The organism is Nocardioides allogilvus (assembly GCF_003047285.1).
Classification (GTDB): Bacteria; Actinomycetota; Actinomycetes; order Propionibacteriales; family Nocardioidaceae; genus Nocardioides; species Nocardioides allogilvus.
In genome coordinates, this window is sequence record NZ_PZYX01000013.1 from 55118 (window position 1) to 111370 (window position 56253).

55 protein-coding genes (2 of these 55 only partly in view) are annotated in these 56253 nt (G+C 70.1%); 27 read left to right on the forward strand and 28 right to left on the reverse strand.

Annotation, left to right across the window (positions count from 1 at the left end; genetic code table 11):
- A protein-coding gene (locus tag C9J87_RS16645) for a hypothetical protein (protein WP_010832530.1) crosses the window boundary here: on the forward strand, positions 1–4 show its end. Its footprint begins 359 nt before the window's first position; 4 of the gene's 363 nt are visible here — the last part of the coding sequence; the start codon falls outside the window, past its left edge; its stop codon occupies positions 2–4.
- 54 nt (positions 5–58) lie between these two features.
- The gene (locus tag C9J87_RS16650; protein ID WP_010832529.1) at positions 59–913 is read left to right on the forward strand and encodes a DUF3097 domain-containing protein; all 855 of its coding nucleotides are present in this window, start codon (positions 59–61) and stop codon (positions 911–913) included.
- Here the strand turns inward: C9J87_RS16650 and hemW are convergent.
- The 3 genes from hemW to C9J87_RS16665 all read right to left on the reverse strand — a co-directional run bounded on the left by hemW (position 910) and on the right by C9J87_RS16665 (position 4614).
- Complete coding sequence (hemW, locus tag C9J87_RS16655) at positions 910–2124, reverse strand: radical SAM family heme chaperone HemW (RefSeq protein WP_036492486.1); 1215 nt, start codon at positions 2122–2124, stop codon at positions 910–912. The genes C9J87_RS16650 and hemW overlap by 4 nt on opposite strands.
- A gap of 114 nt (positions 2125–2238) precedes the next feature.
- On the reverse strand, positions 2239–4059 hold the full coding sequence (locus tag C9J87_RS16660) for an AMP-dependent synthetase/ligase (protein WP_010832527.1): 1821 nt from the start codon (positions 4057–4059) through the stop codon (positions 2239–2241).
- A 147-nt stretch (positions 4060–4206) separates the two neighbouring features.
- On the reverse strand, positions 4207–4614 hold the full coding sequence (locus C9J87_RS16665) for a MerR family transcriptional regulator (RefSeq protein ID WP_010832526.1): 408 nt from the start codon (positions 4612–4614) through the stop codon (positions 4207–4209).
- 53 nt (positions 4615–4667) lie between these two features.
- Here C9J87_RS16665 and C9J87_RS16670 point away from each other — a divergent pair, with 53 nt between their 5' ends.
- The gene (locus tag C9J87_RS16670; RefSeq protein ID WP_107706090.1) at positions 4668–5501 is read left to right on the forward strand and encodes an NAD(P)/FAD-dependent oxidoreductase; all 834 of its coding nucleotides are present in this window, start codon (positions 4668–4670) and stop codon (positions 5499–5501) included.
- A 12-nt stretch (positions 5502–5513) separates the two neighbouring features.
- Here the strand turns inward: C9J87_RS16670 and C9J87_RS16675 are convergent, their stop codons facing one another.
- Positions 5514–6344, reverse strand: coding sequence for a helix-turn-helix domain-containing protein (locus C9J87_RS16675; RefSeq protein WP_107706091.1), 831 nt, complete (start codon positions 6342–6344; stop codon positions 5514–5516).
- 51 nt (positions 6345–6395) lie between these two features.
- On the opposite strand from C9J87_RS16675, the gene C9J87_RS16680 reads away from it, so the two are divergent.
- Positions 6396–6587, forward strand: a complete 192-nt coding sequence (locus tag C9J87_RS16680) for a maleylpyruvate isomerase family mycothiol-dependent enzyme (RefSeq protein ID WP_107706092.1) — start codon at positions 6396–6398, stop codon at positions 6585–6587.
- Positions 6588–6969: 382 nt separating this feature from the next.
- On the opposite strand, the gene C9J87_RS16685 is transcribed toward C9J87_RS16680, so the two are convergent.
- Genes C9J87_RS16685 through C9J87_RS16700 form a run of 4 tightly spaced genes read right to left on the reverse strand, consistent with a single transcriptional unit; the run spans position 6970 to position 9084 of the window.
- The gene (locus tag C9J87_RS16685) at positions 6970–7287 is read right to left on the reverse strand and encodes a hypothetical protein (RefSeq protein ID WP_010832522.1); all 318 of its coding nucleotides are present in this window, start codon (positions 7285–7287) and stop codon (positions 6970–6972) included.
- Positions 7284–7706 (reverse strand): hypothetical protein, encoded by a 423-nt coding sequence (locus C9J87_RS16690; RefSeq protein WP_157953237.1) that lies wholly within the window; start codon positions 7704–7706, stop codon positions 7284–7286. The genes C9J87_RS16685 and C9J87_RS16690 overlap by 4 nt, the downstream gene beginning before the upstream one ends.
- Positions 7706–8455 (reverse strand): hypothetical protein, encoded by a 750-nt coding sequence (locus C9J87_RS16695; RefSeq protein WP_010832520.1) that lies wholly within the window; start codon positions 8453–8455, stop codon positions 7706–7708. Before C9J87_RS16695 ends, C9J87_RS16690 begins: the two co-directional genes overlap by 1 nt.
- Entirely contained in the window at positions 8455–9084 is a 630-nt protein-coding gene (locus C9J87_RS16700) for a hypothetical protein (RefSeq protein ID WP_157953238.1), read from the reverse strand. Before C9J87_RS16700 ends, C9J87_RS16695 begins: the two co-directional genes overlap by 1 nt.
- Positions 9085–9191: 107 nt before the next feature.
- On the opposite strand from C9J87_RS16700, the gene C9J87_RS16705 reads away from it, so the two are divergent.
- Together C9J87_RS16705 and C9J87_RS16710 are read left to right on the forward strand one after the other, a co-directional pair.
- Positions 9192–10289 carry a DNA glycosylase AlkZ-like family protein gene (locus tag C9J87_RS16705; protein WP_107706094.1) on the forward strand — a complete coding sequence of 366 codons (1098 nt, stop codon included), beginning with the start codon at positions 9192–9194 and terminating at the stop codon, positions 10287–10289.
- Positions 10286–10735, forward strand: coding sequence for an XdhC family protein (locus C9J87_RS16710; RefSeq protein WP_107706095.1), 450 nt, complete (start codon positions 10286–10288; stop codon positions 10733–10735). The genes C9J87_RS16705 and C9J87_RS16710 overlap by 4 nt, the downstream gene beginning before the upstream one ends.
- A 9-nt stretch (positions 10736–10744) precedes the next feature.
- Here C9J87_RS16710 and C9J87_RS16715 read toward each other — a convergent pair whose 3' ends face one another.
- The 3 genes from C9J87_RS16715 to C9J87_RS16725 form a co-directional block, all read right to left on the reverse strand.
- Entirely contained in the window at positions 10745–11260 is a 516-nt protein-coding gene (locus C9J87_RS16715; RefSeq protein ID WP_107706096.1) for a HutD/Ves family protein, read from the reverse strand.
- 4 nt (positions 11261–11264) lie between these two features.
- Positions 11265–13127: a translation elongation factor 4 gene (gene lepA, locus C9J87_RS16720; RefSeq protein WP_036492480.1), complete on the reverse strand. Its 1863-nt coding sequence runs from the start codon at positions 13125–13127 to the stop codon at positions 11265–11267.
- A gap of 73 nt (positions 13128–13200) precedes the next feature.
- Positions 13201–13734 (reverse strand): GNAT family N-acetyltransferase, encoded by a 534-nt coding sequence (locus C9J87_RS16725; protein ID WP_036490484.1) that lies wholly within the window; start codon positions 13732–13734, stop codon positions 13201–13203.
- A 51-nt stretch (positions 13735–13785) separates the two neighbouring features.
- Between C9J87_RS16725 and C9J87_RS16730 the strand changes: the two genes are divergently transcribed.
- Together C9J87_RS16730 and rpsT are read left to right on the forward strand one after the other, a co-directional pair.
- Positions 13786–14736, forward strand: coding sequence for a phosphotransferase (locus C9J87_RS16730; RefSeq protein ID WP_107706097.1), 951 nt, complete (start codon positions 13786–13788; stop codon positions 14734–14736).
- 141 nt (positions 14737–14877) lie between these two features.
- The gene (gene rpsT, locus C9J87_RS16735; RefSeq protein WP_010832512.1) at positions 14878–15138 is read left to right on the forward strand and encodes a 30S ribosomal protein S20; all 261 of its coding nucleotides are present in this window, start codon (positions 14878–14880) and stop codon (positions 15136–15138) included.
- Positions 15139–15212: 74 nt separating this feature from the next.
- Here the strand turns inward: rpsT and holA are convergent, their stop codons facing one another.
- The 4 genes from holA to C9J87_RS16755 form a co-directional block, all read right to left on the reverse strand.
- The gene (gene holA, locus C9J87_RS16740) at positions 15213–16199 is read right to left on the reverse strand and encodes a DNA polymerase III subunit delta (protein ID WP_107706098.1); all 987 of its coding nucleotides are present in this window, start codon (positions 16197–16199) and stop codon (positions 15213–15215) included.
- Positions 16200–16211: 12 nt separating this feature from the next.
- Complete coding sequence (locus C9J87_RS16745; protein ID WP_107706099.1) at positions 16212–18479, reverse strand: ComEC/Rec2 family competence protein; 2268 nt, start codon at positions 18477–18479, stop codon at positions 16212–16214.
- Positions 18480–18483: 4 nt separating this feature from the next.
- Positions 18484–19377, reverse strand: coding sequence for a ComEA family DNA-binding protein (locus tag C9J87_RS16750; RefSeq protein WP_107706100.1), 894 nt, complete (start codon positions 19375–19377; stop codon positions 18484–18486).
- A gap of 112 nt (positions 19378–19489) precedes the next feature.
- The gene (locus C9J87_RS16755) at positions 19490–20350 is read right to left on the reverse strand and encodes a DegV family protein (RefSeq protein ID WP_010832507.1); all 861 of its coding nucleotides are present in this window, start codon (positions 20348–20350) and stop codon (positions 19490–19492) included.
- A 64-nt stretch (positions 20351–20414) separates the two neighbouring features.
- On the opposite strand from C9J87_RS16755, the gene C9J87_RS16760 reads away from it, so the two are divergent.
- Together C9J87_RS16760 and C9J87_RS16765 are read left to right on the forward strand one after the other, a co-directional pair.
- Positions 20415–21296 carry an XRE family transcriptional regulator gene (locus C9J87_RS16760; protein WP_157953239.1) on the forward strand — a complete coding sequence of 294 codons (882 nt, stop codon included), beginning with the start codon at positions 20415–20417 and terminating at the stop codon, positions 21294–21296.
- A gap of 89 nt (positions 21297–21385) precedes the next feature.
- Entirely contained in the window at positions 21386–22969 is a 1584-nt protein-coding gene (locus C9J87_RS16765; RefSeq protein WP_107706102.1) for a S8 family peptidase, read from the forward strand.
- 75 nt (positions 22970–23044) lie between these two features.
- Here the strand turns inward: C9J87_RS16765 and leuS are convergent, their stop codons facing one another.
- Positions 23045–25543 carry a leucine--tRNA ligase gene (gene leuS, locus C9J87_RS16770; RefSeq protein ID WP_010832504.1) on the reverse strand — a complete coding sequence of 833 codons (2499 nt, stop codon included), beginning with the start codon at positions 25541–25543 and terminating at the stop codon, positions 23045–23047.
- A 216-nt stretch (positions 25544–25759) separates the two neighbouring features.
- Positions 25760–26146: a DUF4870 domain-containing protein gene (locus C9J87_RS16775; RefSeq protein WP_010832503.1), complete on the reverse strand. Its 387-nt coding sequence runs from the start codon at positions 26144–26146 to the stop codon at positions 25760–25762.
- Positions 26147–26271: 125 nt separating this feature from the next.
- On the opposite strand from C9J87_RS16775, the gene C9J87_RS16780 reads away from it, so the two are divergent.
- The 3 genes from C9J87_RS16780 to C9J87_RS16790 all read left to right on the forward strand — a co-directional run bounded on the left by C9J87_RS16780 (position 26272) and on the right by C9J87_RS16790 (position 28814).
- A complete protein-coding gene (locus C9J87_RS16780) occupies positions 26272–26736 on the forward strand; it encodes an ArsR/SmtB family transcription factor (RefSeq protein WP_198652385.1) in 465 nt (154 codons plus the stop codon).
- Positions 26733–27986 carry an MFS transporter gene (locus C9J87_RS16785; protein WP_010832501.1) on the forward strand — a complete coding sequence of 418 codons (1254 nt, stop codon included), beginning with the start codon at positions 26733–26735 and terminating at the stop codon, positions 27984–27986. Before C9J87_RS16780 ends, C9J87_RS16785 begins: the two co-directional genes overlap by 4 nt.
- Positions 27987–28052: 66 nt before the next feature.
- Positions 28053–28814: an SDR family NAD(P)-dependent oxidoreductase gene (locus C9J87_RS16790; RefSeq protein ID WP_010832500.1), complete on the forward strand. Its 762-nt coding sequence runs from the start codon at positions 28053–28055 to the stop codon at positions 28812–28814.
- A gap of 6 nt (positions 28815–28820) precedes the next feature.
- On the opposite strand, the gene galK is transcribed toward C9J87_RS16790, so the two are convergent.
- From galK to C9J87_RS16805, 3 genes are read right to left on the reverse strand one after another with little or no spacing between them, the layout of a single operon-like run.
- A complete protein-coding gene (gene galK, locus C9J87_RS16795; RefSeq protein WP_010832499.1) occupies positions 28821–29978 on the reverse strand; it encodes a galactokinase in 1158 nt (385 codons plus the stop codon).
- Positions 29975–31123, reverse strand: a complete 1149-nt coding sequence (gene nagA, locus C9J87_RS16800) for an N-acetylglucosamine-6-phosphate deacetylase (protein WP_010832498.1) — start codon at positions 31121–31123, stop codon at positions 29975–29977. Before nagA ends, galK begins: the two co-directional genes overlap by 4 nt.
- Positions 31120–31872, reverse strand: a complete 753-nt coding sequence (locus tag C9J87_RS16805) for a GntR family transcriptional regulator (protein ID WP_010832497.1) — start codon at positions 31870–31872, stop codon at positions 31120–31122. The genes nagA and C9J87_RS16805 overlap by 4 nt, the downstream gene beginning before the upstream one ends.
- Positions 31873–32009: 137 nt before the next feature.
- On the opposite strand from C9J87_RS16805, the gene nagB reads away from it, so the two are divergent.
- The 8 genes from nagB to C9J87_RS16840 all read left to right on the forward strand — a co-directional run bounded on the left by nagB (position 32010) and on the right by C9J87_RS16840 (position 41199).
- Complete coding sequence (nagB, locus tag C9J87_RS16810; protein ID WP_010832496.1) at positions 32010–32795, forward strand: glucosamine-6-phosphate deaminase; 786 nt, start codon at positions 32010–32012, stop codon at positions 32793–32795.
- 512 nt (positions 32796–33307) lie between these two features.
- A complete protein-coding gene (locus C9J87_RS16815) occupies positions 33308–34231 on the forward strand; it encodes a LysR family transcriptional regulator (RefSeq protein WP_010832495.1) in 924 nt (307 codons plus the stop codon).
- Between the two features lie 239 nt (positions 34232–34470).
- On the forward strand, positions 34471–35949 hold the full coding sequence (locus tag C9J87_RS16820; protein ID WP_010832494.1) for an OFA family MFS transporter: 1479 nt from the start codon (positions 34471–34473) through the stop codon (positions 35947–35949).
- A 30-nt stretch (positions 35950–35979) separates the two neighbouring features.
- Entirely contained in the window at positions 35980–36102 is a 123-nt protein-coding gene (locus C9J87_RS20480) for an MFS transporter small subunit (RefSeq protein ID WP_269634809.1), read from the forward strand.
- Positions 36103–36147: 45 nt separating this feature from the next.
- Entirely contained in the window at positions 36148–36648 is a 501-nt protein-coding gene (locus C9J87_RS16825) for an NADH-quinone oxidoreductase subunit NuoE family protein (RefSeq protein WP_010832493.1), read from the forward strand.
- Complete coding sequence (locus tag C9J87_RS16830) at positions 36645–38189, forward strand: formate dehydrogenase beta subunit (RefSeq protein WP_010832492.1); 1545 nt, start codon at positions 36645–36647, stop codon at positions 38187–38189. The genes C9J87_RS16825 and C9J87_RS16830 overlap by 4 nt, the downstream gene beginning before the upstream one ends.
- On the forward strand, positions 38186–40993 hold the full coding sequence (gene fdhF / locus C9J87_RS16835; protein WP_010832491.1) for a formate dehydrogenase subunit alpha: 2808 nt from the start codon (positions 38186–38188) through the stop codon (positions 40991–40993). The genes C9J87_RS16830 and fdhF overlap by 4 nt, the downstream gene beginning before the upstream one ends.
- The gene (locus C9J87_RS16840; protein ID WP_036490479.1) at positions 40990–41199 is read left to right on the forward strand and encodes a formate dehydrogenase subunit delta; all 210 of its coding nucleotides are present in this window, start codon (positions 40990–40992) and stop codon (positions 41197–41199) included. Before fdhF ends, C9J87_RS16840 begins: the two co-directional genes overlap by 4 nt.
- Here C9J87_RS16840 and fdhD read toward each other — a convergent pair.
- The 3 genes from fdhD to C9J87_RS16855 are packed head-to-tail and all read right to left on the reverse strand — an operon-like array spanning position 41196 to position 45530.
- Positions 41196–42032, reverse strand: coding sequence for a formate dehydrogenase accessory sulfurtransferase FdhD (fdhD, locus tag C9J87_RS16845; protein ID WP_010832490.1), 837 nt, complete (start codon positions 42030–42032; stop codon positions 41196–41198). The genes C9J87_RS16840 and fdhD overlap by 4 nt on opposite strands.
- Positions 42020–43240 carry an MFS transporter gene (locus C9J87_RS16850; protein WP_107706104.1) on the reverse strand — a complete coding sequence of 407 codons (1221 nt, stop codon included), beginning with the start codon at positions 43238–43240 and terminating at the stop codon, positions 42020–42022. Before C9J87_RS16850 ends, fdhD begins: the two co-directional genes overlap by 13 nt.
- A 1-nt stretch (position 43241) precedes the next feature.
- Positions 43242–45530: an FdhF/YdeP family oxidoreductase gene (locus C9J87_RS16855; RefSeq protein WP_107706105.1), complete on the reverse strand. Its 2289-nt coding sequence runs from the start codon at positions 45528–45530 to the stop codon at positions 43242–43244.
- A gap of 146 nt (positions 45531–45676) precedes the next feature.
- Between C9J87_RS16855 and moaA the strand changes: the two genes are divergently transcribed.
- Positions 45677–46690, forward strand: a complete 1014-nt coding sequence (gene moaA, locus C9J87_RS16860) for a GTP 3',8-cyclase MoaA (RefSeq protein WP_010832487.1) — start codon at positions 45677–45679, stop codon at positions 46688–46690.
- Positions 46691–46713: 23 nt separating this feature from the next.
- Complete coding sequence (locus C9J87_RS16865; RefSeq protein WP_010832486.1) at positions 46714–46968, forward strand: DUF6457 domain-containing protein; 255 nt, start codon at positions 46714–46716, stop codon at positions 46966–46968.
- A 75-nt stretch (positions 46969–47043) separates the two neighbouring features.
- On the opposite strand, the gene C9J87_RS16870 is transcribed toward C9J87_RS16865, so the two are convergent.
- The 3 genes from C9J87_RS16870 to C9J87_RS16880 are packed head-to-tail and all read right to left on the reverse strand — an operon-like array spanning position 47044 to position 49951.
- Positions 47044–48033 (reverse strand): AAA family ATPase, encoded by a 990-nt coding sequence (locus C9J87_RS16870; protein ID WP_084623036.1) that lies wholly within the window; start codon positions 48031–48033, stop codon positions 47044–47046.
- 5 nt (positions 48034–48038) lie between these two features.
- Entirely contained in the window at positions 48039–48467 is a 429-nt protein-coding gene (locus C9J87_RS16875; protein WP_010832484.1) for a ribulose bisphosphate carboxylase small subunit, read from the reverse strand.
- Positions 48468–48493: 26 nt separating this feature from the next.
- On the reverse strand, positions 48494–49951 hold the full coding sequence (locus tag C9J87_RS16880) for a form I ribulose bisphosphate carboxylase large subunit (RefSeq protein ID WP_010832483.1): 1458 nt from the start codon (positions 49949–49951) through the stop codon (positions 48494–48496).
- A 102-nt stretch (positions 49952–50053) separates the two neighbouring features.
- On the opposite strand from C9J87_RS16880, the gene C9J87_RS16885 reads away from it, so the two are divergent.
- Positions 50054–50965: a LysR family transcriptional regulator gene (locus C9J87_RS16885; RefSeq protein WP_010832482.1), complete on the forward strand. Its 912-nt coding sequence runs from the start codon at positions 50054–50056 to the stop codon at positions 50963–50965.
- A gap of 35 nt (positions 50966–51000) precedes the next feature.
- Positions 51001–51972: a class I fructose-bisphosphate aldolase gene (locus tag C9J87_RS16890; RefSeq protein ID WP_010832481.1), complete on the forward strand. Its 972-nt coding sequence runs from the start codon at positions 51001–51003 to the stop codon at positions 51970–51972.
- Positions 51973–51998: 26 nt separating this feature from the next.
- Here C9J87_RS16890 and C9J87_RS16895 read toward each other — a convergent pair whose 3' ends face one another.
- Together C9J87_RS16895 and C9J87_RS16900 are read right to left on the reverse strand one after the other, a co-directional pair.
- Positions 51999–53168 carry a GAF domain-containing sensor histidine kinase gene (locus C9J87_RS16895; RefSeq protein ID WP_232820089.1) on the reverse strand — a complete coding sequence of 390 codons (1170 nt, stop codon included), beginning with the start codon at positions 53166–53168 and terminating at the stop codon, positions 51999–52001.
- Positions 53165–53833 (reverse strand): response regulator, encoded by a 669-nt coding sequence (locus tag C9J87_RS16900; protein WP_010832479.1) that lies wholly within the window; start codon positions 53831–53833, stop codon positions 53165–53167. Before C9J87_RS16900 ends, C9J87_RS16895 begins: the two co-directional genes overlap by 4 nt.
- A gap of 139 nt (positions 53834–53972) precedes the next feature.
- On the opposite strand from C9J87_RS16900, the gene rpe reads away from it, so the two are divergent.
- Both rpe and tkt read left to right on the forward strand, forming a co-directional pair.
- Positions 53973–54698, forward strand: a complete 726-nt coding sequence (rpe, locus tag C9J87_RS16905) for a ribulose-phosphate 3-epimerase (RefSeq protein WP_232211592.1) — start codon at positions 53973–53975, stop codon at positions 54696–54698.
- Positions 54695–56253, forward strand: partial view of a transketolase gene (gene tkt / locus C9J87_RS16910; protein ID WP_010832477.1) — the 5' portion only. Its footprint extends 367 nt past the window's final position; only the first 1559 of its 1926 coding nucleotides appear in the window; it begins with the start codon at positions 54695–54697; the stop codon falls past the right edge of the window. Before rpe ends, tkt begins: the two co-directional genes overlap by 4 nt.

Consider the following 56253-nt stretch of genomic DNA (forward strand, 5'->3'; position numbering starts at 1 on the left):
CTGAGCGTCACCGGCGTGGCGGGACCAACCGGGCGCATCGCCCGCCTAGCGTTGGACGGTGCCTTCCCCCACGCATGATCGCTACGGTTCCGACGTCCTGACCACCGACTGGCGCGCGCCGAAGAACGGCCGCGCCGTCGACGTGCCCGCCGAGATCGGGATGATCCTCGAGGAGGTCATCACCGACTGGGTCGGCGAGGTGGTCGCCATCGACCGCGACCTGGACACGGTGACGATCGAGGACCGGCGCAACAAGCGACGGACGTTCCCGCTCGGCCCCGGGTTCCTGCGCGAGGGCAAGCCCGTGGTGCTGGGGCGCCCGGTCCGGTCAGGCCCGGAGAAGAAGACGCGTACGGCGAGCGGCTCGATCGCCGTCCACGACGCGAAGGCCCGCGTGGCCCGCGCCAGCCGCATCTTCGTCGAGGGCCGCCACGACGCCGAGCTGGTCGAGAAGGTCTGGGGCGACGACCTGCGGATCGAGGGCGTGGTCGTGGAGTTCCTCGGCGGCGTCGACGACCTCGCCGAGCACCTGCGCGACTTCAAGCCCGGCCCGCAGCGTCGCGTCGGCGTGCTCGTCGACCACCTCGTGCCCGGGTCCAAGGAGAGCCGGATCGCGCAGGGCATCGTGAAGTCCGAGATCGGCAAGCACGTGCTGATCGTCGGCCACCCGTTCATCGACGTCTGGCAGGCCGTGAAGCCCTCGCGCCTGGGCATCAAGCGCTGGCCCGACGTGCCGCGCAACATCGAGTGGAAGAAGGGCACCTGCCAGCAGCTCGGCTGGCCGCACCGCGACCAAGCCGACATCGCCCGCGCCTGGAAGCACATCCTCGGCGGCGTCCGCGGCTTCGAGGACCTCGACCCGCAGCTGCTCGGCCGGGTCGAGGAGCTCATCGACTTCGTCACTGCGCCTTAGGTCAGGTCGCGCACGACCGCATCGGCGAGCAACCGCCCGCGGCGGGTCAGGACCAGGCGTTCGGTGGCCAGGTCGACCAGTCCCTCCTCGACCAGTCGCGCGACCTGCGCACGCCCGCTGCGATCGAGCGCCAGGACGGGCAGCCCGTCCCGGAGCCGGAGCTCGAGCAGGATGCGCTCGATGCGGCGGTCGTCGCCGCTGAGGTGCTCGTAGGCCATGGCCGGGCTCGTGCCCGCGGCCAGCCGATTGGCGTACGCCGCAGGGTGCTTGACGTTCCACCAGCGCACGCCGCCGACGTGGGAGTGCGCGCCCGGCCCGGCACCCCACCAGTGCCCGCCGGTCCAGTAGAGGACGTTGTGGCGGCACTGGCTCTCGGGCCGCCGCGCCCAGTTGGACACCTCGTACCACTCCAGCCCGGCGGCGGTGAGCCGCTCGTCGGCGAGGTCGTACTTGTCGGCCAGGTCGTCCTCGTCGGGCATCGGCAGCTCGCCGCGACGCACGCGTCGCGCCAGGGCCGTGCCGTCCTCGACGATGAGGGAGTACGCCGACACGTGGTCGGGCTCGCACGCGAGCGCCGCATCGAGCGAGGTCTCCCAGTCGGCGACCGACTCCCCCGGCGTGCCGTAGATCAGGTCGAGCGAGACCTCCTCGAAGCCGGCCTGCCGGGCCCAGCCCACGGCCGCGGGGACCCGGAGCGGGTCGTGCGTGCGGTCGAGCACCTTGAGCACGTGGTCGACGGCGGACTGCATGCCGAAGCTGATCCGGTTGAAGCCGACCTGGCGCAGCTCCGCCAGGTCCCAGGCCGTGACGGAGTCGGGGTTGGCCTCCGTCGTGATCTCGACGCCGTCGGCGAGCCCGAACTCGGCGGCCGCGCTCGCGACGACGGCACCCAGGTCGGCCGGCTTGATCAGGGTGGGAGTGCCGCCCCCGAAGAAGATGGTGTCGATGGGCAGGTCGCGATCACCGAGCACGCGCCGCGCGTGCCGGATCTCGGCGATAACCGCCTCGGCGTACGTCGAACGCGACGCGCCCGGAACATCGCCCAGCTCCTCGGCGGTGTAGGTGTTGAAGTCGCAGTAGCCACAGCGCACCGAGCAGAACGGGACGTGGACGTAGAGCCCGAAGGGCTGTGAGCCGAGCTCCGCCAGCGCCGCGTCAGGAAGTGATCCGTCGGCAGGCATGGTCAGGCCAGCGGGTTGGGCGGGGGGCACGTGCACATCCAATCACCAGCGGGGCCCGGATCACGCCGCGGCGGGAGCGGAAATGGCGAATGGGTGCCGGTGGTCTCCCACCGACACCCATCCAGCGACGTGCTGGGGTCGATCTCAGGCGTAGAGCGCCTCGATCTTGTCCTTGTAGTTGTCCTCGACGACGTTGCGCTTGACCTTCATCGAGGGGGTCATCTCGCCGGACTCGACCGTCAGGTCGTGGTCGAGCAGCTCCCACTTCTTGATGGTCTCCCAACGGTTCAGCTTGGCGTTGAGCTCGTCGACGTAGTCGCCCACCATCTTCTTGACCGCGTCGCTGCGGACGAGGTCGGTGTAGGAGGCGCCCTCCTGGCCGTTCTCGGCGGCCCAGCCGGCCATGGCGTCGGGGTCGAGGGTGATCAGCGCGATGACGTAGTTGCGCTCGGCGCCGAAGACCATGAACTGGCTGGCGTAGGGGCAGATCGCCTTGAACTTCGACTCGATCGCCGGCGGGGCGATGTACTTGCCGCCGGAGGTCTTGAAGAGCTCCTTGATCCGACCGGTGATGGTCAAGAACCCGTCGGCGTCCAGGGAGCCCTTGTCGCCGGTGTGCAGCCAGCCGTCGGCGTCCAGCGCCTTGGCCGTCTCCTCGGGCAGGTTGTGGTAGCCGTCCATGATGTGCGGACCGCGCAGCAGCACCTCGTCGCCGTCACCGATCTTGACCTCGCTGCCCGGCATGGGCCGACCGACGGTGCCGATGCGGTTCTCGTCGGGGTGGTTGACCGTGGCACCGGCGGAGTTCTCCGTCATGCCGTAGCCCTCGAGGATCACGATGCCGGCGGCGTTGAACCACTCGGCGATCTCCCGGTTGAGGGCGGCAGCACCGGAGATGAAGAAGCGCACGCGACCACCGAAGCGGGCGCGCACCTTGCTGAAGACGAGCTTGTCGAACAGGCCGTGCTGGACCTTCAGGCCGACCGGGATCGACTTGCCCTCGCGCTTGAGCTGCTCGACCTTGAGGCCGGTCGCGAACGCCTTGTGGAAGAGCTTCTCCTTGGCACCGCCCTCGGCCGCCTGCATCGTCTGGATCCGGCCGTAGGCCTTCTCGAAGATGCGCGGGGCCGCGCCCATGAACGTGGGCTTCACGCTCGCGCAGTTGTCGACGATCTTCTCGACGCGACCGTCGACGGCCGACGCGAAGCCGCAGGCGAGCTGGGCAGAGAGCAGCACCTTGCCGAACGAGTGCGCCATCGGCAGCCACAGGAACTGCAGGTCGCTCTCGTCGAGGATGTTCTGCGCGCGGATGGCCTCGCCCTCGTAGACCCACGACTTGTGACGCAGGCGCACGCCCTTGGGGCGGCCGGTGGTGCCGGAGGTGTAGATCAGGGTCGCGAGCTGGTCGGGCTCGATGCCGGCGGCCTTCTCGGCGATGACGTCGGGGTTGTCAGCGAGGAACTTCGCGCCGAGGGCGGCCAGGTCGTCGAGGGTGATGACCCAGTCACCGTCGGCCTTGCCGTCGAAGGTGACGACCTTCGTGAGGTGGGGCAGCTCGTTCTTGTTCTCGACCAGCTTGGCGATCTGCGTGTCGTCCTCAGCGAAGACGATGCGGCACTCGGAGTCGCTCAGGATGTAGGCCGTGTCGGCGGCGTTGGTCGTCGGGTAGACCGTCGTCGTCGCGCCAGCAGCACACATGACGGCGAGGTCGGCCAGGATCCACTCGTAGCGGGTGCCCGATGCGATACCGACGCGCTGCTCGGACTCCAGCCCGAGCGACAGCAGGCCAGCGGCGAGCGCCTCGACCCTCTCGCCTGCCTGCTTCCAGGTGACCGATTCCCACGCGTCGCCCTTGGGGTAGCGGAAGGCTTCGCTGGTGGGCGACTTGGCGACGCGGTCGTGGAACTGCACCGCGACGTTGCGCGGCATCTTGTCGACGAAAGTTGTGTCGTGGTGGATGGGCATGCGACTCCCTGACTCAATTACTCGGGCTGCGGTCTCCGGGGACCACAGAGGCTGACTCCTGAGGAGTAACCTAGATCACCTTGTTACGCGGTGGTAGCAAAGTCCGCATAGAGGGCACGGCCTGCCTCGTCCGGCCCCTCGGGAGCCTCACTCGAAGGCCGCCATCAGGTCGCTGACGTGCTGCTGGAAGCGGGGGCAGGCGCTGATGTCGTGCGCCTTGCAGTTGAAGGCGTGCTCGGTCATCTCCCGCGAGATCCGCATCTGCTCCATCCTCCGGTCGAGGTCGTCGAGGTGGGCCTGCAGCACGGCATGCCGCTCGGGCGAGTCCGCGTCGAGCAGCACCCCGATCTGGTCCAGGGTCATGCCCGCGTCCTTGTTCCGCTGGATCGCCGCGACCCGGGCGATGTCGTCGTGGGCATATCTCCTGCGACCGGCGGAGTCCCGCTCCGGCCTCAGCAGGCCCACCGACTCCCAGTGCCGCAGCACGTTGGTGGGCAGGTCGAAGCGCTCTGCGACCTCGCCGACGGACCAGGTGCGATCACGACTTGACTTCATGTTGACATGAAGTCACATGCTCGTCTCATTGGCAATCCCGAAGGAGACAGAACATGTATGACGCACTCGTGATCGGCGGCGGTCCCGCCGGCCTGCAGGCCACCTTGACCCTCGGCCGGATGCACCGGCCGACCCTGATGCTCGACTCCGGCAGCTACCGCAACGCCCCGGTCGACGCCATGCACAACATCCTCACCAACGACGGCCGCGACCCCGCGGAGTTCAGGTCGATCGTGCGCGCCGAGCTGGCGGCGTACGGCGAGGTGGAGGTGCGCGACGTCGCGGCGACCAGCGTCGAGCGGCTGGTCGACGGCACCTTCGCGGCGACGCTCGCCGACGGCTCCACCGTGGCGAGCCGCACGGTGGTGCTGGCCACCGGCCTGCGCGACGTGATGCCGGACGTCCCCGGCTTCGCCGAGCAGTGGGGCCGCACCGTGCACGTGTGCCCGTTCTGCCACGGCCACGAGCTGAGCGGCAAGCGGGTCGCGATCCAGGACTCCCCCAACGCCGGGCACGCCGTCGCGCTGCTCTCGCCGATCGCCGGGGCGATCACCGTGGTGCCGCCGGTGACCCGGGTGGCTTCCTCGGCGGCCGGGCTCGTGGTGACCTCGGGGTCCACGGCCGTCGTCGTCGACGGACTGTTCGCCCACCCTGCCTTCGAACAGTCAGCGCCCTTCGCGGAGCAGCTCGGGCTCGAGCTGCGCGAGAGCGGCTGCATCGCGATCGACATGTTCGGCCACACCAGCGTCCCCGGTGTCTTCGCCGCCGGCGACCTCGCGCACGTCGCCGACATGCCGATGCCGATGCCGTCGGTGCTGGCCGCCGCCCACGCCGGCCAGCTCGCGGGCGCGATGGTCGTCCGCGAGGTGCTCATGCAGGCCGTGTGAGCCGATCAGCGGTCACCGCGGCTGATCGCCGAGGTACTCCCCCGGCGTCATCCCGGTGACCGTGCGGAAGTCATGGGTGAAGTGGGCCTGGTCGGCATAGCCGAGCCGCGCCGCCATGTCGGCCAGCGACGATTCCCCCGCCTTCATCGCCTCGACCGCGTCATGGAGGCGGCGTCGCTGGATCAGCCACTTCGGGCTCATGCCGACGCGCTGCTCGACGAGGCGCTGCAGGCTGCGCTCGGACAGACCGACGTGTGACGCGAGCTCGTCGACCCGGGTGACCTCGGGGTGGTCGCGCAACCACGTGACGACCTCGTTGATGAGCAGCCCCGGCTCGTCGACCGGGAGGTACGCCGCCAGCCTCCGCTCGACGGACGCGATCGCCACTGCGTGGGCGGCCGGGTCGTGCGGGTCGGCATCCATGGTCTCGTGGACCTCGGCGACCAAGGACCCGTCGTCGAGACCCTCGACCTCACCGAGGTCGACGTAGGTGTCGGTGACCTCGGCGACCGAGCGTCCCAGGACCAGCCGCCCGGCGGCCGGGGTGAACATCGTGCCCACCGCCCAGCCGTCACCCTCGAGCGTCACGCTCGAGCGCCCGCGTCCGACGCCGTAGAACCGGGCATACGTGTTGCTCACGACGATCAGGCACACCGGGTGCTGCAGGGTGCTCTGCGTCGACGGCTCGGCCAGCGACCAGACCGGGATCCAGAAGCGCTCGACCAGGTCGGCGAGCTCCGCCGACGCCGCGTAGCGGTGGATGGGTGGCGACGGACGGGTGACCCCGGTGAGGTGCGCCCGATCGACCGGGTCGACGACCCGCACTCCCCCTGTGTCAGACATGTGTCCGATTATCACAAGAGCCGCGGTCACCGGCGGTGCGAGCGTGGAGCCATGACCGACACCGCACAGCGATTCATCGAGCGGGCCGACGCGCTCGCCGCCATCCTCCACTCCTCCGACCAGCAGTGGGACGCCCCCACCCCGTGCGACGGCTGGACCGTGCGCGACGTCGTCGCGCACGCCATCGACAGCGAGCGCGACTTCCTCACGCGTCAGGGGTTCGACCCCGGCGCCTCCCCCTGACCTCGCCGATCCCGCCACCGCCTGGCGCGACCACGCCAAGGTCGTCGCCGAGATCCTCGGCCAGCCGGGCGTGGCCGAACAGGAGTACGACGGCCACTTCGGCCGGACCACGATCGCCGCCACCATGGCCGACTTCTACGGCTGGGACCTGGCCATCCACGGATCCGACATCGCCCGGGCGACCGGCCAGCCCTGGTCGATCAGCGACTCCGAGGCGGCATCGCTGGGCGCCACCGCCGACGGCTGGGGTCCAGCGTTGTACGCCGAGGGCGTCTGCTCCCCCGCCGTGCCCGTCGCCGCCGATGCCTCGGCCTCCGACCGCCTGCTGGCCCGGCTCGGACGTGATCCGGAGTGCAGGCGCCGAGCTGAGGAGTCACCTGCGTCAGCCGGGCTGGATCAGCGCGAAGGGGAGCACGCCGCCGACCATCAACAAGACGAAGCCGCACAGGTAGGGCAGTGGCTTGGCGTAGGCCCACCCGCGTACGAAGAAGTAGATCGCGAACGGCGCAAGGAGGGGCGCGAGCAGCGACCAGGGCTGCGCGCCGCCGCCCCAGACAACCGCCGTCTGCACGTAGGTGAGAGCGAGGGTGACGCCAACCGATCCGACCAGGAACCTCCAGTAGAAGATGTCCCCGTTGGTGAACCTCCAGCGCAACGTCTCCAGCAGCCCACGACCGGCCAGGTCGTCCCGGGCGATCATCGGCGCGGATCCACGTCGTGGTCGTCCGACTGGGCGTCGCCGAGGGCCTGGGCCAGGTCCTCGTCGTCCGCGGCAAGCTGCTCGACGCTGCGGCTGAACTCGGCGCCAAAGCGGTTGCGGTAGTCGACCGCGGTCGCGTGCTCGTCGATGCCGCTCAGCACGTCGTGCCACGTGGTCTCGCCACCGAGGACCCGAGCAATGAGCGCGCGGTCCTCCTCTGGGACCCGCTTGTCGGCGAAGTCGCGGCGCAGCTCCTCCATGGCCTCGGAACGATCGGCGCTGGCCCTCTCCGCTCGCGGGCGCAGCTCAGTCTTCAGTCGCTCCATCTGCTCGCGGAAGGCGGCCGTCTCCTCGCGGAACGCCGACACCTGCGACCGCAACTGCGCCATGTGCGCCCGGAGGGCTTCGTTGCGCCCCATCACCGGCCGCCCACGGGGAAGGTTGGCAGGTGGGAGCTCGCATCGTCGGCCTTGTCGCCGACGTCCTTGTTGGTCTTGGTGTTGGAGGCCACGATGACGAAGTCGAGCCCCTTGAGGGTCACCGCAACCGCCGAGGCGGTCTTGGTGAGAGCCGGGATCAGGTCTGCGAGCGCCTCGAGCGTGCGGATCACGTCGCGCGCAAGCTCGATGATCTGCTTGATCCGTCGTCCGCCGGTGAGGATCTCCTTGGCCAGCTTCGCCAGGCTCCCGGCGAAGTACATGCACAGATCGTCGATCAGGCTCAGTGACATGGCGACGAGCTCCATCGCCGACTTCGTCGCGGCCAGCATGTCGTCGATGGCCATCTGGACCATCTCGATGCACTCGGCGGCCGCGTCCAGGTTCTCGGCAAACTCCTCCATCTTGGCCGTCATCGCATCGGCCGTGTCGCCGCGCCACACGGTCGGGACAGCGGCGGCCATCTCGCGGTAGTTGTCGGCGAGGATCCCGGCGGCCAGTCCCGTGCGGCGCCAGTCCTCGGCCATCACGCTGACGGTGGAGAAGTCACCGCCGAGCTTGTCGAACAAGGCGTCGAGAAGGTGGATGTTGACCTGCTCCAGGACCCAGTTGATGCCGCGCACCACATAGCCGCAGTTGCCTTTGATCTGCTCGACGAGGTCGCCCTCGGTGCCGGAGGCGCCGGACACCAGCACGGAATCCACGTCGCGCAACTGGACGACGTAGGCCATCAGTCTCGGTCCTTGCGGTTCAGGTAGTCGTCCATCTTGTCCTCGTCGTCGCGCGCGCCGGATTGCTCCTGCGCGTGTTGCACAGCGCTCTGTCCCTGCTGGGCAACGTCCAGCAGGGCGAACGGCGAATGGGTGGAGGTATGGGTCGCGGCGTGCTTGGGAGGGTCGGCCTGGTTGCGGACGATCGAGTCGCTGATCTCGGGATCGTTCATCATCGAGTGCATGGTGTTGGCGCCGACCAACGGGCCGTTGGTTCGATCGGGCCAGCCGGTCGTCGAGTGCCCCGGCCCAGTCCCAGGCGCCTGATCGTTGAGGTTGACGGCCAGCTTCCGGTGCGTCTCGGCAACGTTCTCGTCCGTCGTGAGGATGTCCTTGCGCGCCTCGGCGATCGCGTCCTCGAAGTCGAAGGCCGCCTCGTAGGCGAGCTTCAGGCAGTCGACGAGATCGGTGTGCGCCGTGCTGTAGGTGCCCTTGAACAGCCCGAGGAACCCGCGGAACGCCTCCGTCTCGTGCATTGACGAGCCGAAGCTCGCGAACGAGTGGGTGCGCGACGTCTGACGGCCAAGTTCCCACATCGTCTCGACGACCTGCCCCGATCCCGTTCTGGAAACCGATATCTCGTGCGCCACCGCGTTCCTCTCTCCCCTCGTGAACGAGAAGAAGGGTAGCCCGACACGGTCGTCAGAACCCCACCTTGTGGACCACTCCCGACCTCCCTTCGCCCTAGCGTGAGGGCATGGCGTTCGCACTCGACGACCTGACCGCGCTGTCGCTGGGCCGGCAGTTCCCCACCATCGCCGGGGACGTCGCCGGCCTGGTGTCGGCGACCGGCCCGGTCCAGGCCCAGACGGCGCGGTCCCCGTTCATCGGGCTCGCGGCGCGACGGCCCGGCACGACGCATGCCGAGATCACGTCGGCGTACGAGTCCGGAGAGATCGTGCGCGGCAGCACGATCCGCGGCACGGTGCACACAGCCACGCCGGAGCAGTACGCCGCGCTCGGTGCCGCGACCCGGGTCGGCCAGCGCACCCTGTGGCAGCGCATGCTCAAGCTCGAGCACGGCACCCTCGAGGAGCTGTGGTCCGCGACGGAGGAGTTCGCAGCCGAGTGGCGCACGCCCGCCGAGCTGCAGCAGCACCTGCACGACTGGCTGGTCTCGCACGAGGGGCACGACGAGGTGACCGGGCAGCAGGCGGGGCGCTACCTGGCGTTCGGCCACGGCGGCCTGGTGCGCCGCCCGGCGAAGGGCAGCTGGTCCGGCCAGGGCGCCCCCGTCTACCGGACCCTGCCCCCGGCTGTCTCGGCGACGCCGGTCGACGCCGTCGCACTGCACGTCCGCTGCCACGGGCCGGTGTCGCGGCACGACATCGCGTGGTGGTCCGGCCTCGGCCTGCGAGCCGTCGACGCCGCACTCGACGAGCTCGGGCTGGTCGGCGTCCCCGGTCCCGACGGACGGTCGTACGTCGACGTACCCTCCCCGCCGCCCGCGCGGGACCTGCCCGGCGTACGCCTGCTGCCGGAGTTCGACGCCCTGATGTGCGGCTACGACCCGTCCGCGCGAGACCGCTTCGCCGAGCCGGGACACCTGCGGAGGCTGTGGAGCCAGAACAACGGGATGGTGCTGGCGCCGCTGCTCGTCGACGGCCGGATCACCGGCTACTGGCGGGCCACGGGCTCGGCGCGGAAGCGGCCGCTCGAGGTGGTGTGGTTCGCCGGCACCCGCAAGCCGCGGCAGTCCGAGCTGTCCGAGCCGGTCGCGTCGCTGGAGGCCGCACTGGGCATCTCGGTCACCGGGGTGACGCTGACCCGCGAGGGTGTCAGTGTGGGCGCATGACTCGTGAGCAGCCGTGGTCCGACGACGGCACGACGCACGGCCGGATCCTGGTGCTGAGCGACAACCCGATCGCGAGGGCGATCGAGACCATCGGGCGCACCGTGGGCCGCGAGGTGCTGGTCGAGGGCGCCGATGACGGCGGTCCCGGCCTCGACCCCCGGCCGGGCGACGCTGTCGTGCTGTGCGACCACGACGCACCGGACGCGCCGGCCGTGCTGCGAGCCGCGCTCGCGTCGGACGCCAGCTACGTCGCGATGATGGCGAGCCGACGCCGGTCCGAGGGCCTGCTCGCCGAGCTGGTCGCCGAGGGCGTGGACGTCACCCGGTTGCACGTGCCGGCAGGCCACAACCTCGGCGGCAAGGCACCCGGCGAGATCGCGTTGTCCGTGGTGGCCGAGATCGTGGCGGAGTCCTACGACCGGCCGGGCGGTGCCATGCGCGGCTGACCGGGACAGTCACCGCTGCAGGGTGATGACGGCGAGCGTGCAGCGGCCGGACACCTCGGTCGGGCCGGCGACCAGGTCGTACGGCGCTGCGCCCTCGTCCCCGGCAGCCGCCTGTCCCTGCAGGACCAGGGCGGCCTGGTCGTCCGCGAGCGGCAGCGTCGAGCCGCGTCCGAGCTCGAGGACCGTGACGAACGGGTCGATCAGCGCCGGGTCGACGATCAGGTTCAGCGCGACCACCGGGCCCTCGGGCACGCTCGCGACGACCTCGGCAGCACCGGGGAAGGCGAACGGGCGCCGCGGCTCGACGACCTGCTCGACACCGTCGACGACGAGCCCGAGCACGACCCCGTCCACCACGGTGAGCAGCCGCGCGCGTCCCGGGAAGGACGAGAACGGTCCGTCACGCTCGATGTCGGCGAGGCTGATGCGCCACGCCCCGTCCTCGGCGACGAGCAGCTCACGCGTCGTCCCGCCGCCGTTGGCCCACGGGACGGGGGCGACCTCGCTTCGCCGTACGACGCTCATGGTCCTACTTCTTCGTCTCCGTCGGCTGCGTGGTCGACAGCGCGGCGATGAAGGCCTCCTGCGGCACCTCGACGCGGCCGACCATCTTCATCCGCTTCTTGCCTTCCTTCTGCTTCTCGAGCAGCTTGCGCTTGCGGGTGATGTCACCGCCGTAGCACTTGGCGAGCACGTCCTTGCGGATGGCGCGGATGTTCTCGCGGGCGATCACGCGGGCGCCGATGGCGGCCTGGATCGGGACCTCGAACTGCTGGCGCGGGATGAGGTCCTTGAGCTTGCCGGCCATCATCACGCCGTAGCCGTACGCCGCATCGCGGTGCACGATCGCGGAGAACGCGTCGACGGGCTCGCCCTGCAGGAGGATGTCGACCTTGACCAGGTCGGCCGCCTGCTCGCCGGCGCGTTCGTAGTCGAGCGAGGCATAGCCCTTGGTGCGCGACTTCAGCTGGTCGAAGAAGTCGAAGACGATGTCGCCCATCGGCAGTGTGTAGCGCATCTCGACGCGGTCCTCCGAGATGTAGTCCATCCCCTGCAGGTTGCCACGCTTGGCCTGGCACAGCTCCATGATCGTGCCGATGTAATCGCTGGGGCTGAGGATCGTCGCCTTGACGACCGGCTCGTGCACCTCGGCGATCTTGCCCTCAGGGTATTCGCTGGGGTTGGTGACGACGATCTTGGAGCCGTCCTCCATCAGCACTTCGTAGACCACGTTGGGTGCGGTCGAGATGAGGTCGAGGTCGAACTCACGCTCGAGCCGGTCCCGGGTGATCTCCATGTGCAGCAGCCCGAGGAAGCCGATGCGGAAGCCGAAGCCGAGCGCGCCGGAGGTCTCCGGCTCGAAGGTCAGCGCCGCGTCGTTGAGCTGGAGCCGCTCGAGGGCGTCGCGCAGGGTCGGGTAGTCGTCGCCGTCGATCGGGTAGAGGCCGGAGTAGACCATCGGGTTGGGGTGCTTGTAGCCGCCGAGTGACTCGGTCGCGCCGTGGTGCTGGCTGGTGACGGTGTCACCGACGCGCGACTGGCGGACGTCCTTCACGCCAGTGATGAGGTAGCCGACCTCGCCGACGCCCAGGTCGCCGGCCTTGACCGGCTCCGGGCTGATCACGCCGACCTCGAGCATCTCGTGCACGGCACCGGTCGACATCATCTTGATCCGGTCGCGGTGGGTGAGCTTGCCGTCGATGACGCGGACGTAGGTGACCACGCCGCGGTAGGTGTCGTAGACGGAGTCGAAGATCAGCGCGCGCGGCGGGGCGTCCGCGTTGCCGACGGGAGCCGGGGTCTGCAGCACGATCTCGTTGAGCAGGCCCTCGACGCCGACGCCGGTCTTGGCACTCACGCGAAGCACCTCGTGCGGCTCGCAGCCGACGAGGCCGGCCAGCTCGGCGGCGTACTTGTCGACCATCGCGCCCGGCAGGTCGATCTTGTTGAGCACCGGGATGATGTGGAGGTCGGCACCCATCGCGAGGTAGAGGTTGGCGAGCGTCTGCGCCTCGATGCCCTGGGCGGCGTCGACGAGCAGCACCGCGGCCTCGCACGCCTCGAGCGAGCGGGACACCTCGTAGGTGAAGTCGACGTGGCCGGGGGTGTCGATCATGTTGAGGACGTAGGTCCCCGGCACCGCACCCTCGTCGTTGTCGGCCGGCACGGTCCACGGCATGCGGACGGCCTGGCTCTTGATCGTGATCCCGCGCTCGCGCTCGATGTCCATGCGGTCGAGGTACTGCGCGCGGGCCGCGCGCGCGTCGACGACGCCCGTCAGCTGCAGCATCCGGTCGGCCAGCGTCGACTTGCCATGGTCGATGTGGGCGATGATGCAGAAGTTGCGGATGATCGCCGGATCGGTCTGGCCCGGCTTGGGCGCGTTCTTCAAGGACACAGGCGACTTTCCGGAGGGGTATGGCGAGGTCCGGCCATTCTTCCACGCACGGCAGCCCGCCCACGAACTACCGGGTCGGCACCCAGAACCTGAGCTTCACACCACGCTGGTCCTCGAACACCCCGCCGGCTGCCTCGATCACCTTGCGGGACGCCACGTTGTCGTCGTCGCAGGTGAGCAGGGCGGGATCGATGCCGAGCGCGTGCACGTGCGGGAGCACGGCGCGCAGCATGGTCGTCGCATGGCCCTGCCGGCGTGCGGAGGGGCGGACCTCGTAGCCGACATGGCCGCCGAACTCCGCCAGCCACTCGGTGAGCAGGTGCCGGCACGAGATCCGGCCGAGGTAGGTGTCGCCCTCGACCAGCCACCAGGTGCTCTGCGGCACGTGCGTGGTGGGCCGCGGCGCGTGCGGGGTCGCGTCGGCCTGCAGGTAGCCCACGAAGTCGGCGAACCCGGCCTCGTCGGCCCAGCGGTCGCCGTACAGGCTGATCCAGCGACCGATCATCGAGCCGTCGTAGGCACGACCGTCGGCCACCAGCTCCTCGACGGCCTCCAGGAAGGACGCGCGGACACGGACGTGCGGCTCGATGAGTTCGGGCATGGACCGATTATCCGATTCACGTCGAGTCCAATTCTTCGGGAGGATGGCGCCATGTCGTCTGCGCCCGGTCCCTACCCCGCCCCCGTCGGCCAGACCGCCCGCCGGTTGGAGTGGTCGTTCCTGCCGCCCAACCTGCGCGCCTTCATCGAGCGCAAGTGCGGCTCCCCCGTGGTCGAGGCGATCTCCCAGACGTCCGGCTTCACGCCGGGCTTCGCCAGCGTGCTGGTGTGCGCGGACGGCTCGCGCCACTTCGTGAAGGCCGCCTCGGTCAAGGCCCAGCGACTCTTCGCCGACTCCTACCGCGAGGAGGCGCGCAAGCTCGCGGCCCTTCCTCCCGGCGTGCCCAGCCCGCGGCTGCTCTGGCACCTCGACGACGACTGGGTCGCGCTCGGCATCGAGTACGTCGAGGGGCGCGCACCGCACCGGCCCTGGCGCTCGGAGGACCTCGAGTCCGCCCTCGACGCCCTCGAGGTCGTCGCCGACCGGCTCACGCCGCCCCCGGCCGGACTGGTGCTGGACAGCGCCGAGGACGACTTCAAGCCCCTCGTCGCCATGTGGGACCACGTCGTGGCGACCCGGCCCGACCTGCCCCACGCCGAGGAGGCGGCGGCGCTCGCGGCCGGCTACGCCGAGGTGGTCGGGGGCGACACGCTCGTCCACACCGACATCCGCGACGACAACCTGCTCCTCGACGCCGAGGGGAAGGTGTGGATCTGCGACTGGAACTGGCCGATCGTCGGGGCCGCGTGGATCGACACCCTCTTCACCCTGGTCGGCCCGCGCGGCGACGGCCTCGACGTGGAGTCGGTGCTGGCCGCTCGCTCGCTGACACGCGACGTACCGGCCGAATCGATCGACCGCGTCCTGGCGCTCCTCACGGGCTACTTCCTCAAGTCCGCCGATGACCCGGTGCCGCCCACCTCACCGTTCATGCGCGACCACCAGCGCTGGCAGGGCGAGGTCTGCTGGCACTGGCTGTGCGAGCGCCGGGGCTGGGCGTGAGTCGTCATCGACTCGATTTGGGTGGTCGGGCGCCTCGGCAGTAGTCTTTCTCCTTGCATGTCCGGCGCCCAGCCCTGTCAAGGGTTTGTCGGCAGCCGACACACAGACTTTCCCTGACCAGCAACGAGCAAAGGTTCTCCTGTGGCCAACATCAAGTCCCAGATCAAGCGCAACAAGCAGAACGAGAAGGCGCGCGAGCGCAACAAGGCCGTGAAGACGGGCCTGAAGACCGCGGTGCGCAAGTTCCGCGAGGCCGTCGCCGCGGGCGACAAGGACACCGCCGTCGTCGCGGGCCGTGACGCCGCCAAGAAGCTGGACAAGGCCGCCTCCAAGGGCGTCATCCACAAGAACCAGGCTGCGAACCGCAAGTCGTCGATCGCGAAGCAGTCCGCCGCTCTCTGATCTTCTGACTCGTTCGCCCCGTCGCACTGCGGCGGGGCGTTCGTGCATTTTCAGTGCGCCGCGCGCGGAGCGGGTCAGCGCTTGCTGCGCAGGTCGGCGACGGTGAGCACCAACCGCTCGAGGGTGTACGCCGCGTCGTGGGCCTGGCCCTTGATGTCGGCGTCCGCCACTGCGACCGCACGGACCGCGGCCGAGATCCCGTCGGGGGTCCACGCGCGGGACTGGTCACGGACCTGCCGGACCTTCCACGGGGGCACGCCCAGGTCACGGGCGAGGTCGCCCTCGCGCTGGCCGTTGGGGGCACCGAGGAACCGGGCGATGCTGCGCGCCGAGCCGGCCATCGCCGAGGTGACCAGCACGGAGGCGGTGCCGCCGTCCATCGCCCAGCGCAGCGCCTCGAGCGCCTGGGCCTTGCGGCCGGCGAACGCGGCGTCGGCCACCGCGAAGGACTTGGCTTCGGCGCGGCCGCCGAAGTAGCGCTGGACCTTGTCGACGGTGAGCTGCTCGCCGGGGAAGTCGTTGGTCAGCTGGTGGGCCGCAGCGGCGAGCGAGCGCAGGTCGCCCCCGACCGCCGTCACCAGGAAGGCCGCGGCGTCGCCGGCGATCTTCGCGCCGTGACCGGCCACCTCGGCGCTCACGAAGCTCGTCAGGTCGGAGGCCTTGATCTCCTGCGACTTCACCTCGGTGACCGACGCGAGCTTGCGCAGCTTGGTCAGCAGGCCGCTGCCGCGCGGCCCGCCGCCGTGCACCAGCACCAGCGCGATGTCCTCGGCCGGCGCTGCGCCGTAGGAGAGGATCCCGTCGTAGCAGTCGTCGGGCAGCCCCTCGAGACCGCGCACGATGACGCAGCGGGTCGAGGAGAACAGCGACGGGGCAGCCATCTCCCCCAGGCTCGCCAGCGTCAGGTCGGAGGCCTCGGAGTCGGCGATCTCGGCCTCGGTGTCGAAGGTCTTCACGGCCGCCCGCACACCGGCGACGGTGCGCTCGCTGAGGAACTCCTCCTTGCCGGTGACGAGGATGATCCGGCCGAGGACCTGCGCTGCGGTGGGGGTGGAAGCCATGGTGGGGCAACCCTAGCCGCGACCGCGGACAGCGATCCCGTCGTCCGTCGCGAGCACCAGCACGTCGCCGTCGAGATCCGTGCGGCGGACGACCGCACCGGTCTGGGTCAGCGCCGTCACCACGCCCGGATCGGGGTGGCCGTAGTCGTTGTCGGCGCCCACCGAGACCAGCGCCAGCCGAGCCCGGAGCCCGGTGAGGAAGTCGAGGTCCTGGTGCCGGCTGCCGTGGTGCGGCACCTTCAGCACGTCGACGGCCAGGTCGGGGAGGGTACGGCGCAGCGCGAGCTGTCCCGGAGGCTCGATGTCGCCCGTGAGCAGGATGCGCACGCCGCCGACCTGCGCCAGCAGCACCACGCTGGCGTCGTTGGCCGCACTGCCGTCACCGACGCCGGCGGTGGGCGCGCCCGGCAGCGGCCACAGTGTCTGCAGCCTCACCGCCCCCACCTCACGGGTGAGGCCGTAGGCCGCGACCACCGGCGGCGCAGCCAGGGTGCGCCCGACGGCAGCGGCACCCTGGGGCGGGTCGACCATCGAGGTCACGTCGACCTCGCCGACCGTGCGGTCCTCCAGCACCCCGGACAACCCGTCGACGTGGTCGGCGTGGAAGTGCGTGAGCACCACGAGCGGCACGTGCGTGATCTCGAGCCGGTCGAGGCAGCGATCGATGAGCTCCGGGTCCGGACCGGCGTCGACGACCACTCCCGCTCCCGCCCCGGCGTTGAGCACCAGGGCGTCGCCCTGGCCGACGTCGCACATGGCCAGCACCCAGCCGGCGGTCGGCCAGCCCGGGGTCGGTGGCCGCGTCAGCACCGTCACGACCAGCAGCACCGAGCAACCGACCCCCGTGACCGGCGATCTCAGCAGGCGCGGTGCGGACACGACCACGGCGACGCACCCGAGCGTGACGACCGCCAGCGCCACCGGACCGGTCCCCCACTCGACGGCCGCCGTCGGCAGGGCCGCTCCACGCTGGGCCACCACCACGATCCACGACACGGACCAGGCCGCGGGAGCGGCCACCACCTGCCCGAGCGGGGTCCACAGGAGGCCCACGAGCCCGCCCGCCAGGCCGAGGACCGTCGCGGGCGCGACCGCCGGCGCGGCCAGCAGGTTGGCGATCACCGCGACCAGGCTGATCTGTCCCGAGATCGCCGTGACGACGGGGGTGCACGCGACCTGGGCCGCCAGCGGCACCGAGACCGCCTCCGCCACCCAGCGGGGCAGCCAGCGGGTCATGGCGTCTCGCCACGTCGGCGCCAGGAACAGGATCCCGCCGGTCGCCAGCACCGACAGCGCGAACCCGGCGGTCACCGCCAGCCCCGGATCGACGAGCAGCAGCGCGAACACGGCGGCGCCCAGGCACCGCGTGCCGCGCTCGCGGCCGTTGCTCCCCATGCCGATCAACGCCACCGTGCCCATCGCCGCCGCCCTGACCACGCTGGGCTCGGTCCGCGCGATCAGCACGAAGCCGACGATGCCGAGAGCCGCGAGGGCGTAGGTCCACCGGCCCCGCACACCGCACCACCGCCCGACGATCAGCAGGAAGCCCACGAGCAACGTCAGGTTGGTGCCGGAGACCGCGAGCAGGTGGGTCAGCCCGGTGGTGCGGAAGTCCTCGGCCAGCGCCGGATCCAGGCCGCTGTCGTCGCCCACCACCAGCGACGGCACCAGCTCGCGCGCGTGCTCGCCCCGCGGCGCCACGGACTCGCGGATCGAGGTGCGAACGGCGGCCGCCGCCCGCCACCAGGCGTCGGGCCCGGACTCCACGACAGGTGGCCCGCGCACCGACAGGACGCCCAGCACCGCCGCACCATGGCCGTCGTCGGGCGCCAGCCGGCCCGACACCCGCACCTCCGAGCCGAGGCGCACCGCCAGCCATGCGTCGTCGGCCAGCAGCACCACCGGCGCCCTCAGGGAGTACGTCGCCCCGCGGCCGGTCACGTGCGTGAGCGTCCCCCGGACCACCACGAGATCGCCGAACCGCCCGGCCACGGCGCGCGGGTCGCTCGTGATCGAGACCCGCGCGGACACGACCGCGCGCTGCGCCACCAGGTCGGCCACCGGGCCGGTCCCGAAGGGCGCCACCCGCAGCGTCGCCACGGCGACGACGGCCAGGGCTGCGATCGCGCACGCCAGCGCCGGCCAGGACCGGGCGCAGGCGGCCACCCCGAGCGCCAGCAGGGCCAGCGCGAGGCTCAGCCAGGCGGGCAGTCCCGCGGCAGCCAGTCCTCCCGACCAGGCGCCGACCCCCAGCAACGGCAGCCGAAGGTCTCGCACCACCTCCTCAGATCGTCACGTGCGGGGCGATCTCGGCCAGGGTCGCGTCACCGATGCCGTCCACCTCGAGCAGCTCCTCCACCGCGGTGAAGCCGCCGTGCTCGGTGCGCCACGACACGATCGCCCCGGCCGTCACCGGCCCCACCCCGGGCAGCGTCTCCAGCGTCACGGGGTCGGCGGTGTTGAGGTTGACCAGCGGCCCCGTCTGCCCGGGACCGGGTGTCGCCCCCAACGAGCCGACCACGCCCGCCGGGACCGGCAGTCCGACGAGGATCTGCTCCCCGTCCACCAGCGGTCGGGCCAGGTTGAGCGAGGCAAGGTCGACGCCTCGCCGTGCCCCACCGGCGGCCTCCACCGCGTCGACCACCCGCGAGCCCGGCGGCAGCACAGCGATGCCGGGGCTGCGCACCTTGCCGGCCACGTCCACGGTCACCTCGGCCGGCCCGGTCGCCGTCCCCGTCGCCGTCCCGGTGGCCGGCCCCGGTGGGATCGACGCCGGCGATCCGGGCGGGACCGGGGACGTGCTCACGAGCGGCTCGCTGACCGGAGCCAGCGCCGGCACCGGTTCGGGATCGGAGCGAACGGCCAGCCACGATGCCACCGCGACGGCCACCGCGACCACGATCGAGATGACCGCGACGTGGGCGCCCGTGAGGTGGAGCCGCGACACCAGGCCGTGGACCGGACCCCGGGAGGAGTGCCGCCCCGGGACGGGGACCAGGGGCACCTCGCCGAGGTCCGGCGGCGGCTCCGGGTGCAGGCCGCGCAGCTGGGTGTGGCGGTGAGCGACCGGCGGGTCGCGGCGGACCGCCGCGAGCTCGGCACTGAGCGTGGCGAGGCGGCGCGACACGGCCTCGGCGTGCTCGTCGCTGGTGGTGCTCCGCGGGTGGAGTGGGCGCATGCGACGAACCTAGGAAGCAGCGCCGCTGCTCGCCACCTGCCCGACGTCAGCCTGTGGACAACCCCGGCTCAGGACCCGTCATCCACAGGTCCAGCCGCATGAGTGGCCCGTCTCAACCCAGTCGCGGGGCCACGCACACCGCGACCATGCCGGGGCCGACGTGCGCACCGAGCACAGCGCCGAGCTCGCCGCACCAGATCTCGCGGCCCTCGAGGTTGTCGACCAGCCGGTCGGCCAGCTTCGAGGCCAGCTGCTCGGCACGCTCGGCGTTCGCGAGGTGGGCGACGTAGACGTCCACCGGCTCCTCCCCCGCTGCCTCGACCGCGAGGTCCTCCAAGCGCGCGAGCGCACGAGCGCCGGTGCGCACGCGCTCCAGGTTGGCGACCTTGCCGTCGGTGATGCTCAGCAGCGGCTTGACCGACAACGCGCCACCGAGGATCGCCGCGGCGGCCCCGATCCGGCCGCCCCGGCGGAGGTACTCGAGGGTGTCGACGTAGAACAACGAGGTCGCCGAGGCTGCACGCTCGCGAGCCGCCTGTGCCGCCTCGGACGCGGACCCACCGGCGTCGACGGTGTCCGCAGCGGACAGGGCGGCGTAGCCGGTGGCGGCTCCGACCTGGCGGCTGTCCACGCACGTCACGGGCACCGAGACCTGGGCGGACGCCAGCTGGGCCGACTCGAAGGTGCCGCTCATGTCGCCGGAGATGTGGACCGAGACGATCTCGTCCGCGCCCTCCCGCGCCAGTCGCTCGTAGACCTCGGCCATCGACGCCGGGTTGGGCCGCGACGTGCTGACGGGCACGAAGTCGGCGAGCGCCTGCGCCACGACGTCCGGGGTCGCGCCGTCGGCGCCCTCGTCGAGGACCTGGGCGCCGATCACGACCTGCAGGGGCACCACGACGATCCCCCGCGCGGCCGCCAGCTCGGGCGGGATGCTCGCGGTGGAGTCGGTGACGATCACGGTGCCGGACACAACGCAGAGGCTAGTGGGTCCGAGATGGTTGCCGTGTGCACCGACAGCCGGTTTGATGTGGGGGATGTCCGATGCTATCGGGAGCTTCGCTGACGAACTGCGCCTTGCCATCGACCGCCGTGGCCTGGGGCTCGAGCGGATCCGCGACCACCTCGACCAACGCGGCGTCTCGGTGAGCGTCGCCACGTTGAGCTATTGGCAGTCCGGTCGCAGCCTGCCGGGACGCAAGGCCTCGATCGCCGCCATCTCCCACCTCGAGGACGTGCTCGCCCTCGAGCGCGGCCACCTGCGCCGTACCCTCCCGCTCACGCGCGAACGACCCCGGCGCTGCGTCGTGCGCGACCTCGACGACCTGTGGCCGGACCCGGGCCATGCGGAGGTGCTGCACCGCCTCGACACCCGGTGGGACGCCGAGCTGGACCGGGTGACCCTGCACGACGTGCTCCGCCTCGGCGCAGATCGGCGCCAGCACAGCCTGACCGTCCGACAGGTGATGCGGGCCCGGTCCGACGGCCCCGACCGGCGCGTGGTGATGCACTGCCAGGACGACATCTCGGTCGGGCTGCCCGAGTTCCGGGCGATCCAGGGATGCGAGCTCGGGCGGGTCGAGCGCAGCGTCGAGCACGGCGTCGCCGGCGCCGAGCTGCTCTTCCACCGGCCACTGGCGCGCGGCGAGACGGTCGTCGTGGAGTACGAGTTCGTGGCGCTGGACGTCGGTCCACTCGAGTCGGAGTACACCCGCCGGCTGCGGATGCCGATGCGCGAATACCTCCTCCAGGTCGAGTTCCACCCCGATGCGCTCCCCGCGACGGCGATCGCCTTCACCGACGACCACGAGTCGGTGATCGACCTCGATCCGTCGCACCGAGGACACCTCGCCCACACCGACGCCACCCCCGGAACGACCGGCATCAGGTGGACCTGGGACGACGTCAACAACGGCTGAGTTAACTGTTAACGAACGCTCTGCCCTTGCCGGGACGGGTGGTTGTTGCGCAAGGTCAGCGACGTCCATCTGTCTCGGAAGGAAACCCAATGCTCATCCCCACACCCCCCAGGCTCGGCACCTCCGCCGTCGCCGCCCTCCTCGGCACCGCCCTCGTCTTCGCCCCCGGCACCGCTGGCGCGAACGACGAACCCGCACCGCAGCAGGCGCCCTCCGCCACCCAGTCCGACGATGGCCGCGCGCCGGTGATCGGCAACGCCGCCGACGGTCGCTACATCGTCGTCCTCGACAAGGGCGCCGGCCCCCGCAGCCTGTCGGCAGTGAAGTCCGATGCCCGCGCGAACGGCGCCCAGGTGACCCACACCTACAGCACCGTGCTCGACGGCTTCGCCGCCAAGCTCTCCCCCCGGGCCCTGCGCGGGATCCGCAACAACCCCCACGTCGCCTACGTCGAGGCCGACGCCCCGGTGCAGCTGAGCGACACCCAGTCACCCGCGACCTGGGGTCTCGACCGGATCGACCAGCGCGACCTCCCGCTGAACAACTCCTACACCTACACCCAGTCCGGCGCCGGCGTCACGGCGTACGTCATCGACACCGGCATCCGCACCACCCACGCCGAGTTCAGCGGCCGGGCGGTCTCGGGCTACAGCGCGATCGCGGACGGTCGCGGCACCGACGACTGCAACGGCCACGGCACGCACGTCGCCGGCACGGTCGGCGGTGAGACGTACGGCGTCGCGCAGGACGTGCGCCTGGTCGCGGTCCGCGTCCTCGACTGCAACGGCTCGGGCTCCAACTCCGGCGTCATCGCCGGCGTGGACTGGGTGACGCAGAACCACGCGGCCGGCGCCCCGGCCGTGGCCAACATGAGCCTCGGCGGCGGCGTCTCCTCGGCCCTCGACACCGCGGTCTCCAACTCGATCTCGGACGGCGTGAGCTACGCGCTGGCGGCGGGCAACGACTCCGGCGCCAACGCGTGCAACGGCTCCCCGGGACGCGTCGCGGCGGGCCTGACCATCGGTTCGACGACGAACACCGACGCCCGCTCGAGCTTCAGCAACATCGGCTCCTGCCTCGACATGTTCGCGCCCGGTTCGAGCATCACCTCGGCGTGGATCACCAACGACACCTCGACCAACACGATCAGCGGCACCTCGATGGCCACCCCGCACGTCGCGGGCGCGGCAGCGCTCTACCTGCAGGCCAACCCGTCGGCAACGCCGGCCACGGTGAGCAACGCGCTGATCTCCGCCTCGACGCCCAACAAGGTCACCAACGCCGGTACCGGTTCCCCCAACCGCCTGCTCTACATGGGCACCGGCACCACCCCGACGCCGACTCCGGACCCGCAGCCGACCGGCTGTGACGCCATGCCCGAGAAGGAGACCGGCTCGCTGACCAGCGGCGGCGTCGCCTACCACCCCGGTGCGAACGACTACTACTACTCGGCGGCGGGCACCCACGTGGGCTGCCTGTCCGGTCCGGCCAGCGCTGACTTCGACCTCTACCTGGAGCGCTGGAACGGTTCGTCGTGGGTGACGGTCGCGCAGAGCATCAGCTCGACGTCCGAGGAGAAGATCACCTACAACGCCACCGCGGGCTACTACTCGTGGCGCGTTGAGTCCTACTCGGGCTCCGGCAGCTACACGTTCGGGCTCGACCGCCCCTGATCACCCGGTAGCCCCCGCAACCGCTTCGTCGGACGTCCGCGTGACGTCCGACGGAGCGGTTTTGTGTGCGTGGGCTCAGACGACGATGTTGACCAGCTTGGGCGCGCGGACGACGACCTTGCGGATGGGGCGGCCGTCGATCGCGCGCACGACTGCCTCGTCGGCCAGCGCAGCGGCCTCCAGGTCGGCCTCGGAGATGTCGGGCGAGACCTCCAGGCGGCCGCGGACCTTGCCCTGGATCTGGACCACCGCCGTCACCGAGTCCTCGACCAGCAGCGCCTCGTCGACGACGGGCCACCCGGCACGGGCCACCGTCGGCTCGTGACCCAGGCGTTCCCACATCTCCTCGGCGACGTACGGCGCCACCAGCGACAGCAGGATCGCGACCGCCTCGACGGCCTCACGCACGGCCGGGTCGGCAGGACCGCAGCCGGAGTCGATCGCCTTGCGGGTGGCGTTGACCAGCTCCATGGTGCGCGCGACCATCACGTTGAAGCGGTGGACCTCGACCAGGTTGGCGGCCTCGTGCACCGTCTTGTGGGTCAGCTTGCGCAGGGTGGTGTCGCCGTCCGCCGGGGACGTCCCCGGCGCAGACGTCACGTCGCCGCTCAGTCGCCAGGCGCGCTGCAGGAACTTCAGCGCACCGCTCGGCGAGACATCGGCCCAGTCGATGTTGTCCTCGGGCGGGCTCGCGAAGACCAGCGTCAGGCGCACCGCGTCGACGCCGAACTCCTCCAGCTGCCCTCCCAGGTTGACGCCGTTGCCCAGCGACTTGCTCATCTTGCGGCCGTTGTTGATGACCTTGCCCTGGGAGAGGTAGGCCGAGAAGGGCTCGCCGAAGCTCAGCAGCCCCATGTCGCGCAGGGCCTTGGTGAAGAAGCGGGCGTACAGCAGGTGCAGCACCGCGTGCTCGTCGCCGCCGATGTAGATGTCGCACGGGCCCCACAGGTTGACCAGGTCGGAGTCGAACGCCTGGGTGTGGTCGTGCGGCGAGCAGTAGCGCAGGAAGTACCACGACGAGTCGACGAACGTGTCCATCGTGTCGGTGTCCCGCTTGGCCGGCCCACCGCACGTCGGGCAGGCGACGTTGACCCACTCGTCGGCCCCGCCCAGCGGCGAGACGCCCTTGGGCTTCAAGTCGGCACCGCGCAGCGCGGGCAGCTCGACGGGCAGCTGGTCGTCCGGTACGGCGACCTCGCCGTCGACCGGGCAGTGGATGATCGGGATCGGCGCACCCCAATAGCGCTGGCGCGACAGCAGCCAGTCGCGCAGGCGGAAGTTCACGGTCCCGCGACCCAGCCCCTGCTCCTCCAGGAAGGCGATCGTCGTGGCCTTGGCCTCGGCGACCGGCAGCCCGTTGATGTCGAGCGGGGCGTCCGTGCCGGGGGCGGGCGAGTTGATCGCCGGACCCTCGCCGTGGAACGCGTCGCCCTCGAAGTCGGCCGGCGGCTCGGTGGTGCGGATGATCGGCAGGCCCATGACCGTGGCGAACTCGAAGTCACGCTGGTCGCCGCCCGGTACGCCCATGACCGCGCCGGTGCCGTAGTCGGCCAGCACGTAGTCGGTGGCCCACACGGGGATCTGCTCGCCGGTGACCGGGTTGGTCGCGGTGACGCCCAGGTCGACGCCGGTCTTGGGACGGTCGGTCGAGAGCCGCTCGATCTCCGTCTCCTTGCGGATCTCCTCGCGGTAGGCCTCGAAGGCGGCCCGGTTGTCGTCGATCACCAGCTCGGCGGCCAGCGGGGCGTCCACGGCCACCACCATGAACGTGGTCCCGAAGATCGTGTCGGGTCTCGTCGTGTAGACCGTGACGGGCTCCTCGCGACCGGCGATCCGGAAGTCGACGTGCGCGCCCTCGGAGCGGCCGATCCAGTTGCGCTGGGCGTTGACGACCTTGTCCGACCAGGTCTCCTGCAGGTCGTCCAGCGAGTCCAGCAGCTCCTGGGCGTAGGCCGTGGTGCGGAAGTACCACTGCGTCAGCTCGCGCTTGGTGACCTCGGCGCCACAGCGCTCGCAGGCGCCGTCGACGACCTGCTCGTTGGCCAGCACGGTCTGGTCGTTGGGGCACCAGTTCACCGGCGAGTTCTTCCGGTAGGCCAGGCCCTGCTCCTTCAGACGCAGGAACAGCCACTGCGTCCAGCGGTAGTACTCCGGGTCGGAGGTGTTGAACCGGCGCGACCAGTCGAAGCTGACGGCGTACTTCTTGAACGACTCCAGCTGGGTGTCGATGTTGCCGTAGGTGTAGTCGGCCGGGTGGGCGTCGTTCCTGATCGCGGCGTTCTCCGCGGGCAGGCCGAAGGAGTCCCAGCCCATGGGGTTGAGGACCTCGTAGCCCTTCTGCCACCAGTAGCGCGCCAGCACGTCGTGCAGGGCCGTGACCTCGGCGTGACCCATGTGCAGGTCACCGCTCGGGTAGGGGAACATCGTCAGGGCGTAGCGCTTCTCGCGCTGGCCGGAGCGGACGACGTCGTCGTCGGCACGGAAGGGCTCGAGCTTGTCCCAGACCGGCTGCCACTTCGCCTGGACCGCCTCGACGTCGTACGTCGCCGCCTGGTCGTCGTGTGTCTCGCTCATGTGCCTACCGCCCTCGTGTGTTCCGGTTGCTGCTCGTGACATGAAAAAACCCCTCGCATGGAGGGGTAGCCGCGTGACGTTCCTGGGTGACAGGGAGTCAGCGCGGCTGGCCAAGAAGCAGGACCTGCGTGCTCATGGGGCCATGTTAGCCCCGAAAGGACGCCGACGACGACCCGGTTGGAGCCGGGTCGCCGCCGTGGACGTTCGAGGACTGGATCAGTGCACGAAGCTCGGCGTGAGCGGCGGGCTCCACCACTCGCCGTTGTTGGCCTTGATCGCACCGAGGAGGTGCAGCACGAAGGCGAACACCAGCGCCACCGCGAAGGTGACGAAGCCGATCAGCACGAACATCAGCGGGATCGAGATCAGCAGCACGATGCCGGTGATGATCTGGACGTTGAGCGAGTTGGCGGCGTGCGCACGCACGAACGGGCCGCGGTCCTTGTAGATCAGGTAGATCACCAGCGACCCGACGAAGCCGAGGAGACCGGCCGAGAGCACCATCGCGACCAGCGGGACGCCGTGCGCGATCGCGCCCATCGTCCGCTCCTGACCGGGCGAGATCGACTGCGGCTGCTGGGCATAGGGATTGGGTTGACTCATCTGGACCTCCTTGTGGTCTGTGGCCAACTCAACCACGGCGCCCGCCGTTTTCCATCCCGCTTCGGGGGTGCGTCAGGGTCGCCTCAGGGAGGAATTCGGGTCGACCCTCCAAGAACCCTTTGACAGTGGTCGTCCTCCTCGTGCATCCTGACCGCCCGGCCGCCGAGGTGGCCCGCGAGCTCGACCTGACCCATGCCAACGCGTCGTACCACCTCCGCGTGCTGCACGACGCCGGCGAACTGGTCGTCGAGAGCGAGGAGAAGATCCGGGGCGGTACGGCGAAGCGTTACCGCTACGTCGTCGGCGGCAACCCCGAGCGACCGGCCGGCCCGCCCGACGTCGAGGACCTCATCGCCTGGCAGGTCGCCACCAACGCGGAGGTCGTCCGGCGCCTGGCCCAGCGCGTGGCAGGCCCGACCAGCTCCTCCGACATCGAGACGTGGGTGACCCCCGAGGTCTGGCAGCGCGCGGTCGACTCGATCCGGGAGGCGATGATCCTGCTGCACGAGGAGGCCCGGCCGCCCCGGACCGAGGGCACGATCCACGTCAGCGCCTCGTCGCAGGCCTTCGTGATGGACGACCCGTCATGACGTGGGCCGACGCCGTACAACCCCTGCGCCAGCGCAACTTCGCGTGGTACTTCGGCTCCCGCTTCGTCAACACCCTCGGCAACATGATGGCCAACATCGCGTTGACCTTCGCCGTCCTCGACATCACCGACTCGGCCGCCGCGCTCGGGCAGGTGCTGGCCGCCCACACGATCCCGATGGTGCTGCTCCTGCTGTGGGGCGGCGTGATCTCCGACCGCTTCCCGCGCGAGCTCGTCATCCAGGTCTCCAACGTCGCGTCCGCGCTCACCCAGGGCCTGATCGCGTTCCTCGTGCTCACCGGCACCGCCGAGCTGTGGATGCTGATCGCGCTGTCGGTCGTGCACGGCGCGGTCTCGGCCATCTCCTTCCCCGCGATGGCGAGCCTGCTCCCCCAGCTCGTCCCCCGCGACCAGCTGCAGCCGGCCAACGCGCTGATGTCGCTGACCCGCAACGGGCTCACGGTCCTCGGCCCGACCCTCGGCGCGCTGCTCGTCGTGACCGTCGGTGCCGGCTGGGCGCTCGCCATCGATGCCGCGACCTGGCTGATCGCGGCCCTGCTGCTCATCCCGGTGAAGGTCCCGCGGGCCGAGAAGTCGGCCGAGCAGAAGAGCACCATCGCCGAGCTGCGCGAGGGCTGGAGCTTCTTCATCGGCACCACCTGGCTGTGGGCGGTCGTCCTCGGCTTCGGGTTCCTCAACATGATCCACAACGGGGCGCTCTTCGTCCTCGGTCCTGTCGTCGCCGAGGACACCATCGGTCGCCAGGGCTGGGGCTACGTCCTCTCCGCGGAGGCCCTCGGCCTGCTCGCCATGGCGGTCGTCCTGCTGCGCGTGCCGCTGCGGCGCCCGCTCTTCTGGGGCATGCTCGCCATCGCGTTCGCGTCGGTGCCGATGATCGTGCTCGGCGTCGACCCCCACCTCGTGGCCCTCGTCTGCGCCGCGTTCGTCGCGGGCGCCGGCATCGAGGTGTTCTCGATGGGCTGGAACCTCGCCATGCAGGAGAACATCGACGACCGGATGCTCTCGCGCGCCTACTCCTACGACGCCCTCGGCTCCTTCGTCGCGATGCCCGTCGGCCAGCTCGCCTGGGGTCCGCTCGGTGCCGCCTTCGGCAACTCGCGCGTCCTGGTCGTCTCGGGCATTGCGTACGCCGCCATCTGCCTGCTCGTCCTCACCTCGCGCTCGGTCCGCGACCTGCCACGGCGGGCCGCCACGGACGACGCCCTCGAGGTCGCCACGGGCGGTGGCTGACCAACCGTCTTCATCGACCCGAGGCGTTGCTGATCCACCGCTCGGGAGGGTGGCTAGGGTCTGGCCATGACCACTCCTGACATGTTCCGCCTCGACGGCAAGATCGCCATCGTCACCGGCGCCTCCAGTGGCATCGGCGTCGCCTTCGCCCAGGCCCTCGCCGAGGCCGGCGCCGACCTCGTCCTCGGCGCCCGCCGCGTCGAGAAGCTCGCCGACACCGCCAAGCTCGTCGAGTCCACCGGCCGTCGTGCCCTCACGGTCGCTACCGACGTGGCCGACCCCGAGCAGTGCCAGGCCCTCGTCGACGCCGCGATGGCGGAGTTCGGTCGCGTCGACGTGCTCGTCAACAACGCCGGCGTCGGCACCGCCATCCCCGCGACCCACGAGACGCCCGAGCAGTTCCGCTCCGTCATCGACGTCAACCTCAACGGGTGCTACTGGATGGCGCAGGCCTGCGGCCGGGTCATGCAGCCCGGGTCGTCGATCATCAACATCTCGTCGGTGCTCGGCATCACCACCGGCGGTCTCCCCCAGGCGGCCTACAGCGCGTCCAAGGCAGGTCTCAACGGCCTGACCCGCGACCTGGCCCAGCAGTGGATGGAGCGCAAGGGCATCCGGGTGAACTCGATCGCGCCGGGCTTCTTCGCCTCCGAGATGACCGACACCTACCCCGACGGCTACCTCGACCTCGCCATGCAGCGTGTGCCCGCCCGCCGCAAGGGCGACCCCGCCGAGCTCGCCGCGACCGTCGTCTTCCTCGCCTCCCCCGCCGCCGGCTACATCACCGGCCAGACCCTGCCTGTCGACGGCGGTATGACGATCGCCTGACGCTCGTCAGTCGGTGACGACGCCCGCGCCACCGCCCGCGGTGGCGCGCCACGCCCGCGGCTCCGCCCAGCCGCGCTCCGCGAACTCCCGCACCACCGCCTCGGTCGCGGGAGCCACCGCCTCGTCGGGCAGCAGCGCGATCGCCGAGCCGCCGAAGCCACCCCCGGTCATCCGGGCGCCGAGGGCGCCCTGGGCCAGGCAGGTCTCCACGGCCACGTCGAGCTCGGCGCAGGACACCTCGAAGTCCTCGCGCAGCGAGGCGTGGGACTCCGTGAGCCGGGCTCCGAACGCCTCCACATCGCCAGACGAGAGGGCCGTGACGCACGACGTGACGCGCTCGATCTCGGTGAGGACGTGCCGGGCCCGGCGCGCGACGACCTCGTCGTCAGCCAGGGCCTCCAGGGCCGCCGACGGGTCGGTGACCTCGCTGAGCAGGCCGACCCCGAGTCGGCGAGCGGCCTCCTCGCAGGAGGCCCGCCGATCGGCGTACCCACCGTCGGTCAAGGCGTGCGAGGCGCGGGTGTCGACGACGAGCAGCGCCAGGCCGTGGACCTCCGGCTGCCAGCGGACGTGCGTGGTGGACCCCGTCGCCGTGTCGAGCAGGAGCGCGTGGCCGGCGCGGGCGAGCAGCGACACGGTCTGGTCCATGCCGCCCGTGGGTGCGCCCGCGACCTCGCGCTCCGCGCGGATGCAGTCCTCGATCAGCTGGCGCCGGTGCGCCTCGCTGTCGCGCTGCCCCAACGCCTCGCCCACGGCCAGCGCGACCGAGCACTCGAGGGCCGCCGAGCTGGACAGCCCTGCGCCCACCGGCACGTGTCCGTCCACCAGCACGTCGAGGCCCGGCAGCTCCACGCCGCGCTCGCGCATCGCCCACAGCACCCCCGTGACGTAGGCCGCCCAGCCGGCGGCGTGACCCGGGCCCAGCGTCCCCACGTCACCTGTCCAGGGCGCCGGCTCCTGCCTGCTCCGGACGGTCACGAGGCCGTCGGCGCGCAGGCGGACAGCGGCGTACGTCGACAGCGCGAGCGCCATCGGCAGGCAGCGTCCGCCGTTGTAGTCGACGTGCTCGCCGATCAGGTTGACCCGGCCCGGGGCGGACGCGACTGCGTCGGGCCGGGCGTCGAGGTGGGCCGCGAAGTCGGCGCGGAGCCGCTGCGCGCTCACGCGGACCCGTCGGTCCCGAGCCAGCGACCCCGGCGCATGACCCGGCGGACCCGGGTGGACTCGTCGAGGACGACGAGGTCGGCGTGCGCGCCGGGCTCGATGCGCCCGATGGCGTCGCACCCGAGCACCCCGGCCGGGGTGAGGGTGACGGCGTTGACGGCCTCCACGAGGTCGACACCGGCGACGTGCACGGCGTGCCGCAGCGCCTGCGCGAGGGTGATCGCGCTGCCCGCGATGGCGCCGGAGGGCTGGGCCCTGGCCACGCCGTCCGCGACGTCCACGACGAGGTCGCCGAGGCGGTAGCGACCGTCGGTGCCCGCGGCGGCGGCCATGGCGTCGCTGACGAGGGCGAACCGGCCCGCTGCTGCCCGGGCCGTCGCGTTGAGCACCGACGGATGGAGGTGGACTCCGTCCGCGATCAGCTCCACGACGACCTCGGGCCGCTCCAGCAGGGCGAGGACCAGGCCGGGCTCACGGTGGTGCGGGGCGCGCGCGCCGTTGAACAGGTGGGTCGCCACCCGAACGCCCGCGTCGACGGCCTCCTGGGCGAGCGCGTAGGTCGCATCGCTGTGACCGAGCGCGGCGATCACACCGAGGTCGAAGAGGTGCTTCACCGCCGCCAGGCCGCCGGGGCGCTCGGCGGCCAGCGTCACCATGCGTACGGCGCCGGGAACCGCGTCGAGGAGCCGGTCGACCTCGTCGAGCGCCGGGTCGCGGAACAGCTCCGGGTCGTGCGCCCCGCAGTGCTCGGCCGAGAGCCACGGGCCCTCGAGGTGCACGCCGAGCAGGTCGCCGGTGGCCACGAGCGGCGCCAGCGCCCTGATCTGCTGCTCGAGCGAGTCGAGGGTCCCGGTGACGAGACTGGCGACCGACGAGGTCGTGCCGTGGCGTCGGTGGGCGTCCAGGACGACGCGGGCGGCGTCGGCCCCCTCGGAGAACGACTCCCCACCACCCCCGTGGCAGTGCAGGTCGACGAAGCCCGGTGCCAGCGCGACGGCTCCGAGGTCCAGGGCGGGCGTGCTCGGCTCGCCACCGGTCACGTCGGTGATGCGGCCGCCCTCGACGTGCACCCAGCCCGGGGCGTGGACGGTCTCGGGGGTCAGCACGCGGTCGGCCCGCAGCAGCAGTGCGGGCTCGTTGTTCACAGTGCCTCCGTGGGTCCGGTGCGCATGGACGGGTCGAGGCTCATGTGCAGGGCGTAGCGGTCGCCTCGGTACCAGCTCGTGACGTGCTCGACCGGTCTCCCGCCGCTGCGTGAGCGGCGCTCGAAGGCCAGCAGCGGCGCGCCCACGGGCACCTGGAGCAGCTCCGCCTGCCGGGCGTCCGCTGCGCTCGCCCACACCGTCTGGTCCGCCGCGTCGACCGGGGTGTCGTAGGCGGTCGAGAGCAGGGCGTAGAGCGACCCGGTCAGGTCGTGGGCGTCGAGGTCGGTCACGAGGTCGGCGTTGACCCAGTCGACCTCGAGCGCCATCGGAGCACCGTCGGCCAGTCGGACGCGCTCGAGCCGCCAGCCGGCGCAGCCGCCGAAGAAGGCGGCGACCGCTCCCGTCGTCGGCTGCCGCGAGACCCCGACGAGCGTCGAGGACGGCGCCAGTCCACGCCGGCGCATGTCGTCGCTGAACGACGCCATGTGCAGGTTGCTGCGGACCCGGTCTCGGGCGACGAAGGTGCCCTTGCCCTGCGCGCGCTCCAGCACCCCGTCGTTGACCAGGGAGTCGATCGCCGTGCGCACGGTGGTGCGGCTGATGTCGTAACGCTCGGTCAGCGATCGCTCGGAGGGCATCGGGCTCCCCGGCTCCAGCGAGCCGGCGAGCGCAGCCAGCGTGCGCTGCAGGGCGCGGTGCTTGGGCTCGGGGTCGCCGGCGGCGAGGAGGGGGGCGGAGTCGTGCGTCACGCACGGCAAGATACCACCACTGGTCCGGTCCAGTGCGGCGCTCGTGATCGCCTCGCCACCCGCTCGACACTGTCGATTGACTCAGGTGGTACGTACCACTACCGTCGCAGAGGAACGCCGACGCGGAAGGACGTGCTGTGGAAGTCATCATCGTGGAGACCGTCGAGGAGGTCGCGCGGGTCGCAGCCGACGGCATCAGCGAGCTCTGCGAGAGGAACCCCCGAGCCGTCCTGGGCGTGGCCACCGGTTCGAGCCCGGTCGGCGTCTACGACGAGCTGGGCCGCCGCGTCGCCGCGGGCGAGCTGTCGCTCGCGCAGGCGCGGGCGTTCATGCTCGACGAGTACGTCGGGCTCCCCGCGACGCACCCCGAGCTCTACCGCAACGTCATCCAGCGCGACTTCGCCGACAAGGTGGACATCGAGGCCGACGCCATCGCCGGCCCCGACGGAGGTGCCGACGACCTGGCCGCTGCGTGCGCGGCGTACGAGCAGGCGATCGTGGACGCGGGCGGCGTCGACCTGCAGCTCCTGGGGATCGGCACGGACGGACACGTCGCCTTCAACGAGCCCGGCTCCTCGCTCGCCTCGCGGACCAGGATCAAGACCCTGACCCGGCAGACCCGCGCCGACAACGCCCGCTTCTTCGGCGACCGGCTCGACGACGTCCCCCAGCACTGCCTCACCCAGGGCATCGGCACCATCCTCGTCGCGCGACACCTGCTGCTGGTGGCCACCGGCCGGCACAAGGCGGAGGCCGTGCACCACCTCGTCGAGGGCCCGGTCACGGCGATGTGGCCGGCGAGCGCCCTGCAGCTGCACCCGCACGTGACGGTCGTCCTCGACCCGGGCGCCGCCTCGCGCCTGCAGCTCGGCGACTACTTCAAGGAGACGTACGCCGCCAAGCCGGCGTGGCAGGGACTCTGACACAGCAAAAACGCCGGCCCGGGGCCGGCGTTTCTGTGATGGTGGAGGTGAGGGGACTCGAACCCCTGACCCTCTGGTGCGGTCCGCCGAGTCCCCTCATCTCGAGGAAACTCGGCCCCACTCGGCCACACACCGCCTGACCTGCGACGACGCTCTGAATCGTGTTCGTTGTCGACTCACGATACCGCGCGGTCTCGGGCCATTTTGTCCCGAATCGGGCCATCTGCGACTCCAAAGTGCTGCTTTTCTGCTGCTCCCGGCGCTACCCGACGCACTGCCGCCACGCGACAGCTTCGGACTCACCACCTGCAAGCGCCTGCCCATCGGACCAGCCAAAAATCAACCTCTTCAAACTTGGGCGCGGTTCACATCGACGCAGATCAAGATGTCACCGATCCGTGCAGCAGACCCACCCCCGTCCGAGAGCCGGGTGTACTGCGTGTCTGGCCGCTTGCGATCTCAGGCGACGCCAAGACGGCTGGACGTGCCTCGCGTCTGGTATCCATGACCGCATGCTGCTGCGCCAGATGGAATATCTCGTCGCCCTGGCGCGCGAAGGACACTTCGGACGCGCGGCGGAGGCGTGCCATGTGTCGCAACCGGGGCTCTCGGCCGGCATTCGCAAGCTCGAGGCCGAGCTAGGGGTGCAAATAGTCCAACGTGGCCAACGCTTCGAGGGATTGACCCCCGAGGGCGAGGAGATCCTGCGTTGGGGGCAGCGCGTCCTCGCCGAGCGGGCCTCGCTCGGTCAGACGCTATCGAGCATGCGCGAAGGCGCGTCCGGGGTTCTCCGCATCGGCGCAATCCCGACGGCGATGAGCGTCTCCCCGCTGCTCATCGCACCGCTCGCCGAACTCCATCCCTTGGTGACCTTCTCGCTCGAATCGCTGTCCTCACGCGAGATCGCCAGCCGGCTCAACGACTTCGACATCGACGTGGGCATGACCTATGTCGACGGTGAACCGCTCGGCCGCGTACGGGTGGTCCCGCTCTATCGCGAGACCTACCTGTTCCTCACCCCGGCCGAGGGCGAGTATGCGGACCGGAAATCGATCACGTGGGCCCAGGCAGCCGCGGCGCGACTCTGCCTGCTCGCGCCCGTGATGCAGAACCGGCGCATCCTCGACGGCTACTTCGCCGAGGCCGACGCGGAGGCCAAGCCCATTGTCGAGACCGACAACATCTCGGCCGTCTATGCGCACGTGGCCGCGATGCGACTGTCCAGCGTCATCCCCCACACCTGGCTGCACAGCTTCAACGTTCCCGAGGGCACCCGAGTACTGCCCCTGCCCCAGCCCAAGCGTCCCCTTCACGTCGGACTCGTGCTGGCCGGCAGCGGTCCCGAGCCCCTGCTCGCTCGCGCGCTGGTCAAGACGGCCCGTCAGGTGGACTTCGCCCGGGTGCTGGAAGACCTGAAGAAGTCGCTTCCTTCATAGAATTCGGTTATCAACGGATCCAAGTTGGGACTTTGACCTTCGTCACACCCGACCCTAGGTTCTTGGCACGAGGGGGAGTCAGCCGCCCATCAACCTGTCCCCCGCAGCGGCCTCACAAGGTCACGATCACACGCCGGTTCACCCCACGGGGGGATGTCCACGCCATCGCTCCCTGATGTGCTCAGCCGATCACATCTGGCCCGCAGTTCACCGTCTGACCTCATCTCTGGAGGTGCGCCTTGTCCGCCCTGTCGTTCCTGGATCGCGAACACACCATTGCTCCACCCGGCTACAGCCGTTGGCTGATCCCGCCGGCAGCCCTGGCCATCCACCTCTGCATCGGCCAGGCCTACGCCACCAGCGTGTACAAGATCGCGCTGGTCGAGCACTTCGGCGCGAGCTTGACCTCCGTCGGCTACATCTTCTCCGTAGCGATCGTGATGCTCGGTGTCTCAGCGGCGCTCTTCGGCACCTGGGTCGACCGGGTGGGCCCTCGGAAGACGATGTTCACCGCGGCCTGCTGCTGGGCCTCCGGCTTCCTGGTCGCTGCGCTCGGCATCCAATCCGGTCAGCTGTGGCTGGTCTATCTCGGCTACGGCTTCATCGGTGGAATCGGACTGGGTCTCGGCTACATCTCACCAGTGTCCACGCTGATCAAGTGGTTCCCCGATCGGCCCGGGCTGGCCACCGGCATGGCAATCATGGGCTTCGGTGGTGGCGCGATGGTTGCCTCCCCGTTGTCGCAGAAGCTGCTCGTGGCGTACGGCGGTGACACCTTCGGCGGGGACGCCGTCATGAAGCTTTTCCTCACCCTCGCCGTCATCTACTTCGTCTTCATGATGTTCGGCGTCTTCACCGTCAAGGTCCCGCCCCCGGGCTGGGCTCCGGCGGGCTTCGACCCGAGCACGATCAAGTCCAAGAAGATGGTGACCTCGAACCACGTCTCGGCGGCCAATGCGATCAAGACGCCGCAGTTCTGGCTGCTGTGGACCGTGCTGTTCTGCAACGTCACCGCGGGAATCGGAATCCTGGAAAACGCCAAGCCGATGCTGGAGGACTTCTTCCGAGATGACAGCGGCAACTCGACGGTGGCGGCCGCCACTGCGGCCGGATTCGTCGGCCTGCTCTCACTGGGCAACATGACCGGCCGATTCGCCTGGTCCACGACCTCGGACTACCTCGGCCGGAAGATGACCTACGTGATGTACCTCGGCGGTGGGATGCTGCTGTTCTTCGGTGTTGCCACGATCGGCGAAACCTCGACCGGCCTCTTCGTTCTACTGATGGTGCTCATCATCTCCTATTACGGCGGTGGCTTCGCCACCGTGCCGGCCTACCTGCGAGACCTGTTCGGCACCTTCCAGGTTGGCGCGATCCACGGCAGGCTCCTCACTGCCTGGTCGGCAGCGGGCATCGCCGGACCGCTGATCATCAACGCGATCCTCGATGCCCAGGGCAAGGAGCCTGGCACCCTGATCGCGGGCGACTATCGCAGCCCGATCCTCATCATGGTCGGCATCCTTGCGGTCGGCTTCGTCGCCAACCTGCTCATCACTCCGGTCTCCGACGGCTTCCACGAGAAGGGAGCCGTAGTCGACGCCGTCGACCGCCACCACAAGCAGGACACCGGCGTTGAGCCGGAGGACATCCCGATCATCGAGGAGGAGCTGATCGCGCAGCGCCGCCTTGAGACCGACCCCGACCTGCGACCCAACTGAAAACCCTCGCATCCAGGAGGAACACACATCATGAACGCAGAGCACCACGTCGACCACACCGCGCGGATCACGGCCTCGTGGGCCCTCGTCGGGATCCCGCTCGGCTACGGCCTCTTCAACGCGATCAAGGCGGCCGCGCAGCTCTTCGCCTGACCCGCCGCCGCCGACCAACCGCCTCGATCCGACGAGGAGCAGCGCATGACCATCCAGACAACCACGGATCTCCAGGAAGTCGTCGAAGCGGTCGTCCGGGAGCATCGCGACGAACGAGGTCCGCTCCTGGTCGTCCTCCAGGACATCCAGCGGCGGATGGGGCATCTCGATCCTGACGTCGTGCCGCTCGTGGCATCCGCCCTCAACCTCTCTCGGGCCGACGTGCACGGAGTCGTGACCTTTTACCACGACTTCCACGAAGCGCCTCGGGGCGCCGTGACCATCAAGCTGTGCCGGGCCGAGGCCTGCCAGTCGATGGGAGCGGAGGCCGTCGTCGCCGAAGTCAAGGACCTCCTCGGCATCGGGATCGCGGAGACCGCGGCCGACGGCTCGGTGAGCCTCGACCAGGTCTTCTGCCTGGGCAACTGCGCCCTGGGACCCGCCGCCCAGATCAACGGTCGCCTGTACGGACGGGTCGACCGGGACACCATCCTCGACGTTCTGCGGAGTGATCTGCAGGGCGAGACCCTGAGTGAGGCGCCGTGATCACCGTCTACGTTCCCTGCGACTCCGCTGCCCTCTCGATCGGCGCGGATGAGGTCGCGATGGCGATCGAGTGCGAGGCTGCCCTGCTCGGTCTCGAGATCGACCTGGTCCGCAACGGCACCCGCGGCATGCTGTGGCTGGAGCCCCTGGTGGAGGTGGCGACTCCCGCCGGCCGCATCGGCTACGGCCCGGTCCGGCCCGAGGCCGTCGCGGACCTGATCGCGGCCGGGCTGCTCGACGGAGCCGACCACGAGCTCAACCTCGGTGTGGTCGACGAGCTGCCGTGGATGCGCGACCAGCAGCGGCTCTGCCTGGCCCGGGTCGGCATCACCGACCCGCTCTCGCCCGAGGACTACGTCGCCAACGGCGGCAACGCAGGGCTCCGGCGGGCGCTGTCCATGCCACCCGCCGACGTCATCGCCGAGGTCACCGAGTCCGGCCTGCGTGGCCGGGGCGGCGCCGGGTTCCCGGCCGGCATCAAGTGGAAGACGGTTGCCGACACAGAGGACGACCTGAAGTTCGTCTGCTGCAACGCCGACGAGGGCGACAGCGGCACCTTCGCCGACCGGATCGTCATGGAGGGCGATCCGTTCAGCCTGCTCGAGGGCATGACCATCGCCGGCTACGCCGTGGGCGCCTCCGAGGGCTACATCTACCTGCGTTCGGAGTATCCCGACGCCGCTGCCACCACCGGGCAGGCGATCGAGACGGCCCGCGAGCAGGGCTGGCTCGGTGACGATGTCCTCGGCTCCGGGTTCAAGTTTGACATCCACCTCCGGCTCGGTGGCGGCGCCTACATCTGCGGCGAGGAGACCTCGATGCTCGAGTCCCTCGAGGGCAAGCGCGGCATGGTCAGGGCCAAGCCGCCGATCCCCGCCATCACCGGCCTCTTCGGCAGACCGACCGTGGTCAACAACGTCCTCACCCTGACCAGCGTCGGGGCGATCCTCGCCGACGGTGGTCAGGGCTACGCCGCCCTCGGCCTCGACCGCTCCCGGGGCACCCAGGTGTTCCAACTGGCCGGCAACATCAAGCACGGTGGCGTCTTCGAGTCGGCCTTCGGCATCTCGCTCGAGAAGCTCGTGAACGAGTACGGCGGCGGGACCCTCAGTGGACGCCCCCTCCGCACGGTCCAGGTCGGCGGTCCCCTGGGTCAGTACATCCCCGCTGACGGCCTCGACATCCCCACCGATTACGAGGCATTCGCCGCGGCCGGAGCGATGCTCGGACATGGCGGGATCGTGGTGTTCGACGACACCGTCAACATGGCCTCGATGGCGCGCTTCGCGATGGAGTTCTGCGTCGCGGAGTCGTGCGGCAAATGCACGCCCTGCCGTGTCGGCTCGGTGCGCGGGGTGGAGACCATCGACAAGATCGTCGCCGGGGTGGACCGCGACCGGAACCTCACGCTGCTCAACGATCTGTGCGACCTGATGGTCGACGGATCCCTGTGTGCGATGGGCGGGCTGACCCCCAACCCCGTCAGGAGCGCGCTTCAGCACTTCCCGGAGGACTTCTCGACCTTGGAGGCAGGACAATGACCCTGTACGCCGACCACGACCTCGGCACGCCGGCACCTGCGCAGGACGCACCGCCGCTGACCCTCGAGATCGACGGGGTGTCGGTCACGGTGCCCCAGGGAACGTCGGTGATGCGCGCCGCGGCGCTCGCCGGCATCGACGTCCCCAAGTTGTGCGCGACCGACAGCCTCGACGCGTTCGGCTCATGTCGCCTGTGCCTCGTGGAGGTCGAAGGCGGTCGGGGCACTCCGGCGTCATGCACCACTCCGTGCGCTGACGGCATGAAGGTGAACACGCGCACCGACAAGGTCGACAAGCTCCGTCAAAGCGTCATGGAGCTGTATCTCTCCGACCACCCCACCGACTGTCAGACCTGTTCACCGACGGGTGGTTGCGAGCTCCAGGATCTCGCCACCACCGTGGGTCTGCCCGACATGCGCTACGGCCTCGAGGGCATCAACCACCTCAATCTGCCGGTGGACGACAGCAACCCCTACTTCACCTTCGACCCGACGTCGTGCATCTCCTGCTCGCGTTGCGTCAGGGCGTGCGGCGAGATCCAGGGCACTTTCGCGCTCACGATCGAGGGCCGTGGCTTCGACTCGAAGGTGTCCGCCAGCGCCGGGGAGACCTTCCTGGAGTCGGAGTGTGTCTCGTGCGGCGCCTGCGTCGCGGCCTGCCCCACGTCGGCACTGCAGGAGAACTCGGTGATCGAGCTGGGCCTGCCGACGCGCACCGTCAAGACCACCTGCGCCTACTGCGGCGTGGGCTGCTCGTTCAACGCCGAGCTCCAGGGTGACGAGCTCATCCGGATGGTTCCGGACAAGACCGGTGGGGCCAACGAGGGCCACGCCTGCGTCAAGGGCCGCTTCGCGTACGGCTACGCCAGCCACGAGGACCGCCAGCTGAACCCGATGATCCGCGAGAGGATCACCGACGACTGGCAGGTCGTCGACTGGGACACCGCGATCAACTATGTCGCCCAGAAGATGAAGACCATTCAGACCGAGCACGGCGTCGGCGCGATCGGGGGCATCACCTCGTCGCGAACGACAAACGAGGAGGTGTACGTCGTCCAGAAGATGGTGCGAGCCGCGTTCGGGAACAACAACGTCGACACCTGCGCCCGCGTGTGCCACTCCCCCACCGGTTACGGACTCAAGCAGACCTTCGGGGAATCGGCCGGCACCCAGGACTTCCGCTCGGTCGCCAAGGCGGACGCCATCGTCGTCATCGGCGCCAACCCCACCGACGGGCATCCGGTGTTCGCGTCCCGGATGAAGCGTCGGCTGCGCGAGGGCGCACAGCTGGTCGTGATCGACCCCCGCCGGATCGACCTGGTCCGGTCGCCGCACATCGAGGCCGCCTACCACTTGCCGCTTGCCCCGGGCACCAACGTCGCGATGGTCAACGCGCTGGCCCACGTGGTGGTCACCGAGGGTCTCGTCGACCGGGCCTTCGTGGACGCGCGCTGCGAGGACTTCGATGGTTGGGCCGAGTTCATCTCGAGCCCGGAGCACAGCCCCGAAGTCGCCCAGGAGGTCACCGGCGTCCCGGCCGAGGACATCCGCGCTGCCGCCCGTCTGTACGCCACTGCGGAGAACGGAGCCATCTACTACGGCCTCGGTGTCACCGAGCACAGCCAGGGTTCGACGATGGTGATGGGCATGGCCAACCTCGCCATGGCGACCGGCAACATCGGTCGCGAGGGAGTGGGAGTCAATCCACTGCGCGGCCAGAACAACGTGCAGGGCTCCTGCGACATGGGTTCCTTCCCGCACGAGCTGCCCGGCTACCGGCACGTCTCCGACGACGCCGTGCGGGAGGTGTTCGAGAAGCTTTGGGGCACCCGCATCACACCCACCCCGGGGTTGCGGATCCCCAACATGTTCGACTCCGCGCTGGACGGCTCGTTCCGCGGGCTCTACGTACAGGGCGAGGACATTGCCCAGTCCGACCCGAACACCAGCCACGTCTACGCCTCGTTGAAGTCGCTGGACCTGCTGGTGGTCCAGGACCTCTTCCTCAACGAGACCGCGCAGCTGGCGCACGTCTTCCTGCCCGGCACATCCTTCCTGGAGAAGGACGGCACCTTCACCAACGCCGAGCGCCGCATCAACCGGGTCCGTCCCGTGATGGCGCCCGCCACTGGAAAGCACGAGTGGCAGATCCCGTGCGACATCGCGCAGGCGATGGGCTATGACATGTCGTACGACGACCCCAGCCAGATCATGGATGAGATCGCGACCCTGACGCCGACGTTCAAGGGGGTCTCCTTCGCCCGGCTCGACGCCCTCGGCAGCGTCCAGTGGCCGTGCAACGACGAGGCACCCGAGGGCACCCCCACGATGCACGTCGAGGACTTCACCCGGGGCAAGGGCCGCTTCATGGTGACGACGTTCGTACCGACCACGGAGCGGGCCACCCGCAAGTTCCCGCTGATCCTGACCACCGGCCGGATCCTGAGCCAGTACAACGTCGGCGCCCAGACCCGGCGGACGCCGAACGTGATGTGGCACGCCGAGGACATCTTGGAGATCCATGCCAGCGACGCCGAGATGCGGGGCATCCACGACGGCGACGAGGTGACCATCACCAGCAGGACGGGCGAGACCGTGCTGCGCGCGGTGATCTCGGATCGAATGCCGCCCGGGGTGGTCTACACGACCTTCCACTACCCGCTCAGCGGCGCCAACGTCGTCACCACGGACAACTCCGACTGGGCGACGAACTGCCCTGAGTACAAGGTGACCGCCGTCCAGGTCACGGTGGGCACCGGCCTGCACGACACCGACGTCGAGCTCGCCGCACGGGCGGCGCGATGATCACCGCCCCGGCGCTCCGGCTGGCCGGCGACATCCTGGCCCAGTTCCGGCACCTGCCCGACGACCAGGCGGTCGACACCGTCGCCAACCACATCCGGATGTTCTGGGACCCGCGCATGCGCGCCCAGCTGCTCGAGCTCGCCACCTCGGCCGGCGCGGACTGCGACCCGCTGGTGAGCCGGGTCGTGACATCCCTCGGGGACTAGGACACGGACACCGGGCTGAGGCGGTCGGCGCCGGAATAGACGTTCATCGACGTTCCCCGAAGGAAGCCGACGAGCGTCAGTCCGCTCTCCTCGGCGAGCTCGACTGCCAGCGAGGAGGGGGCCGACACCGCCGCGAGCGCCGGGATGCCTCCCATCACCGCCTTCTGGACCAGCTCGAAGGAGGCGCGCCCGCTCACCATCAAGACCGTCCCACGCAGAGGCACCATGCCCTGCAGGAGCGCATGTCCGATCACCTTGTCGACCGCGTTGTGCCGCCCGACGTCCTCTCGCATCACCACCATGTCCCCATCGGCGGAGAACAGCCCGGCGGCATGCAAGCCACCCGTGGTGTCGAACACGCGCTGGGCTTCACGGAGCCTGTCGGGAAGGACTGCGAGGACCGCCGGTTCGACGACGAGCGGGTCGTCCGCAACGGACCAGGCCGCCTGGGTGCGGACCGCGTCGAGGCTGGCCTTGCCGCAGAGTCCGCACGAGGAGGTCGTGTAGAAGTTCCGCTCCAGCGAGGGATCGGGCGCGGCGACACCGGGCGCGAGACGGACGTCGACCACGTTGTAGGTGTTGCTCCCGTCGGCCGTCGCCCCGGCGCAGTAGCGCACGGCGGCGACCTCCTCGGCGTGGTGGATGACACCCTCGCTGACCAGGAAGCCCACGGCGAGGTCGAAGTCGTTGCCGGGCGTGCGCATGGTGACCGTCAGGGCCCGGCCGTTCACGCGGATCTCCATCGGCTCCTCGGCCGCCAGAGTGTCCGGTCGATGACTGGCCACACCGTCACGTAGTCGGAGCACCCGTCGGCGTACTGTCACTCGGCCCATGGCTGGGCTCCTCTCATCGCAGTGTCGTGTCGGTAGCTGAACGTGGCCGCGATCGCCAGGCAGACCAGGCCCACAGCGGCCAGGCCGGCGAGGAGCGTCGGGTAGGACAGCGAGGTGGCGCTGATCGCCAGCAGCAGGGGCGCCAGGAAGCCACTGTGTGCGACCCCCTGGAAGAGCGCCGATGCCGTGGGCCGTGCGCCGGGGCTCGCCAGCCGCTCGATCTCGGTCAACCCGGACTCGAGCGTGAGCCCGTAGCCGGCACCCAGGACGACCGCCGCCGCCAGAACGAGCAGCGGCGAGACCAGCTCGACGGCGATCGCCCCCACCAGGAGACCGACCACAACCGTCGACATCGCGAGCAGGGTGGCCCGGGCGGTGCCGGGGCGGTCGATCCGCACGGCCAGCGGTTGCACCGCGAGGCCGACGCTGAGCGTCACCGCGGCGACCAGTCCGCTGAACAATGGCTCGTAGCCGTGCACCCGATCGATCACCAGCGGCGGCAGCACGACGTAGGAGACTGTGACGGCCGCGAAGATCGCCGGACTCGCGGGCAGGACCACTCCGACGAACCGCGGATGCCGCACCACCGACCAGCGATCGGCGTCGCGCCTGCCATCCGTCGCCGACCCGATCGGCCCACGCCGTGGCGCGATGTCGGGGACGCCGCGGGTGGCGACGAGCACGAGCAGGGACAGCCCGCCGTGCACCAGGCAGGGCAGCACCATCGGGGCGGGCAGCCACTCGGCCATCGCACCGGCGGCGAGCGGACCGAAGGCGAAGCCCGCGCCGACGGCGTACACGGCCAGCCGGACCGCGCGATCGACCCCGATCCCGCCGGCGACGCCCTGCAACCAAACTCCGCCAGCGGAGACGATGATGCCGACGCCGACGCCCGTCAGCAATCGACTCATGTAGACGGCTCCGGGCGACACAACCGCGGCTGCGAGGAGCAGGCTGGACACGACGGTGAGGGCCAGTGCGAGTCGAACGACCCGGCGCCGACCGAACCGGTCCGCGGCCCGATCACCCAGCAACAGTCCGGGCACCAGGCCGATGAGGTAGACGGTGAACATCGCGATCACCGTCAGGGTGGTCCACCCCTCGGCACTGCGATAGACGACCGAGAGCGGGGTGAACTGGTTGGCGCCCCAGCCGCCGAGCACCAGCGTCGCGGCCACCGGCGTCCAGGCGCGCGCTGGCCCGAACACGTCAGCCTGCCGATGCGGGTGCGGGTTCCAGACGCACGATGATGCCCTTGGACGTCGGGGTGTTGCTGACGTCGGCGACGCTGTCCAGCGGCACCAGCACGTTTGTCTCCGGGTAGTACGCCGCCGCGGAGCCGCGCGAGGCGGGGTAGGCCACCACCCGGAACGCCGGCGCCCGGCGCTCGGTGCCGTCGCGCCATACGCTCACGAGATCCACGAGCTGACCGTCGACGAGGCCAAGGCCCGCGACGTCGTCCGGGTTGACCATCACCACCCGGCGGGCGTCGTGGATGCCGCGGTAGCGGTCATTCATCGCGTAGGGGATGGTGTTCCACTGGTCGTGGGACCGCAGCGACTGCAGCACCAGGTGACCGGGAGGCGCCTCGAGCCACGTGAACTCGTTGCAGGAGAAGACGGCCTTGCCACTCGGCGTCGGGTAGACGTGCTCGTTGACCGGGTTGGGCAGCCGGAAGCCGCCGGGCTGGGCGACTCGCTCGTTGAAGTTCTCGAAGTCGGGCACGACCCGGGCGATCCGGTCGCGGATGGTGCCGTAGTCGGCCTCGAACTCCTCCCACGGGATGTCGAACCCGTCGCCCAGGGTGCGTCGGGCGAGCTGCGCCAGGATCGCGACCTCGCTCAGCAGGTGTGGCGAGGCGGGCTCGAGGCGCCCACGTGAGGAGTGCACCTCGCTCATCGAGTCCTCGACGGTGACGAATTGCTCCCCGGTGGCCTGGATGTCGCGGTCGCTACGCCCGAGGGTCGGCAGGATCAGCGCGGTCTCGCCGCACACGGTGTGCGAGCGGTTCAGCTTGGTGGAGATCTGCACGGTGAGGCGACAGTTGCGCAGTGCCGCCTCCGTGACATCGCTGTCCGACATCGCGCGGACGAAGTTTCCGGCCACGCCGATGAAGACGCTCGCCGCGCCGTCGCGCATCGCCCGGACCCCATCGACCGAGTCGTAGCCGTGCCTTGTCGGCGGAGCGAAACCGAACTCGGCCTCGAGTGCGTCGAGGAACGACTGGGGCATCTGCTCCCAGATGCCCATGGTCCGGTCGCCCTGGACGTTGCTGTGGCCACGGACGGGGCACACGCCCGCGCCGGGCTTGCCGAGGTTGCCGCGCAGGAGCAGGAAGTTGACCACCTCGCGGATGGTCGGCACGCCGTGCTTCTGCTGCGTGAGACCCATGGCCCAGCACACGATGGTCTTGTTGCTCTCGAGGACGCGGGCGAACAGCTCCTCGATCTCTGTTCGCGCCAGTCCGGTGGCGAGCAGAACGTCGTCCCACGAGACCGTTCGTGCGTGCTCGGAGAACGCCTCGAACCCAGTGGTGTGGCGCCGGATGAACTCGTGGTCGAGCACCGTTCCGGGAGCGGCGTCCTCGGCCTCCAGCAGGAGCCGGTTGAGCATCTGGAACAGCGCGAGGTCGCCACCAGGGCGTATCAGCACGAACTGGTCGGCGATGGTCGTGCCCCGGCCGATGACACCGCGCGCCTTCTGCGGGTTCTTGAATCGGATGAGACCGGCTTCGGGCAGCGTGTTGACCGCGACGATCTTCCCGCCGTTGCGCTTCGTCTCCTCGAGAGCCGAGAGCATGCGCGGGTGGTTGGTGCCCGGGTTCTGGCCCACGACGAAGATCAGATCCGACTCGTAGATGTCGTCCAGGCTCACACTGCCCTTGCCGATGCCGAGCGTCTCCCCCAGAGCCGAGCCGCTCGACTCATGACACATGTTGGAGCAGTCCGGCAGGTTGTTGGTCCCGTAGGCGCGGGAGAACAGCTGGAGCAGGAAGGCAGCCTCGTTGTTGAGCCGCCCGGAGGTGTAGAACATGGCCTCGTCCGGCGACCCCAGCGCGTTCAGCTCACCGGCGATCAGGTCGAACGCCTCGTCCCACTCGATGCGCTCGTAGTGGTCCGCACCGGGTCGCTTCACCATGGGTGCGGTCAGCCGGCCCTGCTGGTTGAGCCACCAGTCCGACTTGCCGTCCAGCTCCGTGATCGAGTTCTCGGCGAAGAACTCCTCGGTGACGCGCTTGGTCGTCGCCTCGTCGTTGATGTGCTTGGCGCCGTTCTCGCAATACTCGTTCTTCGGGCGGTGCTTGCCCTCCGGCCAGGCACATCCCGGGCAGTCGAAGCCCTTGACCTGGTTGATGTTGAGCAACGTCAGGGCGGTACGCCGCACCGAGTTCTGCGAGAGGGAGTACTCCAGCGCATGGACCACGGCCGGTACGCCGGCGGCGTACGACTTCGGAGGTGTGACCTTCAAGTGGTCATCGGGGTCCGTGGTGATGTCCATGACATCCAGAATTCAGCCGGACGTCATGATAAGTCAAAGCGATCATTTGGATGGGTCGATAGCCACCACCTCTTATTACAAGGAGTGATCGACCGATCGCGAACAGCACGTTGACGTGGTCGCAGGGAGCCACGACCGTGGGGCCTGTGGCCACAGCAAACCCCGCAGTCCCTGACGCCCTGGTCGACACGTTCGGCCGGGTGCACACGGACCTGCGTGTGTCGCTGACCGACCGCTGCAACCTGCGGTGCACCTACTGCATGCCCGAGGAGGGCCTGGCCTGGCTCCCCCGGCAGGATCACCTCACCGACGACGAGGTGGCTCGGCTGGTGCGCATCGCCACCACCCGACTGGGCATCCGGACCGTACGCCTCACCGGTGGCGAGCCACTGCTGCGCCGCGGTCTGCCGGGGCTCGTCGGCCTCCTGGCAGCGGAGACCCCGGGACTCGAGCTGAGCATGACCACCAACGGGGTCGGCCTGGCCAGACAGGCTGCCGCACTGCACGCGGCGGGCCTGCGCCGGGTCAACGTCAGCCTCGACACCCTCCGCCCGGAGCGCTACCTGGCGATCACCCGCCGGGACCGGATCACCGACGTGTTCGACGGCCTGCGTGCCGCCCAGGAAGCGGGTCTGGCTCCGGTCAAGGTCAACGCCGTCCCGGTCCGCGGTGTCAACGACGACGAGATCGCCGACCTCGCCCAGTTCGCGGTTGAGCAGGGCTACCGGATGAGGTTCATCGAGTCGATGCCACTGGACGCTCAGGGGGCCTGGGACCGGGCCAGCATGATCCCGGCCGCGGAGATCCTGGAGCGGCTGGAGCAGCGTTTCGAGCTCACCCCGGTGCCCCGCGACGGCAACGCGCCCGCCGAGGAGTGGCGGATCGCCGGGACCGACGCCGTCGTAGGCGTGATCGCCAGCGTCACCCGGTCGTTCTGCGGAGGGTGCGACCGAGTTCGGTTGACTGCGGACGGGCAGTTGCGCAACTGCCTGTTCGCCAGCCAGGAGACGGATCTGCGCGGACTCCTCCGCACTGGCGCCGACGACGCCGACATCGAGACCGCGTGGCGGGCCAGCGTGGCGGCCAAGGGCCCCGGCCATCTGATCAACAGCATCGACTTCCGTCAGCCCGAGCGCCCGATGTCCGCCATCGGCGGCTGAGTAGCACCCGAGAGGAGAGCCGGATGAGCTCGATGCACGACTGGCTGGACGAGGCGAAGGTCGCGTTAGGGGTGGACCTCGACATCGACGTCGACGGGCTGCTCGAGATGACGCGCGTGGTCGCCCACGACATCGCCCGCCCTGCTGCTCCTCTGACCGCCTTCCTGGTCGGCTACGCCGCCGCTCAGCGTGGCGGAGGTGCCGTGTCGGTGGCCGCGGCCAACCGCACGGTCACCGAGCTGGCCGGCCGCCTCGCAGGACGGACCGACGACGCCTGACCCGACCGGGCAGGCTCGACGAAATCGGGTCGGCGCCGCGCTCCTGGTGAGCACGGCGCCGACCCGATTCGGCTCTCAACCGGCGGTCTCGTCTTCGGGCTGGTCGCTGAAGAGGCTGCTGCCACGGATGTCCTCTGCGGTGAGCAGGATCAGGTCCTGCTTCCCCAAGGGACGGTCGAGCCCGACCAGTCGCCGTGCCTGACGCAGCCGACAACGCTCGATCGCGTTGCGGACACTGCGTGCGTTGGAGAAGTTCGGCCGTGGCATCCGAAGAGTGAGGTAGTCCGAGAAGACCTCGCGTGCCTGCTCGTCGAACCGGAAGTTCTCCTCCGCGACCATCAGCTCGGCGATCTGCATCAGCTCGCCGTGGTCGTAGTCCTCGAACTCGATGTGGTGCGGGACCCGGGAGCTGAGCCCGGGGTTCGCCGAGAAGAACGTCGCCATCCGGTCGGGATAGCCGGCGAAGATGACCACGAGGTTTCCTCGGTCGTTCTCCATCTCGGTGAGCAGGATCTCGATGACCTCCTGTCCGTAGTCCCTCTCGTTCTCGGGGCGGAACAGGTAGTAGGCCTCGTCGATGAAGAGGATCCCCCCTGCTGCCTTGGCGATCGCCTCCTTCGTCTTCGGCGCGGTGTGGCCGATGAACTGACCGACGAGGTCGTCGCGAGTGACGACGTGGACCCGCGGCGCCCGGATGTAGCCGAGCGCGTGCAGGATCGCCGCCATCCGCATGGCCACGGTGGTCTTGCCGGTGCCCGGTCCTCCCGTGAAGCTCATGTGGAGGGTGGGCTTCGACGATGACAGGCCGAACTGGCTGCGGGCCCGGTCGACCTGGAGCAGCGAGGCGATCTCCCGGACCCTGCGCTTGACCGATGCCAGCCCGACCAGCTCCGCGTCGAGTGCAGCCAGGGTCTCCTCGACCCTGGCTGCGGCCTCGTCCGCGGAGAGGTCCAGCTCGGCGTCGTCCGCGAGGATGACGGCCTGGGCCGTGTCCTCGCCGGTCGTGTCGGTCGCTCCCCCGCCGGCGGCGGCCGGTGGTGGATACCCGAATCCCTGGGACGCCATGATGTTCACTCCCTCGCGTAGCGCGTTCCGGCCGGGCGATCGGTGGCATACGACCTCACCGAGTACCGCTGGACCCGGTCATGGGCGTCCTGGCGCTCGAGCAGCAGGCCGGGCTCGTTGGTCGGCCGTTGGACCAGGAACGACATGGCGGTCGTCTGCTTGCCGAGCCTGGCGTCGTAGGCGAGCACGCGGATGTAGTGCTCCGGCTGGGCCGCTCGACACTCGTTGATCTGCCTGATGACGCCGTCGGGCTCGACCAGGTCGAACATCGGCAGGCCCCACATCTCCCAGTAGATGTTGCGTGGGTGCGGGTCGTCGGTGTACTCGATGGACACCGGCCACTCGTGGTCGAGCGCGTACTTCACCTGGGCCGCGATCTCCTCGTCGGTGAGATCTGGCAGGTAGGAGAAGGTGCCGTAGTGGATCTTGCTCATGGTGTGCTCCTCTCGGTGGGTTGTCGTCAGGACGGCGTCGCGGTGGGGACGAAGTCCGGAGCGTCGGTGCTGGTGTAGTCGAAGGTGACGTCACCCCAGGTGGACAGTGCTGCCTCCAGCGGCTGGCAGGTCTTGGCCGCGTTGCGGAGCACGTCAGCACCCTCGCGCAGCAGGTCCTTGCCCTCGTTGCGGGCCTTGACCATCGCCTCGAGCGCGACCCGGTTGGCCTCGGCGCCCGCGGCGATGCCGTAGGGGTGCCCGATCGTGCCGCCACCGAACTGCAGGATCACGTCGTCCTGGAAGAGGTCCAGCAGCTGGTGCATCTGCCCGGCGTGGATGCCTCCCGAGGCGACGGGCATGACGCCCGGCATCGAGGCCCAGTCCTGGTCGAAGAAGATGCCGTTCTCCAGGTTGGTCGCGACCTTGTCCTCGCGCAGCGTGTCGTAGAAGCCGCGCGTGGTGGCCGGGTCGCCCTCGAGCTTGCCGACGACCGTGCCGGCGTGCAGGTGGTCGACACCCATCAGGCGACACCACTGGGAGATCACCCGGAAGCTGACGCCGTGCGTCTTCTGTCGGGTGTACGTCGAGTGGCCGGCGCGGTGCAGGTGGAGCAGCAGGCCGTTCTCGCGGCACCAGTTCGCCATCGACTGGATCGCCGTGTAGCCGATGGTGAGGTCGATCATCACGATGACGCTGCCGATCTCCTTGGCGAACTCCGCCCGGCGATACATCTCCTCCATGGTGCCGGCGGTGATGTTGAAGTAGTGACCCTTCAGCTCACCGGTCTCGGCCATCGCCTTGTTGACACCCTCCATGCCGAAGAGGAACCGGTCGCGCCACCGCATGAACGGCTGGGAGTTGATGTTCTCGTCGTCCTTGGTGAAGTCGAGGCCACCCTTGCAGGCCTCGTAGACGACACGGCCGTAGTTGCGAGCCGACAGGCCGAGCTTCGGCTTGATCGTGGCGCCGAGCAGTGGGCGACCGTACTTGTTGAGGAACTCCCGCTCCATGACGATGCCGTGCGCGGGCCCCTGGAAGGTCTTCTTGTAGGCGACCGGGATCCGCATGTCCTCCAGGCGCAGCGCCTTCAGCGGCTTGAACCCGAAGACGTTGCCGATGATCGAGGAGGTCAGGTTGGCGATCGATCCCTCCTCGAAGAGGTCGATGTCGTAGGCGATATAGGCGAAGTACTCCCCGGGTCGGCCCGGCACGTCATCGACCTTGTAGGCCTTGGCCTGGTAGTGCGAGTTGGCGGTCAGCCGGTCCGTCCAGACCACCGTCCAGGTCGCGGTCGACGACTCGCCCGCCACGGCCGCGGCGGCCTCGATCTTGTCCACACCGTCCTGTGGAGTCATCCGGAAGACCGCGAGGATGTCGGTCTCCTTCGGTTCGTAGTCGGGGTTCCAGTAGCCCATGCCTGCATAGCTCTGGACGCCTGGGTCCCAACGCTCCTTGATCTCCGTGCTCTCTTCGATGGTTGTCATCGCGGTTTCCTTTCCGGTTGCCTGCGGGAGCACCAGTCTGTGGGGGCAACTGATCAACTACAATTGACTCTTCACCGCTGATCATTAAGGGATGAGTTATCCATGGCCAACCCCACGGACCTGCCGGCAGCCGCCACCTGGGCTCGCCTGCAGACCTTCATCGCCGTCTACGACGGCGGCAGCGTCCGGGTCGCCGCCGAGTCGCTCCACGTGACGCCGCCTGCCGTCTCCGCCGCCATCTCGGCGCTGGAGTCGGCGCTCGGCGTACCCCTCTTCACCAAGGCGGGTCGCGGCATCGTGCCCACCGACGCGGGCGACATCTTCGCGTCCTACGTCCACAAGCTGCTGGGCCTGCTGGTCGAGGCCTCCGGAGCCGTGCACGACGCCGATCGCGGCCGCGTCCGCATCGGGGCCGTCGCGACCGCGAGCGAATACGTCCTTCCTCCCCTGATCGCGTCCTTCGCCCGTGAGCACCCCCACGTCGAGCTGTCGCTGTCGGTGCTGCCACGAGACGAGCTTTTCGCACTGGCCGCCGATCACCACGTCGACGTGGTGCTGGCCGGCCGCCCCCCACGAGGGTCGGGGCTGATCACCCGAGCCCGCCGCCCCAACAGGCTCCTGCTGGTCGGACGCCCCGGACTCGAGGGCGACCCGTTGACCACTCCGTGGCTGCTCACGGCGGTCGGCTCCGGCACCCGGGACACGACGCTGTCCCTCCTCAACCGGCTCCAGGCGGCGCCCCCGCTCCTCACGCTGGGCACCTCCGGAGCGGTCGTGGCCGCTGCGCGGCAGGGGCTGGGAGTGACCCTCGTGCACGAGGAGGCCGTGCGTGGCCAGGTCGCCAGCGGGGAGCTCACCACCTACCCGCTCGCCGGCACGCCCCTGGACCGCCCCTGGCACCTCTGCACCAGCGCCGAGCCGACGTCGGCGACGCGGTTGTTCGTACGGCACGTCAGCAACCAGGAGAGCGTGGGGGAAGCCGGGTTTCACACCCGGGATCGCCCGAAGGGGTGAGTCCTTCGTCGCGGCAGCCTGCGCATGCTGCGGGGATGAGCATCCTCCACAGCACAGCCCGTGAGCTGACCCACGGCGGCCGCGGCATCCTGGCCGCCGACGAATCCATCAAGACGATGTCCGCCCGCCTCGAGGCGGAGGGCATCACTGCCGGCGAAACCGCGCGTCGGGACTACCGCGAGCTCCTGCTCACTGCGCCCGGACTCTCCGCGACCGTCAGTGGCATCATCCTGGCCGACGAGACGTTCGGCCAGGAGCTCAGCGACGGGCGCCCCTTTCCGGTTGCGGCCCGCGAGCTCGGAGTCCTGCCCGGCATCAAGGTCGACACCGGCACCACCCCACTTCCCGGTGCTGGCGGCGCCCTGATCACCGAGGGGCTCGACGGCCTCGGCGCGCGCCTGTCGTCGTACGCCGAACGCGGAGCCGCCTTCGCCAAGTGGCGCGCGGTCATCGACATCGCCACGACCACCGAGCAGACGGCGCGCGCCAACGGGCACGCCCTGGCCCGGTATGCGGCCCTGTGCCAGGAGCACGGCATCGTTCCCATCGTGGAACCCGAGGTGCTCTGCTCCGGTGACCACGACATCGTCGCGTGCGCCGACACCACCCGACTCGCGCTCGCTGTGGTGTTCAACGAGCTCGAGGATGCGGGCGTCGATCTGAGGGGCATCGTGCTCAAGCCCAACTTCGTCACGCCCGGCCTGGAGGCGCCGAAGGTCAGTGCGGCCGCGGTGGCCGCTGCGACGTTCGAGATCCTTCGTTCCACCGTGCCCGCAGCGGTCCCCGGCATCGCGTTCCTCTCCGGCGGGCACCCGACCGACGACGTGTGCGCCTTCCTCAAGGAGCTCAGCGCGATCCCGGAGCGACCCTGGGACGTGACGTTCTCCTTCGGGCGAGCCCTGGTGAGCGCGGCACTGAGCACCTGGGGCGGAGCCCCGGCCAACGTCGACGCCGCGCAGGAACGGCTTCTCGACAACTGCCGCCAGGCCGCCGACGCCACTGCCTGACCTCACCGCACGGACGAGTGCCCGACCTACAGGGGCAGCTCGACCAGCACCGTGGTCCCGCGACCAGGCACCGACTCGACCCGCAACGACGTCTCGATCACGGCGCATCGCTCGGCGACGGAGCTCAGCCCGAAGTGCTGGCTGCCATCAGCGTCCCCCGCCCGGGACGTCCGGGTCTCCGCAACGTCGAAGCCCAGGCCGTCGTCGGTGCAGCCCAGCACCATGGAGTCGCCGACGCGACGCAGCGAGAGCGTGATCTGCTCGGCATCAGCGTGCTTGACCGCGTTGGCGAGCGCCTCCTGGGCGATCCGGTAGAGCGATGCGGCCGCGTGGTCCGGAATCGTGTCGACGCCCGCCTCGGGGTCAACGACGAGACGGATCTCCGGCCCGTCGTCTCGTCGCGCCGTCTGCACCAGCGACTCGATCGCCGCGACCAGCCCGAGGTCGTCCAGGACCAGACTGTGCAGGCCGGTGATCGCCGCGCGGGTCTGGTTGTAGGCCATGTCCGCGAGCGCGCGGGCGTTGGAGATCTCGTCTCGCGCGCGGTAGAGCTCCTTGACCCGGGTCGGCAGGTCCGACTCGTCGCTCGCGGCGAGCTGGGAGACGGTGAGGTCTGCGGCCGAGAGGTGGAACGACATCGAGGCCAGGGCTGTGGTCACGCCGTCGTGCAGGTCGAACGCCAGTCGGCGGCGCTCAGCCTCCTGGGCCTGGACCGCCTGCTTGATCAACTGGTCCCGTTCGGTGCGATGACGGCTGGCGGCACGGAAGAGCTGCTCGGCATGGACGTGCAACCCGAGCAGCGAAACCACCGACTCCGCGGCCGCAAGGTCCGCGTCACCGAAGGGCCTGCGCGGGCTGCGGTGCACGGCGAGCACACCGATCACCCTGCCGTCGACGCCGGGGAGCGGCAGGCACATCCGGGCCACGGTCTGGTGGGGGGCGAGGCCGAGCAGCTGCCGGTGGAGGGCGTTGCGCGGGGAGTCGGCCTCCAGCAGCACCGCCTTCCGGGTGCGTGCCACCAGCCCGGTGACGCCGAAGCCGACCTGGAGCTTGAGCGCCGCCGCCGAAGGGTGCGTCGGATGCATGTCGACGATGCTGAGGTCCTGGCCGTCGATCGCGTAGACGAGCACGCCCTCGGCATCCAGCAGGTCCGCGAGCTGTCGGGCGTCGGGCACCTCGTCACCTGCGGGCTTCAATGGAACAGGCCTTCCCGGAGCGCGACGGAGATCGCTCCGCTGCGGTCGGAGACCCCGAGCTTGCGGTAGAGGCCACGGATGTGGGTCTTGACGGTGTCCTCGCTGACCACGAGCTTGCCGGCGACACCCTTGTTCGAGTGACCGGAGACGAGCAGCTCGAGGACCTCGGACTCGCGCTGGGTGAGACCGAGGTGGGCCCCCGACCAGAACTCCCCTGCACTGAGCCTCGCGGCCGACAGCGCCACCCGTCCGGCCAGGGCGGGGTCCACGACGATCTCGCCCTCGCGAACCAGGCGCAGGTGGTGGACCAGCTCCTGACCGTCGATGCGCTTGAGGATGTAGCCCGAGGCACCGACACGCAGCGCCTGGTAGAGGTAGTGCTCGTCGTCGTACACCGTCAGCAGCACGACCTTGGTCCCCGGGTGCTGGGAGGTGACCTGCCGGCACAGGTCCAGGCCGCTCTCCCTGCCAATGCGCACGTCGCACAAGGCCACGTCCGGGTTCAGCTCGGCGATCAGCGCGAGGGCGCCGGCTGCGGTGGTCGACTGGCCGACGATCTGCACCTCGTCCGGGAAGTGGCCCAACATCGCGCCGAGCCCCTGCAGCACCATCTCGTGGTCGTCCACGAGCACGAGGCGCAGTGGGGTCGTGGCGGTCTCCGGCATGGCCCAAGGCTAGCCACCCACACCGGTCCGACAGGTCCCTCTCCGGGCATCTCACCCTCACCTCCACCCACGTGGGTGAGTGCCGTACGGCGCCGTGCGCGGTCCCATGGAGGCACCAGACCAGGAAGGGGCGATCCCGATGACGCAGACCATGGCTCCGTCCGCCGCCACCCGCACCCGCGAGCCCCTCATCGTGCCGTCGGTGCTGCCCGCCGACTTCGCCCGCATCGGTGACGAGGTCCGCGAGCTCTGCGAGGCTGGCGTCGACCGCATCCAGTGGGACGTGATGGACGGCGTGTTCGTCCCCAACCTCACCTTCGGTCCCGACGTGATCGCGGCAGCGCGTCCGCACAGCACGGTCGGCTTCGAGGCCCACCTCATGGTCGTCAATCCCGACGAGCTCCTGGGGAGGTACGTCGACGCGGGCTGTGAGCTCGTCATCGTGCACGCCGAGGCCTGCACCCACCTGCACCGCACCCTGGCCCGCATCCGCGAGCTCGGCGCCCGCAGCGGGGTCGCGCTCAACCCGCACACGCCGGCCGAGGTCTTCGGCCACGTGATGGAGGAGACCGACCTGGTCCTCGCCATGACCGTCAACCCGGGCTTCGGCGGGCAGGCCTACATCTCCGCGGTCGAGCCCAAGGTCGCCCGGCTGCGCCGGATGATCGACGAGTCCGGCCTCGACATCGAGCTCGAGGTCGACGGCGGCATCACCGAGGCGACCGTCAGCGAGGCGGCCGCGGCCGGTGCGGACGTGTTCATCTCGGGTTCCTGGATGTACGCCTACCCGGCCGGCAAGGCAGCCGCCGTCACCCGGCTCCGCGAGATCGCGGCCGAGAACATGACCCAAGGAGGTCCGTCATGACCGACGTCCTGCAGACCGAGCACACGACCGTCGAGACCGACCGACTCGCCGTCGACACGCTGCGCTTCCTCGCCGCCGACATGGTCCAGGCCGCCAACAGCGGGCACCCCGGCATGCCCATGGGAGCGGCACCGATGGCCTGGGCGCTCTGGAGCCGCCACCTGCGCCACGACCCGGCCGACCCGGCGTGGGCCGACCGCGACCGTTTCGTGCTCTCGGCCGGCCACGGCTCGGCACTGCTCTACGGCCTCCTGCACATCTTCGGTTACGACCTGCCGACCGAGGAGCTGCGGGCATTCCGCCAGCTCGGCTCACGCACACCGGGGCACCCGGAGTTCGGACACACCCCCGGGGTCGAGTGCACCACCGGGCCGCTCGGCCAGGGGTTGGCCATGGCCGTCGGCATGGCGCTGGCCGAGCGCATGAGCGCGGCGCGTTTCCCCCGGGTCACCGACCACCGCACCTACGCGATCGTCGGCGACGGCTGCCTGATGGAGGGCGTCAGCCACGAGGCCGGCTCCTTCGCCGGACACCTCGGGCTGGGCGGACTCGTCGTGCTCTGGGACGACAACTCGATCACCATCGACGGTGCCGTCGATCGATCCTGCAGCGACGACCAGCTGGCCCGCTTCGCGGCCTACGGCTGGCACACCGAGCAGGTGCTGGACGGCACCGACGTCGAGGCGATCCACGAGGCGATCACGCGCGCCGAGGCAGACCCGCGCCCGAGCTTCATCGCGGTCCGCACGGTGATCGGCCAGGGCGCCCCCGGGGTCGAGGGGACGTCGAAGGCGCACGGCTCGCCACTCGGGGAGGAGCTGCTGGCCGAGACGAAGCGGCTGGCCGGCTGGGACCACGAAGCCTTCACGGTGCCGGAGCCGGTCCGGGCCGCCTGCGCGGCACTCGCGGCCGATGGCGCCCGCGCACACGCCGAGTGGGACAAGACGTTCGCGGCCTTCGCCGACGCAGAGCCCGAGGTGGCCGCGCAGTTCACCCGGGCCCTCGGGCGCGCGCTGCCCGCTGACCTCGAGGAGGTCCTGGGCGGTGCTGTCGGCGACGCTCCGCGGGCCACCCGGCAGTCGTCGCAGGCGTGCCTCAACGCCCTGCGGGACGCGCTGCCCGAGCTGGTCGGCGGCTCCGCAGACCTCGCCGGCTCGACCGGCACGTCGTTCGGCGACGTGATCACCCGCGACGACTTCGGGCGGAGGGCGATCGGCTTCGGCATCCGTGAGTTCGGCATGGCGACGTTCATGAACGGCATCAGCCTGCACGGCGGCTTCCGGGTCTTCGGCAGCACTTTCCTGGTGTTCGCCGACTACCTGCGCCCGGCCCTGCGTCTCTCGGCGCTGATGAAGCAGCCGGTCGTCTACGTGTTCACGCACGACTCGATCGCGGTCGGCGAGGACGGCCCGACGCACCAGCCGATCACGCACATCGAGTCCCTGCGGATCATCCCCGGCCTCCAGGTCCTCCGCCCGGCCGACGACGCGGAGACCGCGAGGGCCTGGCAGCTGGCCCTCGAGCGCACCGACGGGCCCACCGCACTGGTGCTCTC

Bases quoted from the DNA above. Each gene is read 5' to 3' on its own strand.
- fdhD (WP_010832490.1), bottom strand. From the start codon at position 42,032: ATGGGCCGAGTGACAGTACGCCGACGGGTGCTCCGACTACGTGACGGT.
- C9J87_RS16900 (WP_010832479.1), bottom strand. From the start codon at position 53,833: ATGCCGGAGACCGCCACGACCCCACTGCGCCTCGTGCTCGTGGACGAC.
- C9J87_RS16885 (WP_010832482.1), top strand. From the start codon at position 50,054: ATGGCCAACCCCACGGACCTGCCGGCAGCCGCCACCTGGGCTCGCCTG.
- C9J87_RS16760 (WP_157953239.1), top strand. From the start codon at position 20,415: ATGTCCGATGCTATCGGGAGCTTCGCTGACGAACTGCGCCTTGCCATC.
- C9J87_RS16750 (WP_107706100.1), bottom strand. From the start codon at position 19,377: ATGCGCCCACTCCACCCGCGGAGCACCACCAGCGACGAGCACGCCGAG.
- C9J87_RS20480 (WP_269634809.1), top strand. From the start codon at position 35,980: ATGAACGCAGAGCACCACGTCGACCACACCGCGCGGATCACGGCCTCG.
- C9J87_RS16675 (WP_107706091.1), bottom strand. From the start codon at position 6,344: ATGTCTGACACAGGGGGAGTGCGGGTCGTCGACCCGGTCGATCGGGCG.
- C9J87_RS16775 (WP_010832503.1), bottom strand. From the start codon at position 26,146: ATGAGTCAACCCAATCCCTATGCCCAGCAGCCGCAGTCGATCTCGCCC.
- C9J87_RS16790 (WP_010832500.1), top strand. From the start codon at position 28,053: ATGACCACTCCTGACATGTTCCGCCTCGACGGCAAGATCGCCATCGTC.
- C9J87_RS16785 (WP_010832501.1), top strand. From the start codon at position 26,733: ATGACGTGGGCCGACGCCGTACAACCCCTGCGCCAGCGCAACTTCGCG.
- C9J87_RS16870 (WP_084623036.1), bottom strand. From the start codon at position 48,033: ATGGCGTCCCAGGGATTCGGGTATCCACCACCGGCCGCCGCCGGCGGG.
- C9J87_RS16725 (WP_036490484.1), bottom strand. From the start codon at position 13,734: ATGCCCGAACTCATCGAGCCGCACGTCCGTGTCCGCGCGTCCTTCCTG.
- C9J87_RS16840 (WP_036490479.1), top strand. From the start codon at position 40,990: ATGATCACCGCCCCGGCGCTCCGGCTGGCCGGCGACATCCTGGCCCAG.
- C9J87_RS16880 (WP_010832483.1), bottom strand. From the start codon at position 49,951: ATGACAACCATCGAAGAGAGCACGGAGATCAAGGAGCGTTGGGACCCA.
- C9J87_RS16665 (WP_010832526.1), bottom strand. From the start codon at position 4,614: ATGAAGTCAAGTCGTGATCGCACCTGGTCCGTCGGCGAGGTCGCAGAG.
- fdhF (WP_010832491.1), top strand. From the start codon at position 38,186: ATGACCCTGTACGCCGACCACGACCTCGGCACGCCGGCACCTGCGCAG.
- C9J87_RS16660 (WP_010832527.1), bottom strand. From the start codon at position 4,059: ATGCCCATCCACCACGACACAACTTTCGTCGACAAGATGCCGCGCAAC.
- C9J87_RS16690 (WP_157953237.1), bottom strand. From the start codon at position 7,706: ATGGGGCGCAACGAAGCCCTCCGGGCGCACATGGCGCAGTTGCGGTCG.
- C9J87_RS16865 (WP_010832486.1), top strand. From the start codon at position 46,714: ATGAGCTCGATGCACGACTGGCTGGACGAGGCGAAGGTCGCGTTAGGG.
- holA (WP_107706098.1), bottom strand. From the start codon at position 16,199: ATGGCTTCCACCCCCACCGCAGCGCAGGTCCTCGGCCGGATCATCCTC.
- C9J87_RS16695 (WP_010832520.1), bottom strand. From the start codon at position 8,455: ATGGCCTACGTCGTCCAGTTGCGCGACGTGGATTCCGTGCTGGTGTCC.
- C9J87_RS16670 (WP_107706090.1), top strand. From the start codon at position 4,668: ATGTATGACGCACTCGTGATCGGCGGCGGTCCCGCCGGCCTGCAGGCC.
- leuS (WP_010832504.1), bottom strand. From the start codon at position 25,543: ATGAGCGAGACACACGACGACCAGGCGGCGACGTACGACGTCGAGGCG.
- C9J87_RS16680 (WP_107706092.1), top strand. From the start codon at position 6,396: ATGACCGACACCGCACAGCGATTCATCGAGCGGGCCGACGCGCTCGCC.
- C9J87_RS16715 (WP_107706096.1), bottom strand. From the start codon at position 11,260: ATGAGCGTCGTACGGCGAAGCGAGGTCGCCCCCGTCCCGTGGGCCAAC.
- C9J87_RS16730 (WP_107706097.1), top strand. From the start codon at position 13,786: ATGTCGTCTGCGCCCGGTCCCTACCCCGCCCCCGTCGGCCAGACCGCC.
- C9J87_RS16685 (WP_010832522.1), bottom strand. From the start codon at position 7,287: ATGATCGCCCGGGACGACCTGGCCGGTCGTGGGCTGCTGGAGACGTTG.
- C9J87_RS16765 (WP_107706102.1), top strand. From the start codon at position 21,386: ATGCTCATCCCCACACCCCCCAGGCTCGGCACCTCCGCCGTCGCCGCC.
- C9J87_RS16875 (WP_010832484.1), bottom strand. From the start codon at position 48,467: ATGAGCAAGATCCACTACGGCACCTTCTCCTACCTGCCAGATCTCACC.
- rpe (WP_232211592.1), top strand. From the start codon at position 53,973: ATGACGCAGACCATGGCTCCGTCCGCCGCCACCCGCACCCGCGAGCCC.
- C9J87_RS16855 (WP_107706105.1), bottom strand. From the start codon at position 45,530: ATGGACATCACCACGGACCCCGATGACCACTTGAAGGTCACACCTCCG.
- C9J87_RS16815 (WP_010832495.1), top strand. From the start codon at position 33,308: ATGCTGCTGCGCCAGATGGAATATCTCGTCGCCCTGGCGCGCGAAGGA.
- C9J87_RS16825 (WP_010832493.1), top strand. From the start codon at position 36,148: ATGACCATCCAGACAACCACGGATCTCCAGGAAGTCGTCGAAGCGGTC.
- C9J87_RS16890 (WP_010832481.1), top strand. From the start codon at position 51,001: ATGAGCATCCTCCACAGCACAGCCCGTGAGCTGACCCACGGCGGCCGC.
- C9J87_RS16710 (WP_107706095.1), top strand. From the start codon at position 10,286: ATGACTCGTGAGCAGCCGTGGTCCGACGACGGCACGACGCACGGCCGG.
- C9J87_RS16705 (WP_107706094.1), top strand. From the start codon at position 9,192: ATGGCGTTCGCACTCGACGACCTGACCGCGCTGTCGCTGGGCCGGCAG.